General features: G+C 62.8%; 50 protein-coding genes, 1 tRNA gene and 2 pseudogenes (2 of these 53 cut by a window edge). 26 read left to right on the forward strand and 27 right to left on the reverse strand.

What is annotated here, in order from left to right; genetic code table 11:
• Positions 1–223: the 5' end (the start) of an MBL fold metallo-hydrolase gene (locus I6F12_RS21485; protein WP_057029681.1), read on the reverse strand. 626 nt of this gene lie to the left of the window's left edge; the window shows 223 of its 849 coding nt (coding positions 1–223); it begins with the start codon at positions 221–223; its stop codon lies off the left edge, out of view.
• Between the two features lie 29 nt (positions 224–252).
• Positions 253–819 (reverse strand): NADH-quinone oxidoreductase subunit B, encoded by a 567-nt coding sequence (locus tag I6F12_RS21490; protein ID WP_225124950.1) that lies wholly within the window; start codon positions 817–819, stop codon positions 253–255.
• 260 nt (positions 820–1,079) lie between these two features.
• Here I6F12_RS21490 and I6F12_RS21495 point away from each other — a divergent pair, with 260 nt between their 5' ends.
• Both I6F12_RS21495 and I6F12_RS21500 read left to right on the forward strand, forming a co-directional pair.
• Positions 1,080–1,577, forward strand: a complete 498-nt coding sequence (locus I6F12_RS21495) for a ferritin-like domain-containing protein (protein ID WP_036013491.1) — start codon at positions 1,080–1,082, stop codon at positions 1,575–1,577.
• A gap of 129 nt (positions 1,578–1,706) precedes the next feature.
• Complete coding sequence (locus I6F12_RS21500) at positions 1,707–1,973, forward strand: hypothetical protein (protein ID WP_081493004.1); 267 nt, start codon at positions 1,707–1,709, stop codon at positions 1,971–1,973.
• A gap of 17 nt (positions 1,974–1,990) precedes the next feature.
• Here the strand turns inward: I6F12_RS21500 and I6F12_RS21505 are convergent, their stop codons facing one another.
• From I6F12_RS21505 to I6F12_RS21520, 4 genes are read right to left on the reverse strand one after another with little or no spacing between them, the layout of a single operon-like run.
• On the reverse strand, positions 1,991–3,205 hold the full coding sequence (locus tag I6F12_RS21505; protein WP_128266324.1) for an ABC transporter substrate-binding protein: 1,215 nt from the start codon (positions 3,203–3,205) through the stop codon (positions 1,991–1,993).
• Between the two features lie 21 nt (positions 3,206–3,226).
• Positions 3,227–4,213 (reverse strand): tripartite tricarboxylate transporter substrate binding protein, encoded by a 987-nt coding sequence (locus I6F12_RS21510; RefSeq protein ID WP_225157167.1) that lies wholly within the window; start codon positions 4,211–4,213, stop codon positions 3,227–3,229.
• A 52-nt stretch (positions 4,214–4,265) separates the two neighbouring features.
• Positions 4,266–5,462, reverse strand: coding sequence for a CaiB/BaiF CoA-transferase family protein (locus I6F12_RS21515; protein ID WP_225157168.1), 1,197 nt, complete (start codon positions 5,460–5,462; stop codon positions 4,266–4,268).
• A gap of 1 nt (position 5,463) precedes the next feature.
• Positions 5,464–6,351, reverse strand: a complete 888-nt coding sequence (locus tag I6F12_RS21520; protein ID WP_036029094.1) for an IclR family transcriptional regulator — start codon at positions 6,349–6,351, stop codon at positions 5,464–5,466.
• 215 nt (positions 6,352–6,566) lie between these two features.
• Here I6F12_RS21520 and I6F12_RS21525 point away from each other — a divergent pair, with 215 nt between their 5' ends.
• The gene (locus I6F12_RS21525; protein WP_225142851.1) at positions 6,567–7,409 is read left to right on the forward strand and encodes a hypothetical protein; all 843 of its coding nucleotides are present in this window, start codon (positions 6,567–6,569) and stop codon (positions 7,407–7,409) included.
• Between the two features lie 63 nt (positions 7,410–7,472).
• Here the strand turns inward: I6F12_RS21525 and I6F12_RS21530 are convergent, their stop codons facing one another.
• The 4 genes from I6F12_RS21530 to I6F12_RS21545 all read right to left on the reverse strand — a co-directional run bounded on the left by I6F12_RS21530 (position 7,473) and on the right by I6F12_RS21545 (position 11,990).
• The gene (locus I6F12_RS21530) at positions 7,473–8,684 is read right to left on the reverse strand and encodes an ABC transporter substrate-binding protein (RefSeq protein ID WP_225157169.1); all 1,212 of its coding nucleotides are present in this window, start codon (positions 8,682–8,684) and stop codon (positions 7,473–7,475) included.
• Positions 8,685–8,726: 42 nt separating this feature from the next.
• A complete protein-coding gene (locus I6F12_RS21535) occupies positions 8,727–9,578 on the reverse strand; it encodes a fumarylacetoacetate hydrolase family protein (protein WP_225157170.1) in 852 nt (283 codons plus the stop codon).
• Between the two features lie 24 nt (positions 9,579–9,602).
• Positions 9,603–11,126 carry a bifunctional 3-(3-hydroxy-phenyl)propionate/3-hydroxycinnamic acid hydroxylase gene (locus I6F12_RS21540; RefSeq protein ID WP_225157171.1) on the reverse strand — a complete coding sequence of 508 codons (1,524 nt, stop codon included), beginning with the start codon at positions 11,124–11,126 and terminating at the stop codon, positions 9,603–9,605.
• 72 nt (positions 11,127–11,198) lie between these two features.
• On the reverse strand, positions 11,199–11,990 hold the full coding sequence (locus tag I6F12_RS21545; RefSeq protein WP_036029106.1) for a DNA-binding transcriptional regulator: 792 nt from the start codon (positions 11,988–11,990) through the stop codon (positions 11,199–11,201).
• Positions 11,991–12,138: 148 nt separating this feature from the next.
• On the opposite strand from I6F12_RS21545, the gene I6F12_RS21550 reads away from it, so the two are divergent.
• The gene (locus I6F12_RS21550; protein ID WP_225157172.1) at positions 12,139–13,122 is read left to right on the forward strand and encodes a VOC family protein; all 984 of its coding nucleotides are present in this window, start codon (positions 12,139–12,141) and stop codon (positions 13,120–13,122) included.
• An 18-nt stretch (positions 13,123–13,140) separates the two neighbouring features.
• Here I6F12_RS21550 and I6F12_RS21555 read toward each other — a convergent pair whose 3' ends face one another.
• Positions 13,141–13,803 carry a response regulator transcription factor gene (locus I6F12_RS21555; protein WP_036029111.1) on the reverse strand — a complete coding sequence of 221 codons (663 nt, stop codon included), beginning with the start codon at positions 13,801–13,803 and terminating at the stop codon, positions 13,141–13,143.
• Complete coding sequence (locus I6F12_RS21560) at positions 13,800–15,182, reverse strand: histidine kinase (RefSeq protein ID WP_225157173.1); 1,383 nt, start codon at positions 15,180–15,182, stop codon at positions 13,800–13,802. Before I6F12_RS21560 ends, I6F12_RS21555 begins: the two co-directional genes overlap by 4 nt.
• A gap of 186 nt (positions 15,183–15,368) precedes the next feature.
• On the opposite strand from I6F12_RS21560, the gene I6F12_RS21565 reads away from it, so the two are divergent.
• A complete protein-coding gene (locus I6F12_RS21565) occupies positions 15,369–16,253 on the forward strand; it encodes a DUF3280 domain-containing protein (RefSeq protein WP_225142863.1) in 885 nt (294 codons plus the stop codon).
• Here the strand turns inward: I6F12_RS21565 and I6F12_RS21570 are convergent.
• The 3 genes from I6F12_RS21570 to I6F12_RS21580 are packed head-to-tail and all read right to left on the reverse strand — an operon-like array spanning position 16,243 to position 19,280.
• Complete coding sequence (locus I6F12_RS21570) at positions 16,243–17,274, reverse strand: L-idonate 5-dehydrogenase (protein ID WP_225142865.1); 1,032 nt, start codon at positions 17,272–17,274, stop codon at positions 16,243–16,245. The genes I6F12_RS21565 and I6F12_RS21570 overlap by 11 nt on opposite strands.
• A 26-nt stretch (positions 17,275–17,300) precedes the next feature.
• Positions 17,301–18,068 (reverse strand): glucose 1-dehydrogenase, encoded by a 768-nt coding sequence (locus I6F12_RS21575; RefSeq protein WP_225132552.1) that lies wholly within the window; start codon positions 18,066–18,068, stop codon positions 17,301–17,303.
• A gap of 12 nt (positions 18,069–18,080) precedes the next feature.
• A complete protein-coding gene (locus I6F12_RS21580) occupies positions 18,081–19,280 on the reverse strand; it encodes a mandelate racemase/muconate lactonizing enzyme family protein (protein ID WP_225142866.1) in 1,200 nt (399 codons plus the stop codon).
• Positions 19,281–19,458: 178 nt separating this feature from the next.
• On the opposite strand from I6F12_RS21580, the gene I6F12_RS21585 reads away from it, so the two are divergent.
• On the forward strand, positions 19,459–20,223 hold the full coding sequence (locus I6F12_RS21585) for a GntR family transcriptional regulator (RefSeq protein WP_225142868.1): 765 nt from the start codon (positions 19,459–19,461) through the stop codon (positions 20,221–20,223).
• Between the two features lie 121 nt (positions 20,224–20,344).
• Positions 20,345–21,709, forward strand: coding sequence for an MFS transporter (locus I6F12_RS21590; RefSeq protein WP_057029694.1), 1,365 nt, complete (start codon positions 20,345–20,347; stop codon positions 21,707–21,709).
• Positions 21,710–21,718: 9 nt separating this feature from the next.
• On the opposite strand, the gene I6F12_RS21595 is transcribed toward I6F12_RS21590, so the two are convergent.
• Positions 21,719–22,969, reverse strand: coding sequence for an arsenic transporter (locus I6F12_RS21595; protein ID WP_109143399.1), 1,251 nt, complete (start codon positions 22,967–22,969; stop codon positions 21,719–21,721).
• 125 nt (positions 22,970–23,094) lie between these two features.
• Entirely contained in the window at positions 23,095–25,572 is a 2,478-nt protein-coding gene (locus I6F12_RS21600) for a PAS domain S-box protein (RefSeq protein WP_225157174.1), read from the reverse strand.
• Positions 25,573–25,789: 217 nt separating this feature from the next.
• Here I6F12_RS21600 and I6F12_RS21605 point away from each other — a divergent pair, with 217 nt between their 5' ends.
• The 4 genes from I6F12_RS21605 to I6F12_RS21620 all read left to right on the forward strand — a co-directional run bounded on the left by I6F12_RS21605 (position 25,790) and on the right by I6F12_RS21620 (position 30,385).
• Positions 25,790–26,860, forward strand: coding sequence for a putative zinc-binding peptidase (locus tag I6F12_RS21605; RefSeq protein ID WP_225114299.1), 1,071 nt, complete (start codon positions 25,790–25,792; stop codon positions 26,858–26,860).
• Between the two features lie 179 nt (positions 26,861–27,039).
• Complete coding sequence (locus I6F12_RS21610; RefSeq protein WP_109143402.1) at positions 27,040–29,055, forward strand: acetyl/propionyl/methylcrotonyl-CoA carboxylase subunit alpha; 2,016 nt, start codon at positions 27,040–27,042, stop codon at positions 29,053–29,055.
• 164 nt (positions 29,056–29,219) lie between these two features.
• Positions 29,220–30,089, forward strand: a complete 870-nt coding sequence (locus I6F12_RS21615) for an isocitrate lyase/PEP mutase family protein (protein WP_225147635.1) — start codon at positions 29,220–29,222, stop codon at positions 30,087–30,089.
• Positions 30,086–30,385 (forward strand): acylphosphatase, encoded by a 300-nt coding sequence (locus I6F12_RS21620; RefSeq protein WP_225144571.1) that lies wholly within the window; start codon positions 30,086–30,088, stop codon positions 30,383–30,385. The genes I6F12_RS21615 and I6F12_RS21620 overlap by 4 nt, the downstream gene beginning before the upstream one ends.
• A 129-nt stretch (positions 30,386–30,514) precedes the next feature.
• On the opposite strand, the gene I6F12_RS21625 is transcribed toward I6F12_RS21620, so the two are convergent.
• Positions 30,515–32,032, reverse strand: a complete 1,518-nt coding sequence (locus tag I6F12_RS21625; RefSeq protein WP_225144572.1) for a PAS domain-containing sensor histidine kinase — start codon at positions 32,030–32,032, stop codon at positions 30,515–30,517.
• Positions 32,033–32,171: 139 nt separating this feature from the next.
• Here I6F12_RS21625 and I6F12_RS21630 point away from each other — a divergent pair, with 139 nt between their 5' ends.
• From I6F12_RS21630 to I6F12_RS21640, 3 genes are read left to right on the forward strand one after another with little or no spacing between them, the layout of a single operon-like run.
• Positions 32,172–32,729 (forward strand): MarR family transcriptional regulator, encoded by a 558-nt coding sequence (locus I6F12_RS21630; protein ID WP_225144573.1) that lies wholly within the window; start codon positions 32,172–32,174, stop codon positions 32,727–32,729.
• A 16-nt stretch (positions 32,730–32,745) separates the two neighbouring features.
• Positions 32,746–33,411, forward strand: coding sequence for a DUF4166 domain-containing protein (locus I6F12_RS21635; protein ID WP_225157175.1), 666 nt, complete (start codon positions 32,746–32,748; stop codon positions 33,409–33,411).
• Complete coding sequence (locus I6F12_RS21640; RefSeq protein WP_225157176.1) at positions 33,408–34,844, forward strand: TIGR01777 family oxidoreductase; 1,437 nt, start codon at positions 33,408–33,410, stop codon at positions 34,842–34,844. The genes I6F12_RS21635 and I6F12_RS21640 overlap by 4 nt, the downstream gene beginning before the upstream one ends.
• Before the next feature lie 57 nt (positions 34,845–34,901).
• On the opposite strand, the gene I6F12_RS21645 is transcribed toward I6F12_RS21640, so the two are convergent.
• A complete protein-coding gene (locus I6F12_RS21645; protein WP_225144575.1) occupies positions 34,902–35,753 on the reverse strand; it encodes a LysR substrate-binding domain-containing protein in 852 nt (283 codons plus the stop codon).
• 111 nt (positions 35,754–35,864) lie between these two features.
• On the opposite strand from I6F12_RS21645, the gene I6F12_RS21650 reads away from it, so the two are divergent.
• Entirely contained in the window at positions 35,865–36,287 is a 423-nt protein-coding gene (locus I6F12_RS21650; protein WP_225144576.1) for a 4-oxalocrotonate tautomerase family protein, read from the forward strand.
• 45 nt (positions 36,288–36,332) lie between these two features.
• On the opposite strand, the gene I6F12_RS21655 is transcribed toward I6F12_RS21650, so the two are convergent.
• Together I6F12_RS21655 and lipB are read right to left on the reverse strand one after the other, a co-directional pair.
• Entirely contained in the window at positions 36,333–37,046 is a 714-nt protein-coding gene (locus I6F12_RS21655; RefSeq protein ID WP_225157177.1) for a DNA helicase, read from the reverse strand.
• Between the two features lie 198 nt (positions 37,047–37,244).
• The gene (gene lipB, locus I6F12_RS21660) at positions 37,245–37,982 is read right to left on the reverse strand and encodes a lipoyl(octanoyl) transferase LipB (protein WP_225144578.1); all 738 of its coding nucleotides are present in this window, start codon (positions 37,980–37,982) and stop codon (positions 37,245–37,247) included.
• A gap of 82 nt (positions 37,983–38,064) precedes the next feature.
• On the opposite strand from lipB, the gene I6F12_RS21665 reads away from it, so the two are divergent.
• On the forward strand, positions 38,065–38,307 hold the full coding sequence (locus I6F12_RS21665; protein WP_018647371.1) for a FliM/FliN family flagellar motor switch protein: 243 nt from the start codon (positions 38,065–38,067) through the stop codon (positions 38,305–38,307).
• Positions 38,308–38,504: 197 nt separating this feature from the next.
• Positions 38,505–38,589 (forward strand) — tRNA-Leu (locus I6F12_RS21670).
• 182 nt (positions 38,590–38,771) lie between these two features.
• Here the strand turns inward: I6F12_RS21670 and I6F12_RS21675 are convergent.
• Positions 38,772–38,907: pseudogene (locus I6F12_RS21675) on the reverse strand (SOS response-associated peptidase); the annotation flags it as partial.
• A gap of 686 nt (positions 38,908–39,593) precedes the next feature.
• The gene (locus tag I6F12_RS21680; protein WP_074448160.1) at positions 39,594–39,809 is read right to left on the reverse strand and encodes a hypothetical protein; all 216 of its coding nucleotides are present in this window, start codon (positions 39,807–39,809) and stop codon (positions 39,594–39,596) included.
• Positions 39,810–40,514: 705 nt separating this feature from the next.
• Between I6F12_RS21680 and I6F12_RS21685 the strand changes: the two genes are divergently transcribed.
• The 3 genes from I6F12_RS21685 (at position 40,515) to I6F12_RS21695 (ending at position 43,150) form a co-directional block, all read left to right on the forward strand.
• Positions 40,515–40,760 carry a hypothetical protein gene (locus I6F12_RS21685; RefSeq protein WP_225114290.1) on the forward strand — a complete coding sequence of 82 codons (246 nt, stop codon included), beginning with the start codon at positions 40,515–40,517 and terminating at the stop codon, positions 40,758–40,760.
• A 283-nt stretch (positions 40,761–41,043) separates the two neighbouring features.
• Complete coding sequence (locus I6F12_RS21690) at positions 41,044–42,084, forward strand: serine/threonine protein kinase (protein ID WP_225157178.1); 1,041 nt, start codon at positions 41,044–41,046, stop codon at positions 42,082–42,084.
• A gap of 37 nt (positions 42,085–42,121) precedes the next feature.
• On the forward strand, positions 42,122–43,150 hold the full coding sequence (locus I6F12_RS21695; RefSeq protein ID WP_225157179.1) for a nucleotidyltransferase family protein: 1,029 nt from the start codon (positions 42,122–42,124) through the stop codon (positions 43,148–43,150).
• 146 nt (positions 43,151–43,296) lie between these two features.
• Here I6F12_RS21695 and I6F12_RS21700 read toward each other — a convergent pair whose 3' ends face one another.
• Positions 43,297–43,683: an H-NS histone family protein gene (locus tag I6F12_RS21700; RefSeq protein WP_081493007.1), complete on the reverse strand. Its 387-nt coding sequence runs from the start codon at positions 43,681–43,683 to the stop codon at positions 43,297–43,299.
• Positions 43,684–44,387: 704 nt separating this feature from the next.
• On the opposite strand from I6F12_RS21700, the gene I6F12_RS21705 reads away from it, so the two are divergent.
• Positions 44,388–44,756: an H-NS histone family protein gene (locus I6F12_RS21705; protein WP_225144581.1), complete on the forward strand. Its 369-nt coding sequence runs from the start codon at positions 44,388–44,390 to the stop codon at positions 44,754–44,756.
• 62 nt (positions 44,757–44,818) lie between these two features.
• Here I6F12_RS21705 and I6F12_RS21710 read toward each other — a convergent pair whose 3' ends face one another.
• From I6F12_RS21710 to I6F12_RS21720, 3 genes are all read right to left on the reverse strand, one after another.
• The gene (locus tag I6F12_RS21710; RefSeq protein WP_225144582.1) at positions 44,819–46,288 is read right to left on the reverse strand and encodes an exopolysaccharide biosynthesis polyprenyl glycosylphosphotransferase; all 1,470 of its coding nucleotides are present in this window, start codon (positions 46,286–46,288) and stop codon (positions 44,819–44,821) included.
• A 149-nt stretch (positions 46,289–46,437) separates the two neighbouring features.
• Positions 46,438–48,450 carry a hypothetical protein gene (locus tag I6F12_RS21715; protein ID WP_225157180.1) on the reverse strand — a complete coding sequence of 671 codons (2,013 nt, stop codon included), beginning with the start codon at positions 48,448–48,450 and terminating at the stop codon, positions 46,438–46,440.
• Positions 48,451–48,528: 78 nt separating this feature from the next.
• Positions 48,529–50,865, reverse strand: coding sequence for an AAA family ATPase (locus I6F12_RS21720; protein WP_225157199.1), 2,337 nt, complete (start codon positions 50,863–50,865; stop codon positions 48,529–48,531).
• Positions 50,866–51,204: 339 nt separating this feature from the next.
• Here I6F12_RS21720 and rfbC point away from each other — a divergent pair, with 339 nt between their 5' ends.
• The 5 genes and pseudogenes from rfbC to I6F12_RS21745 all read left to right on the forward strand — a co-directional run.
• A complete protein-coding gene (gene rfbC / locus I6F12_RS21725; protein ID WP_225132538.1) occupies positions 51,205–51,762 on the forward strand; it encodes a dTDP-4-dehydrorhamnose 3,5-epimerase in 558 nt (185 codons plus the stop codon).
• 14 nt (positions 51,763–51,776) lie between these two features.
• Positions 51,777–52,835, forward strand: coding sequence for a dTDP-glucose 4,6-dehydratase (gene rfbB / locus I6F12_RS21730; RefSeq protein WP_225132537.1), 1,059 nt, complete (start codon positions 51,777–51,779; stop codon positions 52,833–52,835).
• A 7-nt stretch (positions 52,836–52,842) separates the two neighbouring features.
• On the forward strand, positions 52,843–53,832 hold the full coding sequence (gene rfbD, locus I6F12_RS21735) for a dTDP-4-dehydrorhamnose reductase (protein WP_225132536.1): 990 nt from the start codon (positions 52,843–52,845) through the stop codon (positions 53,830–53,832).
• Complete coding sequence (gene rfbA, locus I6F12_RS21740) at positions 53,741–54,628, forward strand: glucose-1-phosphate thymidylyltransferase RfbA (RefSeq protein WP_225157181.1); 888 nt, start codon at positions 53,741–53,743, stop codon at positions 54,626–54,628. Before rfbD ends, rfbA begins: the two co-directional genes overlap by 92 nt.
• A gap of 1,127 nt (positions 54,629–55,755) precedes the next feature.
• Positions 55,756–56,757 (forward strand): annotated as a pseudogene (locus I6F12_RS21745) (DUF4082 domain-containing protein) (it continues 271 nt past the right edge of the window).

The following is a 56,757-nucleotide window of genomic DNA, read 5'->3' on the forward strand; positions in this document are numbered from 1 at the left end:
CCTTGGCGGCGGAGCGAATCGCCGGTGCCGCTCCGGGGATGCCGGCGTCGACCAGTACCCAGTTGCCGTCGCCAGCACCTTCGCGGCCGACAAAGATCACGTTGACGATGGCAAGCTGCCGGTAAGCAACGTCGGCCACGATCTGTCGTGTGTTGTCGTTTCGCTCGAGGTCGAATTCGGGGTTTTCCGCCTCGGCCGCCGGGGAAAGAGGAATTTGCGTCATGCCGGTCCGTGTCGACCCAGTCTGATGTGTCATCGTTCTATCGTGCCCATCCGCCGGATTTTCTTCTGGAGCAGCATCACGCCGTAGAGCAGCGCTTCCGCGGTCGGCGGGCAGCCGGGGACGTAGATGTCGACCGGCACCACGCGGTCGCAGCCGCGCACGACGGAATAGGAGTAATGGTAATAGCCGCCGCCGTTGGCGCAGGATCCCATCGAGATCACGTAACGCGGCTCGGGCATCTGGTCGTAGACCTTGCGGAAGGCCGGGGCCATCTTGTTGGTCAAGGTGCCTGCCACGATGATCACGTCGGATTGACGCGGTGAGGCCCGCGGCGCAAAGCCGAACCGCTCGGCGTCATAGCGCGGCATCGACATCTGCATCATCTCGACGGCGCAGCAGGCGAGTCCAAACGTCATCCACATCAGCGATCCCGTCCGCGCCCAGGTGATCAAATCCTCGGCGGTGGCGGTGAAGAAGCCCTTGTCCGCGAGGTCATCGCGGATCTGCATGAAATAGGGATCTGAGGCGTTGTCCGGCTGCCCCTGGCCCGGACGCGGCACCGGGAAATTGCTGGCGGGTGAAGGACTGTCGGTCATTAGATCATCATTGTCGCTGGGGTGAGGGCGCAACGTCGCGCTGTGACCACGCGCTGCTGTGAACGGCGGGGCGCAGCCGGCGTTCCCGCGGTCGAAGACCACGTTTGCGTTTGGCTATCGCAGGTTAGCGCTGGGTCCTTCGGCCGGAACAGGCAACGAAGACATGGTCTCTCCTGCGGCAATCAGCGCGGCCGTGTTAGGAACAATCGCCCGTGCTTCCCGGTTGCGCGAACGACGCCAGTCAAATGGAGAACAGGAAAATGGCCAATGCAGCCCGCGATACGTTCGTGGTGGGACTACGCAATGCGCATGCGATGGAAGTGCAGGCGCGAGAGTTGATGGAGCGCCAGTCGGAGCGGCTGGACGAATATCCCGAGGTCAAGGCGAAGATCACGGCGCACCTTCAGGAGACCAATGAGCAACTGCGTCGCCTCGAAAAGTGCCTGGAAGCCTGTGGCGAGAGCACGTCGAGCCTGAAGGATACGGCGCAGTCGGTGATGGCCAACATGATGGCCATGGCGCATTCGGTTGCCGGCGACGAGATTCTGAAGAACACTTTCGCGAACAACGCCTTCGAGAATTTCGAGATCGCCGCCTACAAGTCGCTGCTCGCGCTGTGCGGCGCGGCCGGCATGCCGGAGGCGAAGGAGCCGCTCGAGACGTCATTGAAGGAGGAGCAGCGCATGGCGGCCTGGATCGATTCCAATGTCGAGAAGGTCACCATGGAGTACCTCACGCATCAGCGCCAGGCCGCGTAGTTCTTCGCGTTCCTCGCTGACAGCGAACCACCGGCGCGCCCCGCGGCCGGTGGTTTTTTCGCGCCGCCGGGTTCCCTGCCATCTGCGCGTGAGCCTAGGAACGATCGCTGCGATCAGGCTTTGGAAGTGATGACGCACATCATCTTCAGCGATTACCGCAATCCCGCGGCGGAGCAGGCCTACGAGATCGCCTGGGACTTTCTTACGCGAACGGGCGCCATCAGCGACGAATTCGACGCCTGCGTGTTCCTGGCGCAGCGCATCACCGTGATGGTCGAGGAGGGACACACGAATCGGATCCGCATGGCCAACCGCGCGATCTCCGAATACCAGCGCCATGCCGCGGAACGCGACGATCTCATCCGTGGCGGCGGCCGTTACGCCGAAAGGCGTTGAGCGCCGGCGAAGCGGGTTCACTCCCTGGCTTCGTCCGTGACGATGTCGCCGAGCTTCTGCCAGCGCTGGCCGTCGAACTGCACCATCTGGAACTGCTTGTTGACGCGATAGTCCGTCGGCGTGGTCGTGACCGAGATCCCCGGGAGCGTCAGGTCGAGCTCGACGTTCTTGAGGTTGGCCGCCTGTCGCATCACGTTCTCGCGGGTCAGATCGTCGCCGCATTGCTTCAGCACTTGCACCAGGAGCTGCGCGGTGATGTAGCCGTAGACGTTCAGGTTCGAATCCTTGTCGCCCTCAGGATAGTACTTGGCCATGAAGGCGAGGTAGCGCTTCATGCCCGGGTCGTCCTTCCATTCGGGATCCGCGGCATCCTTGACGTATCCGACGCTGATGATGCCCTTGGAATTGTCGAGCCCGGCGGGCTTGAGCACGGCGCTGAGCGAGGAGGCGTTGATGTCGATGATGTGCAGCGCCTTCCAGCCGATCTCGGCGACCTTCTTGATGGCCTGCGCGGCCTGCTTCGGCGTGGTCGCGCTGAACAGCACGTCGGCGCCCGCATCCTTCAACCGCAGGATCTGCGAGTCGATCGTCGGCTCGTTGATCTCGTAGGAGGTCTCGGCGACGACCATGCTCGCCTTGTTGCCGAGGCCCGCCTTGAGGCCGGCGAGATAATCCTTGCCGAGATCGTCGTTCTGGTAGAGCACGCCGATTTTGGCGTTCGGATGGTTCTTCAGGAGGTATTGCGCATAGATCCGGCCCTCGACGAGGTAAGAGGGGTTGAAGCCCATGGTCCAGGGGAAGTTCTTTGGATCGGTGAAGCGTGCGGCGCCGGTGGCGGCGAAGAGCTGCGGGATCTTCTTGGCGTTGAGATATTTCTGCACGGCGACGTTCGGCGCGGTGCCGATGATCTGGAAGGTCAAAAGCACTTCGTCGCTTTCGACGAGCTTGCGGACCTGCTCCACCGTCTTCGGCGGCGAATAGGCATCGTCATACTGGATCAGCTCGACCTTGCGGCCGTTCACGCCGCCCTGGTCGTTGATCATCCTCAGATAGGCGGCCTGGGTCTTGCCGATCACCGCGTAGGCCGAGGCCGGGCCGCTGAGCGGCACGGTCTGGCCCACCTTGATCGCGGTGTCGGACGCGCCGGGATCGTATTTCTTTTGTGCCTGCGCTGCCGCGACCGAGAGGAGAAGGGCGGAGGCTGCGATGAATTTGGTGACGACGTTTTTCATGTCGGTTTCCTCCAGCAATCCTCATTCGCCCTTGAGGCCGGCGTCGCGGATCAGCTTGGTCCATTTCTGCGTTTCGGCGTCGATGAACTTGCTGAACTCGGCGGCGGTGCCTGGGCGCACTTCGAGGCCCTGCGCGGTCAGCTTGTCCTTGATCGCAGGCTCGGCGAGCGCCCGCAGAACCTCAGCCTGGAATTTGTCCACGATGGCGCGCGGCGTCGTGGACGGCACCATGAAGCCGTACCAGCCGGCCGCAGCCACATTGGGAAAGCCCTGCTCGCGCAGCGTCGGTGCCTGCGGATACAGCGCGCTGCGCTCGGCCGAGGCGACGCCGAGCACGGTGAACTTGCCGCTCTGGATGTAGGGCAAGGCCGTCGGCAGCGCGGTCAGTGTGGCGTCGACGCGTCCGGCGAGCAGCTCGGTGTAGGAGGCCGCATCGCCCCGGAACGGGATGTTCAAACCCTTGACGCCGGCGTCGCGGAACAGGAGCTCTCCGGCAAGATGCGGCTGCGAGCCGGCGCCTGGGGAGGCGAAGGTGAGGCCGTCGGGCTTGGATTTGCCGTAGGCGATCAGGTCGGGAAGCGTCTTGAACGGCGCCTCGGCGCTGATGATGAGGAACAGCGGCGCGATCACCACCATCGCCACCGGCGCCAGATCCTTGCGCTCATAGGTCAGCTTGCCGAACAGCGCCTCGGCGGTGGCGTAGGGCGCCGCGACATAGAGGATGGTGTAGCCGTCGCCCGGCGCATGGGCGACCATGTCGTTGGCGATGCGCGTGCCGGCGCCCGGCTTGTTCTCGACAATAAACTGCTGACGCAGGCTGCGGCCGAACTCTTCGGCGAGCAGACGCAGCGAGATGTCGTTGGACCCGCCGGGCCCGTAAGGCGAGATCAGACGGACCATGCGCGAGGGCCAGGCGTCCTCGGCATGTGCCCTCATGCCTGAGCCGGCCGCGAGCCCGCCCGCGATCGTGCCCAGCAGAGCTCGCCGCGTCACCTTGAACGATGCCACTGTTGTCTTCCTCCCTGTATTTGTTTCTCTTTTATCTGCCGCTCTTACGACCTCAGATCACCTTTCGTTGGGTGAGCTGCTCGATCCTGGCGTCCGAGAGCCCGAGCCAATCCCGGTAGACCTCGTCATTGTCCTGGCCGACGTCGCCCGCGGCATGGCGCAGGCGCGCGGGAGCGACGGTGAAACGCGGCACGACATTGGTCATGGCGACCGTGCCGAAATCCCGGTCGGCAACGCGCGTGATCACCTCGCGCGCCTTCACCTGCGGGTCGTCGGCGATCTGGTCGATCGAATAGATCGGGGCGAGCGTTCCCTGCGCGGCATTGAATCTCGCGAGGACCTCGTCGAGGGGATGCGCGGCGCACCAGGCCGCGAAGATGTCGTTGAGTTCGACGGCGTGCTTGACGCGCTGCTCATTGCCGGCAAAGCGCGGATCCGCGATCAGATCGGGGCGGCCGATCGCCCGGCAGTTCGCTGCAAAGAGCGCGTTGGTCGAACCTGCGAGCGTGACCCAGTGACCGTCGCGGGTGCGAAACACCGCGGCCGGTGCTGAATAACCATTGGCGTTGCCGATGCGGCTGCGAACGGTGCCGAGCTGGTCGTGCTCGATGGCGAGGACGTCGAGCAGGCGGAAGGTGGCTTCGGTCAGCGCGAGATCGATCTCCTCGCCCGGCGCATCCGGGTCGCGCGCCCGCTTCCACAGCGCTGCCAGCACGCCGACGGCGCCGAACAGGCCGCCGATCGAATCCCCGATCGGGTATCCGGGATGGGTCGGTTCGCCGCCGCTCTCGCCGGTGATGTAAGTCAGTCCGCCCATGGCCTCGAAGATGCGGGCGAAGCCGGGGCGCTCCCGATAGGGACCATCCTGCCCGAAGGCGGTGGCGCGCAGAATCACGAGACGCGGCTGGATCGACCACAGCACCTCCTTGGGAAGCCCCCAGCGATCCAGCGTTCCCGGACGAAAATTCTCGATCAGCACGTCGAAGCGTGGAAGCAGCTGCTTGAACAGCGCAAGCCCTTCCGGCGTGCGCAGATCGAGCGTGGCAAACTTCTTGTTGCGGTTGGCGGCCTTCCACCACAGCGGCTTGCCGTTCTTGAACGGCGGAAACGACCGCACGCCGTCGCCGTGCCCGGGCATCTCGATCTTGAGCACGTCCGCGCCGTAGTCGGCCAGCAGCGTGGCGGCGAACGGCGCGGCGATGATCGTCGCGATGTCGAGAACCTTCAATCCTTCGAGCGGTCCAGCCATATCATGTTCCGGCGCTTGTGATTTTCTTGGTTTTGCGCGGCGGCGGCTTGAGCTCGGCCTGCCCGACCATGGCCCGGATGCTATCGGCGAGCGCCGCGATGCGCGGACCGATTTCGCCCTCGAGCTGCCCGGGCTGCAGCCGGAAGGCGGGGATGCCGCAATTGATCGAGAATGATTGTTTCGCTTCGCCGATATGAAACAGCGGCGCGGCGACGGCATGGATCGAGGCCATGTACTCGCCCCAGCAGGTGCAGAAGCCGCGGCTTTTGCATTGCGCGATGCCGGCGCGGTATTTGTCGCGGAGCGCCGACCACAATCCGGCATCCTCGGCGGCGAGATTGCGTTCCAGCCGGTCTGCATCGGCCGGCGGCAAGGTCGCCGCCGCGGCGCGGCCCATGGCGGTCATCACGACGGGAATGGGCATGCCGATGTCGGGCACGTGCGGGCCGACATCGCCGGAGCGCGCGGTCTCGACATAGATCATCGACGTCGCATCGAGCAGGCCGATCGACACCGTGCCGCGGACGCTGTGCGCCAGCTCCTGCATCATCGGCCGCGCCACCTGGCGGAATTGCATTCCGGCGAGCAGGGGATGCGCCATCCGCAGCGCCCGTGCACCGACGCGGTACTTCGACCGCTCGGCGTCGTAGCGGAGATAGCCGAGCTCGGCCAAGGTATGGGTCAGCCTCGCCACCGTCGGGCGCGGGATGCCGGTCAGCGTCGACAGCTCCATGTTGCCCAGCAGCGTGCTCCCGGCCTTGAACGCCTCGAGCACGACGAGCCCCTTGGCCAGAGTGGTGGCGAAAGCGGCGTCATCGGCGCTCTCGGCCAGCACGGCTGCGGCAGAGGAGAGCGGGCGCTGCGGCTTGGGTGAGTCAGTCGGAGCCATCCCCGAATATCAGACGGACGGATTTCGAATGTCCAATAGATTCGCCATTCATGAGAAAATTGTCCGATATGTGGACACTCGGCTCGCAGCGCTTCTTGCGCCTTCCGAGCACCGCTGGAACGACCGGGCACACAGATTTTTGTCGTGATTGCCTGTCGTTCTGTGACAGGATTATTACGACGACGTGTCAGATCGATATTTTTGCGGAGCGGTTCATGTTGCAGTGGCAGGCGCGGTCAAATCCCCTGGCGTGGTGGTGGGGATCCCTCACGCTTGTGAGCAGCGCCAATATCCTCGTCTGGTTCATGCTCTATCGTGAGTTCTATCCGACGCCTTCGGCCAGCCTCGGTGGCGGCTCGGACATCGGGCTGATGTTCCTGCTGTGCGCCGGCTATGTGTTCGGCTGCGCCTTCCGTTCGGTGCTGCCGCGCGCCGACGTGCAGCGCATCTGCCTGTTCGACACCTGGCTCTCCAGCGTCGCCGTCGGCCGGACGGTGGCGACGGTGGCCGAGCTCTGCTTCGCCGCGCAATGGGCCATCATCCTGCATCAGCTCGGCAAGATGACGGGCGCGGAGACCGCGGTGAACATCGCGCTCGTGATCGTGCCGATCATCCTCATCGCGGAATGCTTCTCCTGGTACGCGGTGGTGACGACCAACTTCCTCTATAACGCGATCGAGAATTCGCTGTGGGCTGTGACCTTCTTCCTGGCCGGCATCGCGCTATGCCGTCTGATGCCGGAATTCCAGGGCGTAGTGCGCTGGGCGCTGATGTCAGGCATCGTCGGCATCGCCTGCTTCCTTGCCTTCCTCATCACAGTCGACGTGCCGATGTATCTCAGCCGCTGGCGAGCAGGGCATGAAGAGGGCAACACATTCCTCGGCTTCCTCGAAGGGCTGCATGACGTCTCGACGCGCTGGGTGGTGACCCACGACATCGCGCACTGGAAGGGCGAGCTGACCTGGATGTTCCTGTATTTCAGCGCGGCGGTGTGGTCGAGCCTCGCGCTCTGCGCGCTCTACGCGATGGAAGGCTATCTGACGCGCTATCTCGCCTGACGGTCAGATTCCAACTTGACGCGTTCTCTGAAGCGAAGCGGTATCCACTTCGCTTCAAAGCGCTTACTTGCCGACCAGGCTGCATTTGCTGCGATCGAGCGGGCGGAAGGCCTGGTCGGGCGGGATCGTCGCGACCAGCTTGACGAAGTCCCACGGACCCTTGGATTCCTCCGGTGTCTTGACCTGCACCAGATAGAGATCGTGCACCATGCGTTGGTCCTCGCGGATGCGGCCGTTGGGGGTGTAGGCGTCCGACACCGGCGTCGCCTTCATTTTGGCCATCACGACGGCGCCCTCATCGGAACCGGTGTCCTTCACGGCCTGCAGATAGTGGCGCACGGCGGAATAGACGCCGGCCTGAATCTGCGAGGGCATCGCCTTGCGGCGAGCATAGAATGCATCGGAGAATCTCCGGGCGGCCGGCGAGACATCCTCGAAGAAGGAGGTGACGATGAGATCACCGCGCGTCGCTTTGAGCCCAACCGCCTCGATGTCGACGTTCTGGAACGACATCGGCACGATCTTCATGCCTTGGCTGGCGAGGCCGAACTCCTCGGCCTGCTTGATCGCGGTCGCGTTGTCGCCGGCAACGTTGATGGCCAGGATCTTGGCGCCCGACGACTGCGCCTGGAGCAGGAATGAGCTGTAATCGGGCGTGCCGAGCTGCGCCTTGACGCTGCCGGCGACCTTGCCGCCGAGTGCGGCGATGCGCTCGCGTGCGGTCACCTCGATCGAATGGCCGAAGGCGTAGTCGCCGGTGATGAAGAACCAGGGCTCCTTGCTGGTCTGCATGATGCCGGAGACCACGGCGGTCGCGGTGGAATAGGCGTCCTGGGTCCATTGCACGCTGGTTGGCGCGCACGCTTCATCGGTCAGCTGGTTCGCGCCGGCGCCGGAGATGAGGAATATCTTGCCGTTGCCGCGCACCAGCTCCTGCACCGCCAGCGCTGCACCGGAGCTGCCGCCATCGGCGACGGCCTGGACCCCGTCGCTGAACCATTTTCGCGCCAGCGATGCGGCGAGATCCGGCTTGTTCTGGTGATCGGCCTGCAAGATCTCGATCGGCTTGCCGTTGATCTTGCCGCCGAACTCCTCGGCGGCCATCCGTGCCGCTTCGACCGAGCCCGGACCCATGGCGGTTGCAAACACGCCGTTCATGTCGGTGAGGACGCCGATGCGGATGGCCTCGCCCTTGATCTCGGCCCGCGCGGGGAGGGGCGCGAGCGCAAGTGCGATCAGGAGGGTGGCGACGGAGGTGGTGCGGGTCGTGCCCATGGCGTTTCCTTGATGTTATCGTTGATTGATCGATGTTGACGGTCAGGCCAGTTCGGCGATCACAGCGTTGCGCAGGGTGCCGATGCTGGAGATCTCGACCTCGACGGTGTCGCCGGGGCGCATCCACAGCGGCGGCGTGCGCTTGGCGCCGACACCGCCTGGCGTGCCCGTGACGATGACGTCGCCGGGCAGGAGCGGGCAGATGGTGGAGATGTAGGCGATCAGCTCGGGGATGGCGGTGATCAGGAGATCCGTCGTGGTGTCCTGCACGACGTTGCCGTTGAGCCTTGTCTGCAAGGTGAGTTTTGACGGATCCGGAATCTCGTCGGTCGTCACCAGCCACGGACCGAAACTGCCGCTCTCGGCAAAGGTCTTCCCGGCGAGGAATTGGCTGGTGTGGCGCTGCCAGTCGCGGATGCTGCCTTCGTTGTAGCAGGAATAGCCGGCGACGTGGTCGAGCGCGCGGCCAGGGGGGATGTGACGGCCCGCCTTGCCGATGACGAGCGCGAGCTCGCCTTCGTAGTCGAAGTCGTCGCTCACCCCAGGTTTGACGATGGGCTGGAGATGACCGACCTGGCTACAGGCGAAGCGCGCAAACAGCGCCGGCTTTTCGGTGACGGTGCGGCCGGTCTCGGCGACGTGATCGCGATAGTTGAGGCCGACGCAGATGATCTTGCCGGGATCGGGAATCACGGGCGCGAAGTTGATCTTGTCGAGCGGATGATCAGGGGCCGCGGAGGCGGCCAGCCTTGCCGCCTCGGCGAGCTGACCGGCTTCGAGCAGCTCCCGCAGCGTGGTGCACGCCGCCATCCGCGCGCCGAGATCGACGACGCCGTTGTCCTTGACGGCGCCGAAGGTGGGGCGTCCGTCGGCGAGGAAAGAAAGCAGCTTCATGAAATTGTCCTTGACAGGGTTCGGTCAGGCCGCGGAGGGCGCTTGGGCTGAAGGAATTTGGGTTGCAGGCGCGATGGCGGCGATGAGGCGGTCGAGCTCGGCCTCGTTGCGGGCGGAGCCGCGGATGTAACGGTCGGGACGAACCAGTGCGGCGATGATGCCGTGCTCGCGCAGCCAGGGCCCAAGATCGTTGGCATCGTCGCTGGTCAGGATCTTGATCCCCGTCTGCGACAGCGCAAGACGCGATGAGAGTGCCGCCGCCGTCTCGACGAGCAGTACGTGGTTGTAGCCGGTCCGGTCATCGCTGCGGCTGGCGTCGGTCAATGTGAACTGCGGCGCGAGATGTCCGGCGAGCGGCAGGTCGCCGAACACTAGTCCGGGGCCGAGCAGGGGCTTCTTCACGTCCAGCTTGACCGGCGCGTTCTCGCGCGCTTCGCCGGCGGCAAGGCCGGCCTCGATCGCCTTGGTGTTGATGACACCGCCGAGGCGAATGGCGAGCTCGATGAACTCGCGCACATGCGGCAGGCGTTCGCTCTGATAGGTGTCGAGCAGATCGGGCGCGGCGCCTTCGCGGATCACGCTCGCCAGCTTCCAGGCGAGGTTGGCGGCATCACGGATGCCGGCGCACATGCCCTGGCCGAGGAAGGGCGGGGTCTGGTGCGCAGAATCGCCCGCGAGCAGCAATCGCCCGTTCCGCCATTGCTGCGCGATGACCGAATGGAACGTGTAGACCGCGGCGCGCTCGATCTCGGCATCGGCGGGCGTGATCCAGCGCGACAGCAGCTCCCAGACCTTCGCGGCTTGCGCGACGTCCTGCGAATCCTCGTCCGGGAGAACCGTGATCTCCCAGCGGCGCCGCATGCCGGTGCCGCGTACATAAGTTGCCGGCCGCCTGGGATCGCAATGCTGGAGGCTGTAGTCACCGAGGTCGTCGCGCGCGCGATTGAGCAGGACGTCGATCACGAGCCAGCGCTCGTGGAAGCCGAGGTCGTCCATGCCAGAACCGATGAAGCGGCGCACTAGGGAGCGGGCGCCGTCGCAGCCGATCACGTAGGCGGTTCGGACCTCGCTGAGCCTCCCGTTAGAGAGGTCTTCGCAGCGGACGCGCACGCCGTGCTCGTCCTGATCGAGCGCGAACACCTCGCAGCGGTTGCGCAAGGTGACGTGCGGCCAGCGGGCGAGGCCACCGATCAACGCGTCCTCCAGATCCGGCTGGTGGAAGCGGTAGCTGAGATGCCAGCCCATCGGCGTCAGCGTTTGCGGACGGGACCAGTCCAGCAGCATGCGGCCGGCTGCATCGAGAAACAGCATGCCGGGACTGAGAATGACGTGCGGCAGGATCGCCTCGGCAAGCCCGATGGTCTGGAACACGCGCATGCATTCATCGTCGAAATGCACCGCGCGCGGCAGATGATAGGTCCGCGCCTCGCGCTCCAGCACCAGAGTCCGCACGCCGCACAGGCCGAGCAGGTTGGCGAGCGTGGCGCCCACCGGCCCGCGGCCGACGATCACGACGTCAAACTCTTCCGGGGTGGATTTATCTTGCATGGGGTATCTCTTCCCCAAGCAGGGCCGGCGCATCAACGCCGGCGCGGCAAGTGTCCGCCCAGCGGACGGCCTCTATTCCGCAACAGGAATGGCCGACGCCGTTTCCAGCAGCTGGCTCGCAAACTGCGCGACCGCTTCCTCGATCCCCAGCGCCGAGCGGATCCAGATGATCGAGATGCAGCCGAATACGGCGCCGTCCCGCACGATGGCAACGGCAATCGAAGCCGTCTTGGGATTGTATTCGCCCTCGGTTCGGATCGCGTAACCTCGCGCCGCGGTCTCGGCGATCATGCGGTCGAGCCGGCCCTGGTCGAGGAAGGGGCGGTCGTCGGCCTCATCGATGCGGCGGAGATGATTGATGATGAGATCGCGTTCGCGCGCAGGGCAGGCGGCGAGATAGGCGCGGCCCGCAGACGTGCGCAGCATCGGCAGGCGCTTGCCGATCATGCCGCGGTCGATCGAGAGCGGGCTGCGAGAGTGGGTGGTCTCCTGCACCACCATCGCCGCGTTCTCGTAAGTCGAGAGATCGACCGGCCAGACCAGCTTCTTGCTGAGATCGGCGAGATAGGGCGCCGCCGCCTGGCAGATCACCACGCCGGGATCGTAGCCGTCGCCGAGGCTTAGGGCACGCCGGGTGACCCGAAATCGGTCGTCGCTGGCGCTGCGGGCGATATAGCCGAGCTCCTCCAGGGTTTCGAGGAGGCGGTAGACGGTGGGTCGGGGCAGGTCGAGCGCGCGGGCGACGTCGCCGGCGCGGATGCCGCCGGAGCGGTTGACCTCGTGCAGCACGTCGAGCCCGCGCTTGAAGGCACGGACGCCCTCAGACTGCCGAGGCTGGCCGTTCCGCGTCCGCTCCTTGGACACTTCCTATTTCCTCCCTTGTGGCACATCGCGGCGCGCTTATTGTCGCCTGCGAACGCGAGGCGATTGCGGAACGCCACCGTAGGATCGCGCGCGGCCGGTATCAAGCTCGCCGCAGTACGGTGATCGCGTCGCCTTCGGGAGGAGTTCGATGGAAATCGCAGCGCTCGGCTATATCGGAATCAGTTCATCCCAGCTCGAGCAGTGGAGCCGGATGGCGACCGGGCTGCTCGGCATGCAGCAGGTCGATCGCGGCGGCAAGATGCGGGCCTTTCGCATGGACGACCGCAAGCAGCGGCTGATCGTCGACGGCGGCAGCGATGCCGGCCTTGCGGTGATGGGATGGGAGGTTCCTTCGACCGCCGAACTGGATAAGCTGGCAGGACGGCTCGAAAGCCATGGCATCAAGGTGGCGAGGGGCTCGCGCGCACTCGCTGACGAGCGGCATGTCGCCGAGCTGATCGCGTTCACGGACCCCGCCGGCAACCGGCTGGAGGCTTTTTGCAAGCCGGAGCTTGCGAGCGAGCCGTTCAGGCCGGGTCGCCCGATCTCGGGCTTCCGCACCGGCGCGCTCGGCATGGGGCATGTCGTGCTCAATGTGGAGGACGTCGAGCCGCTGTTGCCGTTCTATCGCGACGTGCTCGGCTTTCACGTCTCCGATTTCGGGCTGAAGCCTTACGGGCTTTATTTCTTCCACGTCAACGGCCGCCACCACTCCTTTGCGATGGTCGGCTCGGGGCGAAAGGCGATGCATCACTTCATGGTCGAACTCGGCTGCCTCGATGATGTCGGGCAGGGCTACGACCTCGCGCAGATGGACGAGGGACGCATCGCCTACACGCTGGGCCGGCACACCAATGACCACATGACCTCGTTCTACGTGAATACGCCGTCCGGCTTCTTCATCGAATATGGCTGGGGCGGCCGCGTCATCGATCCCGAGACCTGGCAGCCGCACGAGACCTTTGATGGGCCCTCGCTGTGGGGCCACGAGCGGCTGCATATGCCCGAAGAGCAGCGCACGCGATTGCGCGAGATGCGGCTGGATGCGGCTGCCCGCGGCGTGCGCGTCGCCGATCCGCGCGTGCCGCCACTCAACTGCGCGTGGCTGGACTCGGTGGTCGCACGTGAGTGATCTGCGGCGACGCCGCGATCAGGCTTCGCCGAGATCAACCTCCGTCAAGATCCCCTGGCGCAGCGCCAGCCGGACCAGCTCGATGTCGGAGCCAACGCCAAGCTTGTCCTTGATCAGCGAGTGCAGGTTCGCCACCGTCTTCGGGCTGACATGCAGCGTCTCGGCGATCTCCTCCGTCGTGTTCTCGGCGAGCAGCAACCGCAGCACCTCGAACTCGCGTGGCGTCAGCACGTCGGCGGCGGAGCTCTCGCCGCTGATGCGGCTCAGCGCAAGCTCGTGGTCGATGTCGGGGCTGATGGCGATCTTGCCGGCGAGCACGTCCTTGACCGCGCGCACCAGGGTCTCGGGCGGGCTGGTCTTGGTGACGTAACCCCGTGCGCCGGCGCGGATCGCCTGCACGGCGAAGCCGGCGTTCTCGTGCATGGTGAAAACGAGAATCCGTGCCGCCTTGTCCCACTGCCTGATCCGCCTGACGGCCTCGATGCCGCCGATGCCGGGCATGCTGAGGTCCATGATGACGAGGTCGGGCGTCTCGGATTTGTAGAGGCGATAGGCTTCCGCTCCGTCGGCCGCCTCAGCGACGACGCGCAGGCCCGGCTGCTTCTGCAGCACCGAGCGATAGCCCTCACGGACGACGGAATGGTCGTCGACCAGCAGGATGGTCGCTTCCGCCGTGCTCATGCAGCGTGCTCCAGGGCCTCAGAGGCGGCAGCCGGGAGCGGAATGAATACGCGCAGCGAGGAGCCCTGAAGGCCGGTCTCGAAGCTGAGCCGGCCGCGAAGCGCGGCGACGCGCTCGCGCATGCCTAGCAGGCCCATTCCGGACTTAGCGGCAGCTTCGTTCGGCCGGCCATCGTCCTCGATCGCGAGCGCGATCTCGCTGTCGGCCATGGTCAGATGCAGGCTAACCTTCGTTGCACCGGCATGCTTGGCCGCGTTGGTGAGTGCCTCCTGCACGATGCGGTACAGGTTGGCACTGACAGAGGCGGGCACGCTGTCGAAGGCGCCGTCGAACCGGATATCGAAGCGCGGCTGGCCGCGGCTGCGGCCGTTCCACCCCGAAACCAGGCCTTCGAGGCTGGCGACCAGGCCGAGCTCCTCGACATCGGGCGGCCGCAGCCGGAACAGCGCACCGCGCAGCGTCTCCATCATGCCGGTCGCGGTGCGGGCAATGCTGTCGCATTCGCCGAGCAGGTCGGGACAGTCCTGCGCCGCAGTCTGGCGGGCGGATGCGGCCAGCGCGCGGATCGCGGCGAGGGACTGGCCGAATTCGTCGTGCAGTTCGCGGGCGAGATGGCGGCGCTCCTCGTCCTGGAGCGCGATCAGCTTCCGCGTCAGCTCGTTGCGCTCGGCAAGCGCAGTGTCGAGGCTTTCGGCGAGGTGGTTGAAGACGTCGCGGATGGCGGAGAGCTCGGCGAGATCGAACGGCGGCAGCCGCGTGGTGAGGTCGCCGGCGGCGATGCGTTCGAGGCCGCTGCCGATCATGCGGGTGGGGCGCAGGGCACGGGCCAGTGCGGCATAGACCAGCGCACAGAGCAGCGGCAGCGCGATCGCAAGCGCGATCATCAGGCGGCCGGCCTCGTGCCAGGCCTCCGCCGTCTGCACCGCCGGATCGATCGAGACCACGGTCTCGCCGAGCTTGGTTCCGCGCACGATCACGGGCCGCGCCGCCTCGCGGCCCGGGTCGAACAGGCTGCGATAGAAGGCCGAGAAGGCTTGCGGCGGCGGGCTCGCCGGGGCAGGCGCGCCGCTACAGAAGCGCTGCAGCATGTCGCCGCTCGCGCTGCGGAAGCCGAGGCAGAGGCCGGGCGTCATCACATGGGCCGACACCGGGTCGAGGTCCGGAAAGTCCGAGCGGGGGCTCGCCCCCCATTGCACCTTGCCTTGCTGCAGCTCGAGCGTCTTGGCCACGATGGCGGCGATCCCGTCGATCCGCGCATGCGCGGCGTTATCGGCGGCGACGAGGAAATAGGTCGAGATCACGGCGAAGCAGGCAGCCGAGATCGCGGCCACGCGCAGCGTCAGACGGACCTTGAGATCGAATCTCGGGCGATTCCACATCGGCTTGCACCTGGTGCGAACGGGCTTGTCGCGCCTCATTAAAGGGCAGAACGCCGGCGGCGGGAAGCGTTCCCGACTTGCCGCACCGCAATGTCGTGAAAATTTCCCGGCATTGGTCGGGACAGTGACGGCTGCGGAGCCTCAGGCGGCCCGTCCAGATTTTCGTCCCATCCACGAGGTCCGTTCATGCACCGCTGCCGCCTGGTTCTCTCCGCCTGTCTCCTCTTCGTCGTCTCTTGCTCGCCCCTCGCTGCGCAGGCCGCCATCGGCGTCGCCATGGACGATTTCAGCTACACCGACACTTCGGGCGAGCCGACCGACCAGACCGCGGCCCACGAGCGGCGGCTGGCGGCGTTCATGGCCGCGCTTCGAAGGGACATCGAGGCAGACCAGCGCTACCGCTTGGTGCGATCCGTCCAAGACGGAGCGGTGTTCAAGGTGGTCGGCGGCATTCAGAAGACGAGCACGCTGGTGCAATGGGCCAAGGTCGCCGTGATCGACGTCGGCACCAAGACGCTCGTGCTGGACAAGCTCTACAGCTTCCGCGGCGACAATGACGAAGCATGGGAGCGCGCGCAGATGTTCGTGTCTCGCGAGGTCATGGCCGCGCTCGGCACGCCTGCGCCGGTCGCGCTTGCCGTGTTCGATTTCGAGCTCGAGGACATGACGGCCGCCTCAGCGGGGACGTCCGGTGCGTCGGATGCGCCATATCTCGCGGAGGTCACTGGCGGTGTGCGCGAGGCGCTCGGCCAATCCGGCCGTTACCGCATCGTCGAGGTCGGCGCAGAGGCGGGGAAGGCCGGCGCTTTGCGGGATTGCGGCGGCTGCGAGGTCTCCATTGCGCGCAAGCTCGGCGCGGACCAATCACTGATCGGTGTGGTGCGCCGCGTCAGCCGCACCGAATACACGCTGGGCTTCCAGGTGCGCGATGCCAGGACCGGCGCGGTGCTGGCGCGTGGCGACAGCGGACTACGCATGGGCGCCGACTATTCCTGGAAGCGCGGGGCCGTGCGGCTGGTCACCGACCGGCTGATCGAGGGGCAACAGGCCAACGACGCGCCTAGAAGGTAAGCTGGACCTTCATCGACTGCGCGCGGTCGCTGGCGAGCTCGAAGGCCGCGGCCGCATTCTCGAACGGCATGGTGGCCGTGATCAACGGCTTGACGTCGATCAGGCCGTCGCCCATCAGGCGCACCGCGAGCTCGAATTCGGGATCGAAGCGGAACGTGCCGCGCAGCTGCAATTCCTTAGCGACGATCGTGTTGATCGGCAGCGTCATCTCGCCGCCCAGGCCGAGTTGCACCAGCGTCGCGCCGGGCCTCAGCACGTCGAGCGCGGTGCGAAGCGCGGCCTGGTTGCCGGAGGCCTCGAACAGCGTGTCGAACACGCCCTTGCCGGCGCGCCAGGGATCGAGCGCAGTGGCATTGGTCGCGACGTTGATGGCATGCGTGGCGCCGAGCTTTTTCGCGACCGCGAGCGGGGCGTCGGCCACATCGGTGACAACGATCTCCGACGCGCCGCCGAAGCGCGAGACCAAAATCATCAGCGCGCCGATCGGACCGCAGCCGGTGATCAGCACGCGCTTGCCGAGCAGGGGACCGGCCTGCTTGCCGGCATGCAGGCACACCGCAAGCGGCTCGGCGACCGCGGCTTCCGCCAGCGACAGCTTGTCTGAGATCGGCACGGCCTGCGTCGCGTCGACCGTGATGAACTCGCGAAAGCCGCCCTGCACATGGGGAAAGCGCATCGCGCTGCCGAGAAAGCGCATGTCGAGGCACTGGTTGCGCATGCCTTCCTGGCAATGCAGGCAAGCCCCGCACGGTTTGCTCGGGTTGACCGCGACGCGCGTGCCCGGCCTGACATTGGCGACGCCGTCACCGACGTCAGCGACGACGCCGGCGATCTCGTGACCCAGGGCCATCGGTTGCTGAATCCGCACGACACCGAAGCCGCCGTGATGATAGTAGTGCAGATCGGAGCCGCAGATTCCGCCATTGGCGATCTTGACGCGGACCTCGCCAGGGCCGGCGGCGGGATCGGCATAGTTGTCGATCCGCAGGTCCTTCGGGGCGTGGATGACGACGGCGCGCATGGCTTGCTCCTTCGTGGTCTTGGCGATCACATCGCGGCGATCATGCCGCCATCGACATAGATGATCTGGCCGTTGACGTAGGTCGACGCATCCGAGGCGAGGAAGATCGCGGCGCCCACCAGCTCATCCGGCTTGCCCCAGCGCTTGGAGGGAATGCGGCCCATCAGCCAATTGTTGAAATCGGCGTTGTTGACCAGTGCCTCGTTCATGTCGGTGAGCATGTAGCCGGGGCCGATCGCATTGGCCTGGATGCCGTGCTGGGCCCATTCCACCGCCATCGATCGGGTCAGGTTCTTGATGCCGCCCTTGGCCGCGGTGTAGGGCGCAATGGTGGGGCGGGCGAGCTCGCTGCCGAGCGAGCCGATATTGATGATCTTGCCGTGCTTGCGCGGGATCATGCGCTTGGCCGCCTCGCGGCCGATCACGAAGGCGCTGGTGAGGTTGGTCTCGATCACCTTGCGCCATTCGTCGGTGGTGAACTCGACCAGCGGCTTGCGGTGCTGGATGCCGGCATTGTTGACGAGGATGTCGACGGCGAGGCCTTGTCTGTCGAACTCGTTGAAGGCGGCGACGATTGCGGGCTCATCGGTGACGTTGAAGGCAGCGCCTTCGGCCTGATGGCCGGCGGCGCGAAACTCGGCGACGGCCTGCTCGACTCGCTTGGGATCGACGCCGTTGATGATGATCTTCGCGCCGGCCTTGGCCATGCCTTCGGCGATGGCGCGGCCGAGACCGCGGGACGAGCCGGTCACGAGCGCGGTGCGGCCGGAGAGATCGAAAAGGGAAGTGCTCATCTCAAGAATTCCTCAGACGTTGGAGCGGCGCACGGTGAGATCGGTGCGCTCGAAGACGGCAGGCAAGAGGTCGGCGCCCAGGCCGGGGCCTTCCATCGGAAAGACATAGCCGTCCTTGATGGTGGGCATCGTGGTGACGAGCTCATTGTACCAGCCCTTGTAGAAGGCGCGCACGGATTCCTGGATCAGGGTGTTGGGCTGGCTGAAGGACATGTGGATAGCCGCGATGAAGCCGATCGGGCCAATACAGTCATGAGGAGCAAAAGGCCGGTGATAGGTCTCGGCCATTGCCGCGATCTTGCGGCCTTCGGTGAGACCGCCGGTCCAGCACAGATCGGCCATCACCACGTGCATGGCGTCGCGGTCGAGCATGTCCTTGTAGGGGAAGCGCGAGCCCAGCGTCTCGCTGGCGCAGACCCAGACGTCGGTCGAACGGGCATATTCGGCCAACGCCTGCGGCGAGTTCATCCGGATCGGGTCCTCGTACCAGGTCGGCTTGTAGGGCTCGAGCGCACGGGCGATCTGCTTGGCGGTCGGCAGATTCCAGAGCGAATGGAGCTCGACCATGATCTCCATCTTGTCGCCGACGGCTTTGCGGATCTTCTCGAACGGCTCAATCGCCTGCTTCATCTGTGCGGCGGTGATGTAGAGGCCCTTGTTCTCCTGCGCGGCGGGATCGAACGGCCAGATCTTCATCGCCGAGATGCCGCTTTCGAGCAGGCTTTCGGCGAGCGCATCGGCATGGTTCATGAAGCCGTCGAGATCTTCATAGGGCCCCTTGGAGGCGCCGAGATTCCAATTGGCCACCGGGCTGATATTGGTCGAGCGCACATATTGCGTGCCGGCGCAGGTGTTGTAGATGCGCTGCTTGTCGCGGCAGAGGCCCCCGAGCATCTGGTGCACCGGCTGACCGCAGACCTTGCCGAATAGATCCCACAGCGCGATGTCGATCGCTGATGCCGCGCGGTATTCGACGCCGGTCGAGGACTGCGCCATCGGCAGGTTCAGCATGTCGCGATGGATCGCTTCGATGTGCAGGGGATTGCGGCCGAGCAGGCGGCCGGCAAAGGTGTCGTGGATCTGCGCTTCGACCGCGCCGGCGCCATAGAAGGTTTCGCCGAGACCGATCAGACCAGTGTCGGTGTGGATGCGGACCCAGATGACGTTGGAAAATTCCTCGGCGCGCAATGTCTCGATCGACGTGATCTTCACGGCAAGTATCCTCCCATCGAACGGCGCTTCGCACCTGACGTCTCATTTTGCGCTGCAGCATGCTGCAGGTCGTGCCGACGTCTTACGCTTGCTTGTAATATATCACAACATGTTTTAAGGGTACCACGAACAAGGCGCCACCCAGCAACGAGAGCGCGGGCTGACGGGAGAGGACGGCATGGCACGGCGCAAGCGCGCACTCGCGGTGGTGAGACACGGCGACGGGGAGGGCAGGCCCTCCCGGCGCAACCGTCTCAACTTCTTCGAGCTGGCTTATCAGAGGATCGAGGAGCTGCTCGTTCACTGCGAGCTCAAGCCCGGACAATTCATGACGATGCTGGAGTTGCAGCAAATCACCGGTTTCGGCCGCACGCCGGTGCATCACGCCGTCAATCGTCTCTCCGCCGACACCCTCATCATCATCCGGCCGCGTCACGGCCTGCACATTGCGCCGATCGATCTGGCGCGCGAGCGCATGCTGCTGGCCTTACGCCGCGACATGGAGCGCTTCGTGATCCGCCTCGCGGCCGATCGTGCCAGCCTGTCGCATCGCAATCAGGCGCTGCACATCGAGCGCCTGCTGCGCGAGCGCCGCGCCAGCCTGACGCTCGACGAATTCAATCATATCGACCGCCGCATCGATGCGCTGGTGCTGGAGGCCGCCGGCGAACCTTTCCTGGTGCATACGCTGCGGCCGCTGCACACGCTGTATCGGCGCATCGGCTACATCCATCATCGCTTCATGCCGGGGCAGGCGGATCTGTCAGGCACGATCGATCATCATCTCGCCATTCTTGCAGCCGTTGCCAACCGCCGCGTCGAGGAGGCGGTGAAGGCGAGCGACGCGTTGATCGACTACATGGGCGAGATGTTTACGGGCATGGAGGCGGGGATCGATCCGCGCCTGCTCGATTGCAGCATCGAGCCGCTGCTCGGCGCGTAGGGCTTGATCCGGAAAAATGTGAGGCGGTTCTCCGAAGAGATCATGCGCAAGACAACAAGCTAAAGCGCGAGGAGATCCTGATCTCATCGCGCTTCAGAGAGTTGTGACGAAAGGAAGAAGAATGTCAACGATGGCGATGCCACAGGCGACCGCGAGCGAAGCCGCGGTCCGCTACCTCATCACGAACTACAGTCCCAAAGGCAACAAGGTCGGTTGGCTGATGATGGCCTCGATCCTGGTCGAGGCCTGGGACCTCTATTCGATCGCCTTCGTGCTGATCTTCATCAAGGAGCAGTACAATCCCGATCCGCTGATGCTCGGCCTCGCCGCCGCGGGCACGCAGGGCGGTGCCTTGATCGGCGCGCTGCTCGGCGGCTGGCTGTCCGACAAGATCGGCCGCCGCGTGATGTTCCTGGTGACGATGGTGCTGTTCATCGTACTGGCGCTGGCGCAGGCCTTCGTACCCAGCGTCGGCTGGCTTGTCGTGATCCGCTTCCTGCTCGGCATTCCGCTCGGCTCCGACATCTCGACCGGCTACACCTACATCATGGAATCCATGGCCAAGGGCGAGCGCGAGGTCATGGGCAATCGCTGGCAGTTCATGTTCGCCGTCGGTGAAGTTCTCACCATCGGCGTCATCGTGATCTTCCTGCTGGTCGACATGAACCACGAGATGCTGTGGCGCGTGACGCTCGGTCTCGGTGCGGTGCCGGCACTGATCATCCTGATCATGCGTCACGACGTGCCGGAGACGGCGGTGTGGCTGGTGCAAAAGGGGCGCTACCGCGAGGCCAAGCAGGTCGCGCGCGAGATGTTCAACGACAATCTCGATATGCTGCCGGATCGGGACGTCGAGGTTCCCAAGACCAGCACGCGCGCATTCCTCGCTGACCTCAGGAAGGATCCGATTCGCTGGCGTGCCACCCTTTATGGCTGGATCGCCTGTTTCGCCCAGGCGAGCGAGTTCTCGACCTTCGCATTCTATCTGCCGGTGCTGTTTGTGATGGTCGGCGTATCGAGCGTGCTTGGCATCAATGTGGTGACGATGGCGCTGTTCTCTTTCGCCGCCCTGTCGGGCTGGGTCGGACCCTTGCTGACGCCGAAGATCGGCCATCGTGGCATCGCCATCGCCGGCTTCGGCATCGTGCTGGTTTCGCTGCTGGTCGCGGCCTTCGCGCTCTACACCGACAACAAGATCCTGCTGCCGTTCGCCGCCGCCGGCATGCTCTGGGGCCATTATTGGGATGCGTCGAACTGCATGACGATCCCGACCATGGTCGCCCGTCCGCGATATCGGGGCACCGCAAGCGGCTTCGCCTACATGTTCGTGAAGCTGCCGTCGTTCCTGGCGATCTTCCTGTTCCCAACGGTGTTTGCCGCGATCGGGCAGGCGAACGCCACGCTGATGGTCGCGATCTTCCCGCTGGTAGGCCTGCTTGCCGCGATCTTCATCCTGCCGGAAGTCTACGGCTACGAGAACGACTGACGATGAGCGCTATCTGATCGCGGCGGCTAACGCCGCGATCAGGGCCGGCGGCGTCACCAGCAGGCCGAGCTTGAGGAACGGCCAGGCGCCGACCTCGATCTTCTCGCGGCGGAGCGCGACCAGCCAGAGGATGGTGGCGAGCGAGCCGGTGACCGACAGATTGGGGCCGAGGTCGACGCCGATCAGGATCGCGCTGACGACGGGCACCGGCAGATGATCGCCGGCGGCAACCGAGCCGGCGACGAGGCCGACCGGAAGATTGTTGGCGATGTTGTCGGCGAGCGCGGTGGCAATGCCCACGCTCCAGGCCGCCTGCGGGACCGATTGAGCTACCGCCTGGTGCAGCAACGCGTTGAGCTGCGCGATCACGCCGGTCTTGATCAACGCCTCCACCATGACGAAGAGCCCGCCGACGAGCGGCAACACGCTCCAGGACACCCCGCGCAGCACGGGCAAGGGTGATTGCCGGCTGAGCAGCAGCACGATCGCGGCCGTCACGCCGCCGCAGATAAAGGTCGGCAGGCCGAGCTGCTTGTCGAGCGCTGACGCCGTGACCAGCACGATGCCGATCGCGACGATGCCTATTGCGGTGAGCTTGCCGCCGCGGCCGAGCTTGGGATGCGGCACGCTGCGCGCGATCGTCTCTTCCTTCAGCGCGTGGTGCTGGGTCAGGCGCAGCACGATGTAGGTCAGCAGGATCGACGCCGCCGAGGGCAAGGCGAACAGGCGTAGCCATTCCGTCAGGTGCGGCATGCGCGCGCCGAACACGACGAGGTTGGCGGGGTTGGAGATCGGCAGGACGAAACTCGCGGCATTGGCGATGAAGGCGCAGACGAACAGATAAGGCAGCGGCTTCGCGCCGGCCGCGCGCGTCGCGGCATAGACGGCCGGCGTCAGCACGATCGCGGTAGCATCGTTGGAAAGCAGCACGGTCACGAGCGTGCCGACGAGATAGATCAGCAGGAACAGCCGCTGCGGCGAGCCGCGTGCGTATTCCACCGCGAGCGCGGCGAGATAATCGAACAGGCCTTCGAGCCGCGCCAGCTCGGCGATCAGCATCATGCCGATCAGGAAGAGATAGACGTCGAGGCCTTTCTCGATGCCCGTCAGCGCCTCCTGCCAGGGCAGCAAGCCTGATAGCACCAGGGCGCTCGCGCCGATCGCGGCCCAAATCGCCTCGGGCAGGCGAAACGGCCGGATGATGACGCAGGCGGTCGCGACGAAGATGATGCTCCAGGCCCAGATGGCGTCAGACGGCACGTTCAGTCCTTGAGGTTCGGTCAGTCATTCGGCATCGATAACCGATGCGGGAAGGGCTGTCTTCCCCTAGAGTCTTGCCGCGGCAACAGACTGGAATTCGTGGCTGCTTCTCGCGAATGTGACACTCACCTTGCGACTGACAGCTTCTCCATGATCGCCTTGCGCAGGATGCGCGAGAGCGACTCGACGGAATAGGGCTTCTGGATCAGCTCGAAGCCGCGATGGGCGTTTTCGGCGAGCACGTTGCTGTAGCCGGACGTGAGCACCACGGGCAGGCCCGGATAGCGCTCGCGGACGATGCCGGCGAGCTCGACCCCGTTCATGCCGGGCATGATGACGTCGGAGAATACGAGGTCGACGGCAAATTCATTCTCGCCCAGGATCGCCAGCGCCGCGTTGGCATTGGCGACGCGGCGGACGACATAGCCGAGATCCTCCAGGAGCTCGGTGGAGAAGCGGCCGACCTCGTCGTCGTCCTCGACCAGGAGCACGCGATAGCCACGCCCGGTCGTGGCCGCCTCGTGGCTCAGCGCCGCGGCTTCCTTCTCCGTGGTGGGGCTTTGCGCCTGCGGCAGGTAGATGGTGAAGGTGGCGCCTTCACCTTGCACGCTGGTCACCGCAATGTCGCCCTCGGACTGCTTGGCGAAGCCGAAGGCCTGGCTGAGGCCGAGGCCGGTGCCCTTGCCGACCTCCTTGGTGGTGAAGAACGGCTCGAAGATCTGTTCGAGATGTTCCGGCGCGATGCCGCTGCCGGTGTCGGTGACGGAGATCGCGACATAGTCGCCGCGGCGCGCCGATTGTGCGCGCAGGCTCGGTATTCCCGAGACCTTGCGCACGGCGATGGTGAGGCGGCCTTCGCCGTCCATGGCATCGCGAGCGTTGATGGCGAGATTGATCAGCGCTGTCTCGAACTGGGCGATGTCGGCCACCGTGAAGCAATCGGCATCCCGAACCTCGACGGCGATCTCGATGCGGGCGCCGACCAGCGGCCGCACCAGCTGCGCCACGCCCTCGACCTGGCTGCCGACGTTGAAGATCTGCGGCTTCAGCGGTTGCCGGCGCGCGAAGGCCAGAAGCTGCGCGGTCAGCTTGGAGGCGCGCTCGACCGTGTCGGAGATAGCATCGACGTAGCGGCGGCGGCGCTCCTCCGGCAGCTCGCGGCGGCGCAGGAAATCGGTCGCAGAGCGGATGATGGTGAGGAGATTGTTGAAGTCGTGCGCGACGCCACCGGTGAGCTGGCCGATCGCCTCCATCTTCTGCGATTGCCGCAGCGCTTCCTCGCCGCGGCGCCGCTCGGTGATGTCCACCGCCTCGGGCACGGCGCCGGTGATGTTGCCCTGGCGGTCGAGCACGGGACGCATGCCGAAGTCGAAATCGCGCTCGCCGATCGGAAGGCGCAGGCGCATCTCCAGCCGCACGGGTTCGCCCTTGAGCACGGTGTCGAAGGCCTCGCGCACGGCGGCACTCATGCCCTCCGTGCCGGTGAACCAGGGTGTGTCCCAGAACGGCTTTCCGACCACGTCCGCGGAATTCGCCTTGATGCCGGCGAGCGCGGTCTTGTTGGCGTAGACCAGCTGGCCCTCGAGATTGACCAGGCCCTGATACTGATTGCTCGTCTCCAGGATCGCGCGCAGCCGCGCCTCGTTGGCTTCGAGCTCGGCGGTGCGCTCGGCGATGCGCTCTTCCAGCGTCTCGTTCAGCCGCCGGAGATCGATCTCGGCCTGCTTGGCGACGGTGACGTCGTGGGCGACGCCGATGAAGCCGATATGCTTGCCGGTCGCATCCCAGCGCGGCTGCGATTCCGAGCGGAGCCAGCGCCATTCGCCGCTGGCGTTCTTGTAGCGCGCTTCCAGCACGAAGGGTTTGAGGGACGCTTCACCCTGGACGGATTGCTGCAGCACGTGCGGCAGGTCGTCGGGATGCAGCACCTTGCGCCAGTCGAAGTCGATGGCCTGGTCGTAGGGCAGGCCGACGAAATCGACATAGGCCTGGTTGGCGAAGGACCGCTTGCGGTCGAGCTTGGTGACCCAGATCGGCACCGGCGCGCTGTCGGCGATCAGCCGGAAGCGCTCCTCGCTTTCGCGCAGCGTCTCGCGCGCCAGCGCCTGATCGGTCATGTCGATATGAGCGCCGACGAGCCGGATGGCGCGGCCGTCCTTGTCGCGCTCGATCTTTGCGACGACCCGGATCCAGCGGGTCTCGCTGTCGCTGGGACGGATGATGCGGTATTCGGCGCTATAGTCCTCGCTCGCTCCGGCGAGCGCTTCGAAGAAATGCTTGACAGTGGCGTCGCGGTCGTCGGGATGGATACGGTTGACCCAATCCTCGTGCGACTCCTCGGCGGCTTCCGGCGGAAGGCCGTGGATCATCAGATATTCGGGCGAACGCCGGTTCTTGAAGCCTTCGCGGAAATCGACCTCGACGCCGCCGACCTTGCCGATGCGCTGGATGCGCGCCAGCTCGGCCTCGCGCTCCTGCAGCGCGCGATAGGCATTGTCGCGCTCGCGCGCGACGTCTTCGAGGTGCTGGCGCAGCCTTTCGGCGGCGATGGTCTCGGGCAAGGGTTCGTTCAAGGCATCGGCCGTTGTCATGCAGGTGCGCACGTGCCGGACCGATATTCACACAGACGGAGCGTGATGGCCATTGTTTAGAGGGCAGGTGGTGCCGGGAAATGGGGGCGCGCGCCTGAACGCAGAGAAGTACGCGGTGGTAACGTCCGGTCTGGCAATTTGTTCCGAATACTGGAACGATCGGCGGATTGAGGCGTCGTCGCGAGGTGCCAGCGCGCTCATAGGCTTTCCTTTCCCACGAGGCTAAATCTTGAAGCTCTTTATCTGCCAGGCCTGCGGCAACGTCCTCTATTTCGAGAACCGCGCCTGCGAACGCTGCGGCCATCGGATCGCCTTCCTGCCAGAGAAGGAGACGATGTCGGCGATCGAGGCCGACGGAGACGCCTGGAGCATCCTCGCCGACAAGAGTGAGAGCCGGATGCTGTGCCGGAATGCCGAGTACGACGCCTGCAACTGGCTGACCGACGCAGGCGATAGCACCGGCTATTGCCGCGCCTGCCGCCACAACGGGACCGTGCCGAACCTTTCGGATCCGGCGCAGCTCGCCGGCTGGCGCGAGCTGGAGGTGGCCAAGCACCGGCTGTTCTATTCCCTGATCCGCTGGAAGCTGCCGCTCCAGACCCGCCAGGACAATCCCGAGCATGGCCTGATCTTCAACTTCCTCGCCGACGATCCGCACAGCGGCGAGAAGGTCATGACCGGCCATGACAACGGCCTGATCACGATCGCGCTGACCGAGGCCGACGACATCGAGCGCGAGCGGCGCCGGCTCGAGATGGGCGAGCCGTACCGGACGCTGCTTGGGCACTTTCGCCACGAGGTCGGACATTACTTCTGGGATGTGCTGGTGCGCGATGGCGGCAAGCTCGACCAGTGCCGCGCCGTCTTCGGCGACGATAGCGCCGATTACGGCCAGGCCCTGCAGCGCCATTATGCCGAGGGCGCGCCGCCGGACTGGCAGCAGAACTACGTCTCGGCCTATGCCACGACCCACCCTTGGGAGGATTTCGCCGAAACCTGGGCGCACTACCTCCACATCGTCGATGCCCTGGAAATGGCCGCCGAGTTCGGCATGGAGGTGCGTCCCAAGGTCGACCGCGACGGGGAGCTGACGGCGCGCATCCGCTTCAACCCGTACGAGGCCAGGGATGTCGAGGTGCTGGTCAACGCATGGCTGCCCTTCACCTTCGCCATGAACAGCGTCAACCGCGCCATGGGCCTGCGCGACCTCTATCCCTTCATCCTGTCGCCCGCGGTGGTCGGCAAGCTGGGCTTCATTCATGACCTGGTCCGGGACGCGGCCAAGGCCGGAAAGTCCTAGGGATGCCGCACGGCAGGCGCGCCGGGCCCATTTCGGTCTTGCGCTGGTACGCCAAAGGCGGCCCGATTTAGACCGTTGCCTCCGGCCCATTTTGATGTACCACGGGAGCCACACGGCCCCTCCCAAAGGCCCCAACGGCCAGGGAAGGGTCCCGCCCAAGGTCGAGACTCAAGAAAAGCATGTTCAAACGCATTCTGATCGCCAATCGCGGCGAAATCGCCTGCCGGGTCATCAAGACTGCCCGCAAGATGGGAATTCAGACGGTCGCGGTCTATTCCGAGGCCGACCGCGATGCCCTCCACGTCGAGATGGCCGATGAGGCGGTGCTGATCGGCCCGCCGGCCGCGGCCGAGAGCTACCTGGTGATCGAGAAGATCGTGGAGGCCTGCCGGAAGACGGGTGCCGAGGCTGTGCATCCCGGCTACGGCTTCCTGTCCGAGCGCGAGGCGTTTCCGCGCGCGCTGGAAGCCGCAGGAATCGTTTTCATCGGCCCGAATCCCGGCGCGATCGCCGCAATGGGCGACAAGATCGAGTCCAAGAAGGCCGCCGCAAAAGCAAAAGTCTCGACCGTGCCGGGCTATCTCGGCGTCATCGAGGACGACAAGCACGCGGTGCGGATCGCCGACGAGATCGGCTACCCCGTCATGATCAAGGCCTCCGCCGGCGGCGGCGGCAAGGGTATGCGCATCGCCCATTCCAAAGCCGAGGTTGCCGAGGGCTTCAACCTCGCCAAGGCGGAGGCAAAGGCCTCGTTCGGCGACGACCGCGTCTTCGTCGAAAAGTTCATCGTCGATCCCCGCCACATCGAGATCCAGGTGCTGGGCGACAAGCACGGCAACGTGATCTATCTCGGCGAGCGCGAATGCTCGATCCAGCGCCGCAACCAGAAGGTCATCGAGGAAGCGCCGTCGCCGCTTCTGGACGAGGCGACCCGCCGCAAGATGGGCGAGCAGGCGGTCGCGCTGGCCAAGGCCGTGAACTACGATTCCGCCGGCACGGTCGAGTTCGTCGCAGGCCAGGACAAGAGCTTCTACTTCCTGGAGATGAACACGCGCCTCCAGGTCGAGCATCCCGTCACCGAGCTCGTCACCGGCATCGATCTCGTCGAGCAGATGATCCGCGTCGCGAGCGGCGAGAAGCTCGCCATCGCGCAGAAGGACGTCACGCTGACCGGCTGGGCGGTGGAATCGCGCCTCTATGCGGAAGATCCGTTCCGCAACTTCCTGCCCTCGATCGGACGCCTCGTGAAATATCGTCCGCCGGCGGAGGCCAGCAAGGACGGCATCACCATCCGCAACGATACCGGCGTGCAGGAGGGCGGCGAGATCTCGATCCATTACGATCCGATGATCGCCAAGCTCGTCACCCATGCGCCCTCGCGCGCGGCGGCGATCGAGGCGCAGGCGACTGCACTGGACTCGTTCTATGTCGATGGCATCCGCCACAACATCCCGTTCCTGTCGGCCTTGATGCATCATCCGCGTTGGCGCGAGGGACGGCTCTCGACCGGCTTCATCGCCGAGGAATTCCCCAAGGGTTTTGCGGTGCGTGTGCCCGAGGGTGAGGTCGCGCGTCGCATCGCCGCGGTCGGCGCCGCGATCGATCACGTGCTCGGAGCGCGCAAACGGCAGATCTCCGGCCAGATGGGCGGCCGCGTCGTGCAGCGCGAGCGGCGTCGCGCGGTTTGGCTCGACCGCCAGGAGATACTGCTCGAGGTCGCGCGCGAAGGCGAAGCGATCACGATCCGCTTCATCGACGCCGACGGCAAGGCCGGCAACACGCATCTGTTGCAGTCGCCGTGGAAGCCGGGCGATCCGGTCTGGCAGGGCACCATCGACGGTCAGTTCGTCGCCGTGCAGACCCGCCCGATCGCCAACGGCATCCGCCTCGCGCATCAGGGCGTCGAGGTGCCGGTCTATGTCTGGACCGAGGCCGAGGCGGCCTCCGCGCGGCTGATGCCGGTGACCACGGCCTCCGACAGCGGCAAGAAGCTGCTCTGCCCGATGCCGGGCCTCGTCATCTCGATCGCGGTGAGCGAGGGGCAGGAGGTCAAGGCCGGCGAGACCCTGGCGGTGGTCGAAGCCATGAAGATGCAGAACGTGCTGCGCGCCGAACAGGACGGAACCGTGAAGAAGATCCACGCCAGCGCCGGCGCGACACTCGCGGTGGACGCGCTGATCCTGGAGTTTGCGTAAGATAAAAGATGTGAGTGGGGGTCTTGCCGGGCCCCAAGCTCACCGTCATTGCGAGCGCAGCGAAGCAATCCAGACTGCCTCTGCGGAAAGACACTGGATTGCTTCGCTGCGCTCGCAATGACGGAGTACGTTGCGGCTGCGTCGCAATAATTGGGAGGGCAACCATGGCCTTTCGTTCCCGCCGCGAGAAACTGCGATCGATCCTGTCGGGCGGGACGTGCGTCCATCCCGGCTCGGTCTATGACGCGATCTCGATCCGGATTGCCGAGGATCTCGGCTTTCCGCTTGGCATGTTCGGCGGATCGGTGGCTTCGCTCGCCGTGCTCGGCGATCCCGATGTCACGCTGATCACGCTCACCGAGCTTGCCGAGCAGATGCGGCGGATGTCGCGGGCCTCGGCGCTGCCGGTGCTCGTCGACGCCGATCACGGCTATGGCAATGCGCTGAACGTGCGCCGCACGGTGCAGGAGCTGGAGACGTCGGGCGCGGCCGGCCTCACCATCGAGGACACACTGTTGCCGGCCGCATTCGGTGCGACGAAGGCACAGCTGATCTCGCTGGAGGAGGGCGTCGGCAAGATGGAGGCGGCGCTTGGCGGCCGCAGCGATCCCTCGCTGGTCATCATGGGCCGCACAGGCGCAGCCGCGATCACCTCGATCGAGGATGCGGTGCGCCGCGCCCAGGCTTATGAGGCCGCCGGCGTCGATGCGCTGTTTTTCACCGGCATCAAGTCGCGCGCCGAGCTCGAGGCCATCGTCTCCGCCACGCGGCTGCCGATCGTGCTCGGCGGCGCGTCCGAGGAATTGAGTGGGCTCGATTATCTCCAGGGCCAGCGCGTGCGCATCGCGCTGCAGGGCCATGCGCCGATCGCCGCCGCGACGCAAGCCGTCTACGAGACACAGAAGGCGTTGCGCGAGGGCATGGCGCCAAAAAGCCTCAAGGGCCTGGCATCGTCGGAGCTGATGGCGCGCGTTACGCGCGAGGCCGCGGTCAAGGCGCGCAGCTCCGATTTGCTCGGATGGAAGAAGACATGAGTCGGGCGATTCTCCAGGTCATGATCCGCGGCCGCGTGCAGGGCGTCGGTTATCGAGCCTGGGTGGAGTCTCAGGCCATCGCGTATGCCCTCGAAGGCTGGGTCCGCAACCGCCGTGACGGCAGCGTGGAAGCGCTGTTCGCCGGCGCGCCGACGCACGTTGCCGACATGGTCGCGCTGTGCCGCCACGGCCCGCCGTCCTCGCGCGTCGACAGTGTCACCAGTGAGACGGCAAGCGTGGATGAACTGAGTTTGCGCAGGGCAGGGGAAGCGTTTTCGGTGCTGCCGACGGTGTGATAGTTCACAAGAGATCGTCATGCCCGGGCTTGTCCCGGGCATCCACGTTCTTGGTGCCCGTGTCCAGGCGTGGATGGCCGGGACAAGCCCGGCCATGACGGCGAGTTGGCCTTGGTAAGCGGTGAACATTCACCTCGGCAATTTCGCGATCGCCTCGCTCAGCTCGTGGATCTCATAAGGCTTGCGCAGAATCGGGAAATCGCCGCGGACGCCGGCGGCGACCTCGCTGTAGCCGGTGGCGAGCAGGATCGGCAGGCCGGGACGGATCTGACGGAGGTGATGGGCGAGGCTGAGGCCGTCCATCTTGCCGGGCATGACAATGTCCGAGAACACGAAGTCGACGCCATCGCTCTCGATCTCACGCAATGCCGCTTCTGCATCGGCGACACGGCGCACCCGGTAGCCGAGCTGCTCCAGAAGACCGATGCTGACCAGCGCGACATCGGGATTGTCCTCGACCAGCAGCACCGTGCCGCTGCCGCGGAACGCCGCTTCCGGTACCTCCCGCGACGGCATAGCGTTGCCGCGCGGCAGGACGATGGTGAATGTCGTGCCCTGGCCGAGCTCGCTCGCGACCTTCACCGTGCCGCCGGCCTGGTGGGCGAAGCCGTGGACCTGCGAAAGGCCGAGGCCCGTGCCTTTTCCGATCGGCTTGGTCGTGAAGAACGGCTCGAAGATCTTGTCGAGAACGTCGGAAGGAATTCCGAGCCCGGTATCGCGGACGTCGATTGCGACGAAATCGCCGACGAGGGGCGCCTCGTTCAGCGCGAGATTGCGCGCACCTATCGTCACCGTGCCGCCGTCCGGCATCGCGTCGCGGGCATTGATGACGAGATTGAGCAGCGCGGTCTCGAGCTCGGAGACGTCGGCCTTGATCGGCCAGGTGTCGGAGTGGATGTCGAAAGCGAGACGCACGGAGCTGCCGACGCCCGCGTCGAGCACCTCGCGGATCGCCGCGACGCGGTCGGCAAAATCGATCGCCTGCGGGTTGACGCTTTGCCGACGCGCGAAGGTGAGAAGCTGGTTGGTCAGCGCTGCGCCGCGCTTGGTCGCGGTGTCGATCGCCGAGATGGCGCGCTCGAGCTTGGGATCGTCTGCGGCGCCTTTCTTCAGGATGTGCAGGCTGCCGCTGATGATCATCAGAAGATTGTTGAAGTCGTGGGCGACCCCTCCGGTGAGCTGCCCCAGCGCATCGAATTTCTGCGACTCGGCCAACTGCTTCTGCATCGCCTCGAGCTTGAGCTGGGCATTGCGGCGCTCTGTGATGTCGCGTGTGATCTTGGCGAAGCCGATCAGCCTGCCGTCCTCGTAGATCGGGTCGATCACGACGCTCGCCCAGAAGAACGTGCCGTCCTTGCGGACGCGCCAGCCTTCCTCCTCGTATCGGCCTTTTTCCCGCGCGATGCCGAGCGCCCGCGCCGGCTTGCCATTGGCGCGGTCGGTCTCGGTGTAGAAACGGGAAAAATGCTGGCCGAGGATCTCCTCGGGGGAGTAACCCTTGATGCGTTCGCCGCCGATGTTCCAGCTGGTGATGATCCCGTTGGGGTCGAGCATGTAGAGGGCGTAGTCGGCAACCCCCTCAACCAACAGCCGGAAACTGCGCTCGCTCTCGAACAGGTCTCTCTGTTGACTGAACTTTTCGACCATTCCCGGACCCCGCCTCGACGGGAACAACGCGGCATCCGCGAGATGGTTCCCGCCCTCTGGGACATTTCTAGGCAGCGAAAGCGCGCCGTATGCAAGCCTTCCCCTTGACACGAAACCGGTTTTGTCTGACATTTCTGTCATGACAGAAATAACCGGAAAAAAGAAACTGCCCGCGGCCGTCGAGCGCTTCATCCTGCACTGGGGCGACATGGGCGACGAGTGGGGGGTGAACCGTTCGGTAAGCCAGATTCATGGGCTGCTTTATCTCGCCGAGGCGCCGATGACGGCCGAGGACATCGCCGAGACGCTCGGCTTGGCACGGTCCAACGTCTCCAACTCGCTGAAGGAGCTGCTCGCCTGGAACCTGATCCGGCGGGTGCCGATCCTGGGCGACCGCCGCGACCATTACGAGGCCGAGACCGACATCTGGGAGATCGCCGCGAGGATCGCGGCGCGGCGCAAGGAGCGGGAGATCGACCCGGCGATCGCGGCGCTTCGCGCCTGCGTATCCGATGCCACGGACGATCCCGGCATCAGTCCCGTTGCAGCCAAGCGCCTCAAGGAGATGCTCGCGTTCTCCGAGCTCGCCGACCACTGGTTCATGCAGATGCTGAAGGTGCCGCGGCCGCGGCTGGTCGCCTTGATGCGACTTGGCGAGAAGATCGCCAACCTGCTGCCGATCGGCAAGGTCAAATAGCATCGAGGAGGTTGCGATGACGTCGGCAAGACTATCGGGCTCCAACGCATCGACCTCCGCTCACGTAAGACTGCTCGACGACCGACGTTTCCGCACGCTGCTGTCGGACGAGGATTGGGGCCGCTTGCCGCTCGCCACCTGGCGCCGCTTCTCGAAACGCGTCGCCGACGGCGACAGTATCGTCTATGTCGGCGTGGTCGACGAGCTCGCCTTCAGCGATTTCGGCTGGTGGTTCGCGCAGGCCGCGCGCCTGATCGGCGGACCGTTGCCGGCCGGCCGCGATATCGGTGTGCCCATGATCGTCACGGTCACCGAGGACGGCGCGACCGGCGGCCAGACCTGGACGCGCATCTGCGCGCGCAAGCGCGGCTTTCCGCAGGTGATCCATTCCGCCAAGCGCTTCGCCGGTCCGACCGGGCTTGAGGAATATGTCGGCTTCGGCGTGTCGATGGCGCTGCGCATTGCGGTCGAGGATCAGGTACTGATCTTTCGCAGCGCCGGCTACGGCCTCCAGCTTGGACGGCTGTGGATTCCGCTGCCGGGCTGGCTGACGCCGGGCGAGCTGATCGTGACACATCGAGATCTCGGCGAGGGCGCCTTCCGCTTCACGCTCGATGTCACTCACCCGCGTCGCGGTGCGCTGATCCATCAGTCCGTCCTGTTCAGGGAGGCCGTATCATGACTCCGCTGTTGTGGACACTCATCGCAATCCAGATCGTGATGGGCGTGTTCGACACCTTCTATCATCACGAATTCACCGAGCGCCTGGCCTGGCGGCCCTCGCAGCGCTTCGAGCTGAAGCTGCACGGCATCCGCAACATGCTTTATGCGCTGCTGTTCCTGGTGCTCGGCTGGCTCGAGGTTCACGGCGTGCTGGCGCTGTTGATCGTCGCGGTGCTGGTTGCCGAGATCGTCATCACCTTGATGGATTTCATCGAGGAGGACCTCAGCCGCAAGCTGCCGCCGAGCGAGCGCATCAATCACACGCTGCTTGCGATCAATTACGGCGCCATTCTGGTGCTGTTGATGCCCGTGCTAATCGCCTGGGCGATGCAGCCCGCCGGCGTGATCGTCGTCTATGAGGGCCTGCTCAGCATCGCCGCGACCGCCTGCGCATTTGGCGCGGCACTGTGCGGCCTCAGGGATTTCGCGGCGGTGCGGCGGCTCGCTCGGATGAAGGGTGTTCCCGCAGCCGGGCTTGTCGAAAAAGTTGGTGGCCGCAAGACCGTGCTAATCACCGGCGCCACTGGATTCATCGGCAGCCGGCTTGCGGCAAGCCTCAGCGGGGCAGGACATCACGTCATTGCGCTGATCCGCAATCCGGCGAAGGCCGAGATGCTGCCGCCGCCGGTGACGCTGATCACCAGCCTCGACCAGCTCGCCGCGGACACGCCAATCGACGCCATCGTCAATCTCGCGGGTGAGCCGATCGGCAACGGCCTCTGGACCGCAGCGAAGCGTGCGAAGATCATCGGTTCGCGCATCGACATGACCACAGAGGTCGTCAAGCTGATCGCGCGGCTCGCGCGCAAGCCAGAGGTGCTGATCAGCGGCTCGGCGATCGGCTGGTACGGCCTTTGGGCCGACCAGGTGCTGACGGAATCGGCAAAGTCGCATGCCTGCTTCAGCCACGAGCTGTGCGCGGCCTGGGAGACAGCGGCGCGGCCGGCGGAGGAGCTCGGCGTGCGCGTGGTGTATTTGCGCATCGGCCTCGTGCTCGGCACGGAAGGCGGCTTCGTCACGCGCATGCTGACGCCATTCGAGTTCGGCCTCGGCGGCCCGCTCGGCACCGGGCGGCAGTGGATGTCCTGGATCGAACGCGACGATCTGATCCGGCTGATCGCCTATCTGATCGCGACGCCGGATCTGTCGGGTCCCGTCAACGCCACGGCGCCGATCCCCGTCACCAACGCGAAATTCACCAAAGAACTCGGCCGCCGCCTGCACCGGCCGGTCGTGTTCCGCATTCCCGGCGGCCTGTCGCGCCGGATCGGCGGCGGCTTTGCCGACGAGCTTCTGCTCGGCGGCCAGCGCGTGCTGCCGAACAAGGCGTTGAGCCGCGGCTTCGTGTTCCGCCACGAGACGCTGCGCAGCGCGTTCGAGGCGATCCTGTGAGGTGATGATATGTCTTGCGCGACTTGCGCACGAACAAGGCGAGGTTGGCTTGACGCCCTAAGCCGCCACGCTCCGGAATGTCGCCGCCACCGCACGCAGCGCGGCAAGTTTCGCGGGATCGCTGACCTTCGAATGCAGCATCACCTTCGAGCTGCCGAGCTTCGGCAGCTTGTGCGCAGGACCGATGTCCATCAGCCCGGGCGGCGCGATCCGCCGCGCCAGCGGCGCGATCGCAAGCCCCGCTAGCGCGGCCGCGACCACCGCGGTGACGCCGCCACCGACGAAGCGCTCGCGCCAGGAGATGCCGGCCTTGTCGAGCGCGCGCACCGCCACGGCGCGGACGCCACAGGGTGGGGCGAGGGTCGCAAGCGGCAATGGTTCGCCTTTCGGCAACGTGAATCGGCGTGCGGCGAACCAGCCAAACTCGTCCTCAGCCAGCTTCTCGCCGCCGCGGCGGCTGCCTTCCTGGCGCACGATCACCGCATCGAACTCGCCCGAGTCATAGGCATCCTGCATCTCGCGCGAGAATCCGATGGTGACGGCGAGGGTGAGGCTGGACGACATCGCGTGCAGGCGTTCCAGCAGCGGCACCAATTCGGGGCCTGCGGCGTGATCGGAGATGCCGAGCGAGAGCGACTGCGTGGCCGGTGCGTCACCCGACAATGCGAGATCGTGCGCCGTCATCAGCGCGCGGGCGCGACCGAGGAACGCGGCGCCATCGGCGGTGAGGCGGACTGCGCGCGGCGAGCGCTCGACGAGGCGCTTGTCCAGCAAGGCCTCCAGCCGCTGCAGCTTGAGACTGACCGCGGCCTGCGTCGTGCCGAGCGCTTCGGCGGCGCGGGTGAAGCTCTGGAGGTCGGCGACCAGAAGGAAGGCCTGGACGGTGGCGATGTCGAGTGTGGCGTTCATTACAAATAATTATCACTGGTATCAGTATAGATAAGATACCAAAATGACGGCGGCAGGTCTAGTTTCTCCCCAACGCGGCGCAAGTTGCGCAGCTTATCGAGGAGAACGACCATGCCCCTGATCACCGTGTCCTACACCACGTCCCGCCAGTCGCCGTCGCTGAAGGCCGACATCGCGAGCGCGGTATCCGAGCTCACCGCAAAGATCCTGCGCAAGGACCCCAAGGTTACCGCCATCATCGTGAAGTCCGTGGATGCGGGCGACTGGTTCGCCGGCGGCAAGTCGCTGGCCGAGCAGAAGCTCGCCAGCTACTGGATCGACATCCACGTCACCGAGGGCACCAACACCAAGGACGAGAAGGCGGCCTATCTCGCTGCCATGTTCAAGCGCATGGCCGAGATCCTGGGCCCGCTGCATCCCGAGACTTACCTGCATGTCGACGAGGTCAAGGGCGACGCCTACGGCTTTGGCGGCCTGTCTCAGGAGCGGCGCTACATCGCCGGCAAGCTCGAGGTGTCGCTGCAGGCGGCGTGATGCGGGAGGCCGCGGGTGAGCGATCTCACCCGCGGCCCGAGGCCATCAGCTTGCGGCGCGGAACTGCACATCGGCGTTGTTGATGAAGCACGTCTTGTCGAACAGTTTCAGGTCCAGCGGGTTCGGCAAGCGGACATCGCCGAGATCGGGGCAGGGCTTGGCTGCGGGATCATAGGATCGATCGATCTGCGAGATGAAGACGACGATCAGTCCCGTGTCGCGCGCGAACGACTTCAGCGCGCGCACCTGCACGGCGAGGTCGGGATTTTCCCGCCTCTGATCGAGCAGTTGCAGGTAGTCGATCACGACGAAGGTGCCGCGCGGCGCCGCCACCATCTGCTTGACGACGTAATCGGCGCTGATTCCGTCGGAGCAATCCACCTCGAACAGCTTGTCGAACTGCGCCGGCTCCACGCCGATCGCACGGAGGCGGTCCAACACATCCTTCTCGGTATATTCGAGCGAGAAGAACGCGGCGCGATGGCCGAACTTCATGGCTTCGATGGCAAGTTCGAGGCCCATCAACGTCTTGCCCTGGCCGGGACGGGCCCCGACCAGCACCAAATCGCCCGGCCGGAATTGCGGGAACAGTTTGCTCGCCGGCGTCAGTGCGGCTGCTTTCGCCGCGAGCATGCTCCAGGCGGAAAAGCCCTCCGTCGCAGCGATGCGGTCAAGCGCGTCGTGGAGCGGAATGCCGGCCTCGCGGGACAGGCGCCTGGCCTTGCGCTTCAGATGGTAGATGGGCGCAGACAGTTTCATCGTCAAAACCTCCCATTGCGAGCATGGATCGCAACCCCTCCTTATGCCTGGCGCTCGAACAGTCGGCCGATGATCAACTCGCCCGGCATGAGGTCTGCTTTCCCGGCGGAGGGGGGAGGCGTGGGCGGCACCGAAATGAAGCGTAGCTGATTCCGCGGCGGGCGGAGAGCGGCGCGGTCGGCTCAAACAAAAAAAGTATTAGACTGCCGCTTCCGGCAGCAGCGCGCGGGTCGGTCCGAACAGCTCTTCGAACGCCTGCCTGAGCGCGATGTCGACGTCGGCCATGGTCACGAGCTGGCCGAGATCGACCAGCGAGGTGACGCCGTAACGGGGGTCGACGACGCCGCAGGGCACGATGCCGGCGAAATGCGACAGCTCCGGCTCGACATTGATGGCGATGCCGTGAAACGAGACCCAGCGCTTCAGACGGACGCCGATCGCCGCGATCTTGTCTTCATGCTCAGGTCCCTTGTCGGGTCGTCTGACCCAGACGCCGACCCGGTCCTCGCGCCGCTCGCCGCGGACGTTGAAGGCGGCGAGCGTTTTCAGGATCAGCTCCTCCAGGCTCGCGACATAGGCCCGCACGTCCGGCCGGCGGCGCTTGAGGTCGAGCATGATGTAGGCCACGCGCTGGCCGGGCCCGTGATAGGTGAGCTGCCCGCCGCGCCCCGCAGCATAGGTGGGGAATCGGGCATCGAGCAGGTCGCTTTCCTTGCCCGAGGTGCCGGAGGTGTAGAGCGGGGGATGTTCCAGCAGCCAGACCAGTTCAGGGGCCTCGCCCGCGGCGATCGCCACGACACGCGCCTCCATGGCGGCCACGGCCTCCGGATAGGGCACCGGGGCATCCGAAATCCGCCATTCGACGACTTCGCCGCCCGCGGCGGAAAACGACGTCAAATCGAGGTCTTGGCGGTGGCTTTCAGGGGAATTAACCATTGGCTAACCATAACGTGGTGATGATCGCAGGTGCAAATGCCAAGTCCTTTGGCCCAAGTCCCAAGTTGCAGCGGTCCTGACAGTGCCCACTCTCGACAAAGTCACCGTGGATCTCATGGTCGTCCTCGGAACGACCACCATGCCGATCCATCAGGTATTACGTCTTTCCCGCGGCGCCATCATCGAGCTGGACGCAACCGAGGCCGACGAGGTCAAGGTGCTCGCCAACAATCTGCCGGTCGCCTCCGGGGTCGTGCTGGTCGACCGCAACAGAATCGCGGTCGAGGTCAAGCAGATGCTGCCGCGCTCGCCGGGGACGCGGTAGCGGTCCCGGTCACACGGGACCGGGCAAGCGGTAGCGGCCTGGGTATCCGATAAGGCCGATCTCCCGGGGAAGGGCGGCGTTTTTCCTGCCAAGCTTGTGGAATTCAGGGCTTTTGCAGGCTTGTATCCCCCTGATGGATTTGTTAGATCGGCGCCGCTGATCCGGCCGCCCGAACGACCTCAGGCCGGCATCTCCTAGCGCTCGTGGCGGAACTGGTAGACGCGCTGCCTTGAGGTGGCAGTGGGTAACACCGTGGGGGTTCGAGTCCCTCCGAGCGCACCAAATTTGCAGATCGCTGGCGGGTTGCCCACCGTGGCGGTGAATACGAGTGTACCAGAGCCGTCGAAAGTGAACGCAAGCTCACTGTGTGGCTTGCTCGTTGCCTTCAAAATTTCACCCCCATCCTAAGTAATGATGAGTTTCGGCGGACAGCTGGCCGCAATGACCTCACGCCCGTCGGGCACGTTGCGGACGATTGGTGGCCGGGCAATCCGGGAAAATGCCTGGCATGCTCGGCAAGTTGCCGACGCTGCTGTTGAGCTCGCCAAACAAGCGGCGGATCGCGCCCACGTTCTTCGTCCTCGAGTAGAGGTTGCACACGTTCAGGTCTCGGGAGGTGCCTGGCGAGGACGGTTGTCAGTTGCGGGTTGGGCATGCGCCAGCTCGCGGGTCGGTCAGACAAACCCAATTGGAACAGAATAGGAACGAAAGAGCCGATACCGTCGCTTGTTATCGACCGGGGCCACCAATGTTCTCCTCGCCCGTTGGGTATCGATGAAGCGGTCCTACACTAACGGAGATCCAGAAGAGCGCTTGCAATTCCATGCTGGCCTTCAACTCCAGGGAGCATAGTCGTCACAAATGCCCTGAACTGCGGATGCCTTGCATGCGATGTCTCATGCTCGGCGGCCTCGGGCGCGCGATGCCGACGTTGACCGTCGTCTTTGTCCCGAGCGCCGTGCTTCCGCCCTTCTTACTTTCTCGCGGAGCCGCCTCAATTGAGCCAGCAGGCTGACGAGCTCGATTCTTGTGTCACGCAGAACAGCCAGGCTGGAAATCCCACTACTCACTACAACACCCCCCAAACAGGCCTTTGCCGAATTCGTGACGGAAGCTCGGATTTGTGGCGACGTGCCAACAACGTCTAAGCGATGGCCACCGGGGGCGTCGGTTCGTTTTACGACAATGCGCGAAAATATTCTAAATGGTTGCAATGCGTTGCAACAGCAACGCGCTATCGGAAGGGGAATATCAACACACTCTCCGAAGCGCGCGCGTCATTTGCATCAGCACGTTGGCGCTGTACGAGCTACCTCTACTGTTCTGACGATCGGCTCCTCGACCCAGGCCTCGCGGGCAAACCAGTTGTGATTGGCCCGACAGTCCGGACAAAGAGTATTGCCGAAAAACACGATGCTTCGCAGGAAAGTCTCACGATCGGATTTGATGCCGGTCGGAATCGCGCGGCCGGATTGCGGACACTTGACCATGATCATGCCCATACGAGCCTCCCTGAAACACGTATTTGTCGGGTAAAAGGGCCGGCCGGCTGGAGTGCGCTCTCGTCGGTGCGCGTGACTTGGGGGGCATCGCACCTAGGGTCGTTGTTCGAGCAAAAGGGCAGCTTGCTCGTGACGACGCTTCTCCAACCGACCGGATTCCTGCTTGGCGAATTCTTGGGATAGCTGCGGGCTTTCGCCGCAACTCTAAATAATGTCCGACCTCAACCGAACGCTTCTGGGAGGCGCCTAATAACCGTCATGTCGAAATACCCGCGACTTCGTGTCGAACGTTCCCCCTGCGACGAAACCATCAATTTCCTCTCGACGGACAGATCAGCCAACCGCATCACTGGTGTCACTCCCCTCGGTGCAGTCCGTTAACTATTCTCTTTTTTATTATTTGTGCAAATTAAAACTCGCCTTGTCGGTCTGATTTACGACTCTCGGCTGATTTATTTTTTTTGCGCGGCGCGATGCATTGCCGAAAAACGTCAGTCCCCTTTTTCTCCGTAGGCTTCTGCAGGCCATTATTATTCTCGAGTCGGTTCGGCACGTGGTTGCGCTTTGTCCGCGATATTGAATGCTCACCCGAAGTTCAAATATGAAACAAATTTTGATTATAAGCAAAATCTATAAATCTCGTTGGTTAATTGCTGCCGATCACGTAAGGTACACTCGTCCAGGTTTCTTCGGCTGGAGGAGACAATGTGGGAATTAATTCTTAACGAGTGCAACCTCACCTCGGAGACGCTGCAGCTGGCTCAGATGCGCGCAGAATTGGTCAGCATTGGCGAGAAGGAGCGCATTCTAAGAGAACGGAGTGCCGATCGCGAAGCTTATCGGTACCTATTGGATGCTCATCGGTCGATCGCCAGGCCGAGCCTCATGGGAGAGCAGGGGTTGAACATTTCTCCTCAAGACGGGGGCAAGGACGGTCAGCTCGCGGCATGACCAGCCGGATTGACATGTCCAAACGAGCCGGACCGGTGGCGTGTGTTCGGGTGAACGAAATCGCAGGCGCCGCAGGCCAGGCTAGATTGAGTCTCGCAGGGGGCGGCGGGTCCGCTTGTCCGGTGCCGCGACAACATCGCATCCCGGAGGCTGTCGCCGCCTCGCCGGTACAGGCGAGGCAGAATGGTTCACATTGGTGGAAGCCGTGCTGGAAAGATCGTCGGCAGAGATAGTATTGAGACCGGCTCCGCATGCAGTATTCGCGCTGTTGGATGGTCGACCAATGATCTTCAGCGAAGCGGGGCAGAAGATTTTTGAACTCGACCGAGTAGGGGCATTCATCTGGTGCAAGTTAGGGGAAGGCTCCTCGCTTGGAGACATTTATCGGGGGCTTGCGGCGCAAGGCATTGACGAGCACACGGCACGCCAGTTCACGCGACAGGTCGTAGATGTCTGGATCGATCGTGCGTTGCTCGAAGTCGATTGGCGAATGCCGACCGATTGCGCCTTCTCAGCTCATCTGGGTCGCCACAGAATAGACATCCGGGCTGCAAATCCGGACCTCTTGAGGCGGCTGCTGTCGCCATTCAGTGTGTCGGACCAGAGTGCCGGCGGCGACGGCGACATCGCGATCGAGGCAATGATGCTGGATGAGCAAGTGTTCTTGCGCGCAGGGGATTCCAGCATTTCCAGATGCGAAGTCGATGCACTAGCTCCTACGATCAAAGCTCACGTCACCGAGCGGCTTATTCGAAACATTCGTTGGGTGTTCTCCCTTCATGCCGCGTCTCTCGTGAACGACGGCATGGGCCTGTTGTTATGCGGCCATCCGGGAGCAGGAAAGTCTACCCTCACACTGCAGCTGGTGGACGCCGGATTTCGGTACGCTGGCGATGACGTCGCGCTGGTTGGCGGTGACGGAACGATCTGCGGAGTCCCGTTTGCGCTCACCCTCAAGGAAGGATCGTGGGACTTGCTCTCGCGACTACATGGCGACCGCTACGATGCGACGCATTGCCGCTCCGACGGCGTTCGGGTGCGGTACGTACCCATTCCTGATGCGCAGAACGAAAGCTTCTCCGCAGGCTGGATCATCTTCTTGAACCGGGTCGCGAGCGGTCCGACCGAACTAACCGAAATAGATCGTTTGGCTTCGATGAAGCGGCTCATCGAGCACGCATTCGCCGGCGATGGTAGACTGTCGCAGACTGGCTTTCTTGCTTTAAGGCGGATTGTCGCGGGTGCGCGATCGCTTCAACTCACCTACTGCGAGGCCGGAGAGGCTCGGCGCCTGCTTGTGGATCTGTGCAATGGCAAGGCATAGCAGCGCGGTCAGGAGCCTCTGCAATTGCTTGCGAGGCATGCCGCCCGTCGACGTAGAGTGGACGTCCGTCATCGGGCTCGCAAATCAGACCCTGACGACGCCGGCGCTCATCGACTTTGTCGACAAATTCGCGTCGGTGCTGCCGGAGGACGTCTGCGCCTATATTCGCCATATCCACCGCCGAAACGCGCTGCGCAATGACCGCCTCGTCGCTCAACTCGAAGAGGCCGTCGTTGCGCTGAACGGTCATGGCATTACGCCGGTCCTACTCAAGGGGGCTTCGACACTGGCGACCGCGCCCCAGACGCGAAGAGGCGTTCGGATAATGTCGGATCTGGATATCATGGTCATGCCGGACGACGCCAGAACGGCAGTCACCGCGCTATCTGGCATTGGGTACGATATCCATAACCAGACCCCTCCCGAAAGCCCTAGATGGTATGCCGATCTGAATCGCCCCCAGGATGTCGGGTCCATCGACCTGCAGCAGGCAGCTCCAGGTCCTGCGTACCTCTACCAGAACTTCGGGCATGCGCTGAACCATTGTATTCCTGCGCCGCTCGGACGGGCACGCGTATATATCCCCACGCCAACCTTCCAAGCGCTGATGTTGATCATCCATGACCAGTTTCAAGACTATGGTTATTGGCTCGGCGACCTCGACCTGCGGCACCTTGTTGAATTGCGCGACCTAAGCCATTCAGCCGAGCCTGTCGATTGGGAGCAGCTTACCTCTCGTGTCTCGGGCGACTTGATGAAGAACGCGGTTGAAACCCAGCTGATCGCCGTTGCCGAGCTGCTTGGCGTCGATATTCCACACACGTTGCGCTCCCGACTGATTCCTCGCCTGCAGTTCATGCGTCAGTTGATGCAAGCACGCTTTCCGGCTACGCGCGTGCCTCTCCTGGCGATGAGCCTTCTTGACTTCAGAAACTACCGCAGAGAGGCAACTATCCTCTCGACAAAAACAGGGGCGAACCGACGGGGATTGTGGACTGTGCCAAGAGCTAGCACCTTACGACTTCTTTTGAACGCGACGACCGCAGCTCGTGCGGGCAAGGTCTAAGGCCAGCGAACGTCAGCGCTTTCGCGATTGAGGCGTCGGTTGGCCAAGCGGGTTTTCGATCCGCCGCCTGTTCGAGGTGGAATTCGCCGCTCGGGACGCACGGTGGAAGTTCCCAGCTCAATGCGGTGTGTCCGACTTTCGCGCATCTAGGAATGCTCTCGACCACCAGCATTCCGTTCGGACGATTCACCGTTCTCGGGGATCTTGAACTCCTCGAGCGTATGGCCCGATTGCAGGGCGGCAACGAGCCAGCGGGGCTGCTTACCACGTCCGGACCAAGTCTCTGTTGGCTGAAGCGGATTGAAGTATTTCGGCACGACCTTCGGGTATTTGCGACGGGGCGGCTGGCCCGTTCCCGCCTCAGTCGCCCCGCTTTCAGCTCCGCCGAGTTGATCCGGCTGGTTGAGCTGCGCAAGACGCTTTTCTAGCTCTCGCTTTTCGGCGGTGATCTTTTCGGCGAGAATCTTTGTCAGCTCCTCGTGAAGGAGCCAAAGTTCCTCAAAATCCATGGCTTCGAGATCTTGCCTTCGCATTAGCATCTCTCGACTGACCCGTCGTCATCCAGCCATTCTTCGTCCGAGTGACGAATGAATGTTTGACCAAATCAGTGCTCAAATTGACCATACAATAAATCTATTATATATTATTTAATAATTATTGCGACGATTATTTTATTAATTGATCTCGGTGGCAAAGAATCTTGCGAAGATGCGTAGAAGGCATGGTTTGATAGAGTATCCTCTTGAACGTCTTCAGGATTCAGTCGGCCGGTTTGCGGCTCCGTCGACGGTGTTGTCCGATATCCGGGCCCTGAGCTTCCAAATCGAGCTCAGACGGCGCGCGCTGAAGGATATTGGGATTATTAGCTGCCGTTTGCGTCTCTGGAGAGGCCGCAAGGCGGTAGGCCAGCCGAGGCTTAACAAAAGCAGTCCGGCGCGTCAGCATCTAATGCTGCGGCGTGGCAGGTCCCTGACGGGATCGGCTCATTGCCATCTCTGATGGGGCTTGAGCAGTTCCCGCGCGGTGATTAAGCAAATAGATGTGCGTATGTCCTGTCCGCGGTTGAATTGTGCGGATCGCTCATTTTCTCGGCTTGATTATTAACGTGGACCCAGTTATCTGGAGCGCCAGTTCCAGTTCGGTTCCAAACATTCTTCTGGGATAATCGGGGCTCTCTGTCTTGATTAATATATCGACAGAGGCAATATTGGGTTGGGCGCAACTACACGGTGAGATCATGGCGGCTAAGAAACTTGAGTTAGAAGCGATGTCCCTTGACGATCTCTGGTCGCTTCATGAGGAAATCAGCGGGATCCTGTCTGACCGGATCAAGGCGGAAAAGAACGAGCTGGAAAAGCGCTTAGCGGCACTTGGGGGCGGGATGGCTGTTTTGGCGGATTCGAGCCCGGCAGGCGTGTCTTCGACCGGCAAGCCGAGACGCAAATATCCTAGGGTGCTGCCGAAATATCGGAATCCGCAGACGGCCGAGACCTGGTCGGGACGTGGTAAGCGGCCGCGCTGGTTGGTTGCCGCAATGAAGTCTGGCCGGAGAATTGAAGAGTTTCGCATTGGCGAAGCAAGTCCGAAGCTTCGCCAGCGTGCGTGACTAATCGGCAATTGGCAGGAGTGTAAGGGCCAATAAGAGGCGCTACTCGCATGATCTGTGCTCTAGTAGGCATTGCGCCCTCGCAAGACCTCTACCGGAGTTCGCAGGAGGATTGCGAGATCCAACCCAAGACTCCAGTTGTCGATGTACCAGAGATCATATTGGACACGTGTTTCGACCATGACTGCTGTGGGAGTGGCGCCCCGGCAGCCATGGACTTGAGCCCAGCCAGTCAATCCTGGCCTGACCCGGTGCCGAAGCGCGTAGTTTCGCACAAGCTTGTCAAATTCACTGTCGTGAGCCACGGCGTGAGGACGCGGGCCCACGAGCGACATGCTGCCATCGAGAACGTTTAGCAGTTGCGGCAATTCATCGAAGCTCAAGCGGCGCAGCCATTTGCCGACGCGGGTAACGCGTCGATCGGCGCGGTTGGCCTGAAGGATTACGGGCCCGTCCTCGAGCACACGCATGGTCCGGAATTTACGGATCAAGAAGATTCGGCCGTTAAAGCCACAGCGTTGCTGCCGAAAGAATACAGGGCCCGGGGAATCTAGCTTGATCGCCACCGCGGTGAGCGCAAGCAGCGGGGCGAGCATCGCCAATGCGAGGCCCGCACCGATAACGTCAATCGTCCGCTTGATCGCGCACTCCAGCGGTGTGAGGGGGCCACGCTGGAGCTCTACACAAACGGCGCTTCCAAGACTCCGCTTGGGGTGCCGCAGCAATTCGGATGTCGTGCCAACAGGCACGAATATAATCGGGAAGGGCAAAACGCGCAGATCGGCAACAAAGGCTCGCAGTTCGGGCCATCGCTCCGGTTCAGCTTCCACCACCACCTGATCAAGATGGCAGGTGCGGATGTAGTCGATGACGCGCGTCGTGAGCCGCCTTCGGCAGGCAGGACCAAAGCCTAACGGAGGCAAGCTGAACCGTTTCTTGACGAGATACCCGTGCATCGACAAGGTCTCGGACAATCCCACATTCTTCGCCAATAGTTGATCGCTGATCAGAACAATGTTTGTAGTGGCGAACCTCCTGCCGCTCAGGGCCCTTCCGAGAAGCGCCTTGACTCCCCACCGTTCGCCCAAAAGTAAGCTCAGGCCCAAGACGGCGAAGAGCAGGCCTGGGTGCTGAGAGGTCTCCGGGCGAATTGCGAAGCCGTACACCGCCAAGATGAAAAGTACTGAAGACATCCAAGCTAAACAGACCGCGCGCATCTGGTTTCGGAGGACGAGGAGCTCAACCGGCTGATAAAGGCCGTAGGTCTTCAGCAGGCAAACGAGACAAGCTGCGCTAACCAGCGCCAAGCCAAGGGCGTTGGCCAAGTTAGCCGCGGCTTCCCCATACTGAGCTTGGTAAAGCAATGTAGAGACGAGACTGGCCAACAGAATAGTCGCAACATCAGCACCGAGCACCACGTGCTCGACCGCGTCATAACGGAGGGGCCATTTGGGCTCGCGGGATACCGTCGGTTCGGGACTGAGGCGATCCGTAACCTCCCGATTGGGGAAATATCGGTTCACGAAATTCATGTGCCGGGGGCTCTGCGATTTAATATTTAATTATTTATTAATTAATCGCGCTTATCAAGCAAAAACCCATGTTCCGCGCATTTAATGGCGTGCGCCCCTTTGTCGCCGATCTGCGATCGTGGCTTGGGCTGAAGGCGCGGCTCTTGAGGTTATCGAGAACCCCTTTTGGAACTCTGCGCGTGCACCTGGTCGAGGAACGTCGGATCGAGTTCCGAAATCAGGCCTTCGAAATACATCTTACCATCAGCCGAGGCTGACCGGTACGCGGTCACAAGGGCTGGCTTGAGGGCAGGGCGATGCCTAACGACGAGGCTGACGTCCCGTTTGATCAATTCCCGCAGGTCGGGCTCCCGCACCATGACATCTGCGGCGAGTGCGACCGATACGCGCAACGGAAGCAGGTCCAAATCATTCGGCGCAGTATAGTATGACATTCTGAGCATCGCTGCCGTGTTGGGCTGGGGCGAACTGTGCTTCGACGTCGCCGCGAGCAAGAGCCAAATGTCGCCGCGGAGTGGCGAAGAGCGCAATGCACGGGCAAACTCGTCCGAAGTCATGGGAGGAGCTGTCCTTTGTTCGTCGGCAGCCAGAGCTGAATCCCGGTTGAATGTTGATCCCCCTCGGATCAATAAATCTTTGCGCGCTGCCGCAAGGGAAATCGTCTTCGACATCGCGCTCGGCCCTGCTGCTGCAGTCGGCAGAACTGCCGGCAAAGACGATCTTGCACCGAGATACCGCTCAGGAAGGGCCATCCACGCTGCCTCCACGATCAGCACAATACCAAGTACCATCAGGCTAACGCGGGGCCAAATGGCGACTAGCGTTGGGGTCAACGTTCGGCGAGGCGCAGGTGCTTGAACTGCAATTTGGTCAGACGTCGCTTTCGGCTCAGAAGATATGGCGTCACGTCCCGCGTCGGAGAGGCTTTGACCGAACGCCAGCCCAAAAAGCGCAGCGACCAGAAGCGATGCTCCTAAACTCAGAATTCCATGATCGGAGAACGCCAGTATCGTCACTGCAATCAATGCACCGGCGCCCAGCGCTGGGAAGACGTAATCGTAAGCACGCGACAGAGCACATCTGATCAGCACAGAAGCGCAGAGCAAGGCAGCAACCACGACCGCGCAGAGAAAAGCCCACCCCATGTCTATGACGATCGTGGCGGCGGCGGTTGGCCTTTCCGGCGTATCGCCAACTCCAGCGTCCTGGTAAATCGGCAAAAGTACCGTCGAAGCACCCGCACCGGATCCTGCCGGCGCGACGTCCTGCAGCATCCGTTCTGTTGCGGCCTGACTGCTCGTTGACAGGACGATCGTCAGATCGGTGTTCGTTCTGAAGGGAATGACCGTAGCCGTGGCAATGAAGACAATTGTGGCAGTCGCAAGGACGCCAGCGGTACCCCACAATCCCGGGAACCACCTGCGAACCGCGAACACCGAGAGCAAGATTTCTGAGCCGAGGAGGGCCGAGACGAGTGCAGTCGAGTTGCCCCGAATGAGCAGCGCCGCCATACAGACAATCAATGCGATGGTCGCGACGGACAACGCAGGGAGAGGGCCTAGCGCAATTGTTCCTGGCCGACTGCGTCGGAGTATTTGATCGACCGCACGAATGGCCGTTGCGCAGGAGAGCAACATACCGAGCACCGCGACGGTTGAGCCATCGGGCCCAGCCACACCGGTTATTTCCCTGCCGAACCACAAGGCGGTAACGATTGCAGCTATCGACAGCAGAATATGTAGCAGTAGCGCTGCGCGATGTCGGTCAAGCGCGATGACTGCTGCAGTGAGAGCTGCAGCAAGCACGGCGCAATACTGCACGAGCGAGAACATGGTCGCCGTGGTGTCGACTGTGATTTTTTCGGCAAGGGGCTCGTTTAAGGTCGCCGATGCAGTAGCCCAAATGGGATTGCCGAGTTTGCCAATCGGCATCGGCACCGCTTGCAAAGCCATCCAGAGCGCCGGAGCCGCGAGTACAACGACGAGACTAGGGCGGAGCAGTTTAGCAAGCCCGAGGGAGGAGGGAGGTAGAAAGATCGCGACCGTTAGCGCCGCTGTTGCGAGTATCACAGATATCAATACCCAGGCCTGCAGGCTTTCTGGCATTGCAAACGCCGCGGCAATCGCCACCAACTCGGCCAATATGACAAGCCGGACCATCATGTGAACACCCGTGGTGTTGTGCGGTCACTCCGCTGGTCCCTCAGGCCAGCTAAAGGGGCAGGCCGCTATGAGCCAGCCTCAAGAGCCAGAAAGACCATAACGGATGTAATGGCTATCATGGTAATAGTAGCTTCGATGACCGTCATATCGAGCCATCGCCTTGGTATCGGTCTTGCTGAGAACTGCCCCAATCAGAGATTCGTGAACGTTTGGTGCCGTGTGCAGTGCGTGTTGCACGACATCAATCTTGGTCCGGCCCCATTCAACAACGAGAATGTAGCAGTCAATCAGGGATGAAGTGGCTCGAACATCCACCAAGGGCGTCAGGGGCGGAAGGTCGACGATGATGTAGTCATACTCGGCCCGTAAACGGTCGAAGAGTTTGCTTATCGAGTCCGCGCAAAGAATTTCGCTGGTGTGGAGCAAAGGTCCGCGACGCACGGCGGGCAGAAATGCAAGATTGGTCGTCGGGTCCCTCCAGACAGCTTCGGCGAGCGACCGGCTACCGTTTGCAACTTCGATGATCCCGCAGGCCGCCTTGGGCGCGAAGATGCCGGTTAGTGAGGGATTCCTGAGGTCGCAATCGACGATGATAGCTCTTTTGCCGGTGTGCCCGATCAACTGTGCGAGCGAGGCTGCAATCGTGGTCTTGCCCTCATTCGGTAACGCAGAGGTAATGCCGACGACCTGGGAAGAGATTTTCGCCGGGTTGTGGTCGATCGCTAGCTTGATGGAACGAATGGCCTCCGTATATCGAGATAGTGGCATCCCCACCACGGTCTGATGAATTGCAGTTGGAGACGAGGCTATCCGTTGCTGAACATCATCATCGGTCTTCTGAAGGCGGATTGGTGGTTTGGAAGATTTGCGGGCCGGCAACAACGGGACCAAAGATAGACAAGGCAACTCCAGTACGGTTTCCACCTGTGAAGAGGTCCGAAAGACACGGTCCATGAGGTCTCTGAGGAGCGCCAAGCCGATGCCCAGCGCGAGACCGCCGAGAATGCCAAACGCCAGGATCAACCTTGCTTTCGGCTTGCTCTTGCTCGCCGGCGGCGAAGCCGGAAAAAGTACCCGCGTATCCGAGGTGGGAAACGTCTCCTGCTGTGTAGAGCCCATGTAGCGCTGAAGGAAGGTCTCGTACAAGCTATGCAGGCCCTTTGCCTTGCTTTCCAAGTCCTTGATGGTCAGCTCAGCAGAATTCACCGAACGGGATTGCGAAACGGCTTTGGATAATTGCTTTTCGATTTCGTCCTGGCGCTGTTTGGCCAGTTCGAATTCGCTTCGGCTGACCTCGGCAAGTCTCTTGACCTCGTCAAAAATGGAGGCCCGGAACTCTCGCGCGCGGTTCCGGATATTGACGACTGCCAAGTGGTCACGACCGACCCTCGCGGCCAACTCGGCCTCACGTCTTGTGAGCTCCAGATATTGCTGGCGCAGCCCGGTAATAATCTGGCTGTTCAGCGCATCCGTCCCGATAGCATCCAGATTGTCTATCGAGGATGGTTTTTTCGGGTCGACGGCAAGGAGAGTTTCATAGCGAGCCAACTTGGCGGTGGCTTCAGATGTCTGAGCCCGTGCGGCGGCCAATCGATTGTTGATCTCCGTGATCTGCTGCTCGTCGATGGGCTTTCCACCCAGAGAAACAATGTTGTGCTGAGCCTTGTAGACGTCGACAGCACGTTGCGCGGCGAGGGCTTGGTCGCCCAAATCACGTAGCCTCTCCTGCAGCCAACTGGTTGCCTTGCGATTAGCGTCAAATTTTGCATTGAGCTGGTCTGCAACATAAGTGTCGGCTATCGCATTTACGATCTCCGCGGCCCGAGCTGCGTTGCTCGAGCTGTAGCTGATCTCAATGACCCGGCTGTACCCGACACGTCCAGCGGAAAGCCGACTGAGAAATGCGTCTACGAGAGTGTCCGATGGTTCGCCATTCGTCTCGGGTGGCGCATCCTTCTTCGATCTAGTCGAGGGCCATGGCCAAATTCGTTGCCAGAGCGCCTGCAAAGAGAGGCCGGATGCACTAAAGTCCGGATCCTCGCCCAGTTTCAACTTGTCAATTACTGCAACCGCATTGGCCTTTGATCTCAGGAGCTGAAGCTGTGTCTCGATTTGACTGAGATCGAAGGCCGGCTCGGCGAGGAGTGATTGCTGCTGGACAAATTGAGGCCTGGGATTGGCCAACAGGATCTGAACCTGCGCCGTATAGGTTGGGGAAGCCAAACGGAGATAGAGCAAGCTGGCCGCAGTGGCGAGTACGGCGGTAACAAGGATTACGAGATACTGACGCCGTAGAAGCCCGATGCCGAAATTGATGACGTCGGTGATCCCTCCACCGTCCGCCTGGGCGGGTTGAGCCGGTCCGTTCACCGGCAGCCGCATTCTATCCGCATGTTGAAGATTGTTCTGAAGCATCACGTACCTGTCCGACGATTGGTCACATTGCGCCCGCCCGCCCGCAGGCGGCATTTAAAGCGATCTGCGAGATGGTATGAAATTATATACCTTATAAAAACCTGCTTGCCAAATTAAATAGACAATATATTAATCGAAGCGGAGATGAAAAATGCAGGTGTGGCGGTTTTGCTCAAAGGGCGTTTGCTAATGCCCTGCGATTTCCGTGACTTGCAGGCTGATCTAACGGCTTTCGCCGAAATCGTGGGACCGTTTCGTGGTTTTGTGAGCGTGAAAGATTAATCTCGACGGAGATTATGGTCCGCCTCATCGAATTGAGAGCGGACAGAAGGGTACCCAATGTTGGAGCTGCGGTCCTTGGCGATCCCTGATGTCAAAATCATTCGCACAGATCGGTTTTCCGACGCCCGCGGTTACTTCTCTGAGACCTTCCAGCGATCAGCGTTTGCAGAGAAGGGAATTCTCCATGACTTTGTTCAAGACAATCAGTCCAGCTCGGATCGGATCGGCACGGTGCGCGGCCTGCACTTCCAGCGGCCGCCCTTCGCCCAGGCGAAGTTGATACGGGTGTTGAGCGGGGCGATTCTTGATATTGCAGTTGACCTCCGGCGTTCATCGCCCAGCTTCGGCAAGCACATCGCGATACAGCTGGATAGTGAAACCGGCGAGCAGGTGTTCATCCCGAAGGGGTTCGCGCACGGCTTCTGTACGCTGCAGCCCAAAACCGTCGTCTTATACAAAGTCGACCAGGTCTATGCCCCAAGTCATGACGGCGGCGTTTACTGGGCTGATTCAACATTAGCAATCGAGTGGCCCGTGACGCCCTCAGAAGCCCACGTGTCGCCAAAGGATCAGACTCTTCCTACGCTCAGCCAGCTCGGTTGCGTTTTCGACTAGTGGAGACGAGTAGAATGCGTATCTTGGTGACCGGCGGAGCGGGCTTTATCGGTTCTGCGGTCTGTCGCCGTTTGGTGCTACAGACTGGTGCCGCAGTGATCAACATAGACAAGTTGACGTATGCAGCCAATCTGGCTTCGCTCGCGAGCATCGAGAGGCTGGAGACTTATGCGTTCCTGCAATCCGACATCTGCCATCGCGCGGCCATGGATCTTGCGTTCGCCGACTATGAGCCTGACGCGATCATACATCTGGCCGCCGAAAGCCACGTCGACCGCTCCATCAACGGACCTGACGCCTTCGTCAATACCAATGTGGTTGGCACCTACACGCTCTTGGAGACGGCCCGAGCCTACTACGAACGTCTACCGGCTTCGAGGCGGAAGCACTTCCGATTCATCCATGTGTCGACAGACGAAGTCTACGGCTCGTTGGGACCAGATGATCTATTTCGCGAGGATGCGCCCTACAGGCCGAGCTCGCCCTATTCGGCGAGCAAGGCCGCCGCGGACCACCTCGCACTCGCGTGGTTTCGGACCTACGGCCTGCCGGTGATCGTGTCGAACTGCTCGAACAATTACGGGCCCTATCAGTTTCCGGAAAAGCTCATCCCGCTGACGATTCTCAATGCGATCGACCGGAAGCCTCTGCCGGTCTATGGCGACGGAAGGAATATCCGCGACTGGCTTCACGTCGATGATCATGCTGCGGGCTTGATACGACTTTTGCACGAAGGAAGGCCCGGCGAGAAGTACAATTTCGGCGGAGATGCCCAGCGATCCAACCTGGAGGTCGTCACCCGGATCTGCGACGTTGTGGATCGCTTATCTCCGGGCGCGGGGTGCAGACGTTCTCTCATTACGTTCGTGCCGGATCGTCCCGGGCATGATGCCCGCTATGCAATAGACGCATCGAAAGCACATCGCGAGCTCGGCTGGAAACCGATCAGAACCTTCGAACACGGCCTGTTCGAAACCGTCGGATGGTATCTCAAGAACCGCGCCTGGTGGGAGCGTGCTCGCAGCGGCGTTTATGACGGCTCGCGTCTGGGTCTCCTGGCCGCCCAAAACTGAGGTGGAGATGACAGATCGACCAATCCTCTTTGCCGGACGGAATGGTCAGCTGGCAATGTGCCTTCGTGATCTTGCCACAACGCGCGGTTTGCCTGCGGTAGCTCTCGGGCGCCCAGAACTCGATTTAGAGAATCGGGAAGGTATCGACAAGCTCATTGCGTCGATCGGGCCGTCTGCGATCATCAACACGGCCGCCTATACGGCGGTAGATCAGGCCGAATCTGAAGCGGCGAGGGCCTTCAGCATCAATCGCGATGGCGCGGCCGCGCTGGCGGATGTCGCGTGGCAAATGAACATTCCGCTCATCCATATCTCGACCGACTATGTATTCGACGGTGCTAAACCCGATGCGTACGATGAAAGCGACATTCCAGCGCCGTTGAACGTCTACGGCGCATCCAAGCTTGCCGGGGAGGCTGCTGTATTGGCAGCGCACCCGCTCGCGACCGTGATCAGATGCTCCTGGCTGTACAGTCCCTATGGCAGCAACTTCGTCCGAACGATGCTGCGGCTATGCGAGACGCAGCAGGTCGTGAGGGTTGTCAGCGACCAACATGGTAACCCGACTTACGCGTTCGACCTCGCGGAAGCCGTCCTCCGGATCGCACAACAGTCAGCAACGGAAGACCGCAGGGCCACGGCCGGGATCTTTCATCTCGGCGGCCAAGGCGAGGCAAGCTGGCACGATTTTGCGCAGGCAATCTTCCACGAGTGTTCCCGTCGTGGAGCGCGGATTCGGGCGCTCGAGGCGATCACGACTGAGGAGTTTCCGACCGCTGCGCGTCGGCCTCGGAACTCGCGCCTGGACTCATCCAAGGCCGAACGCGTGTTCGGGATTCGCCTGGCGCCTTGGCGCCATTCACTCCAAGCTTGTCTGGACCAGCTGGTCGGAGAAGGAGAAACCGATGCTGAAGGGAATCGTGCTGGCTGGCGGCAGCGGAACGCGCCTCTATCCGATCACACGAGTGGTCAGCAAGCAGTTGCTTCCGATCTATGACAAGCCCATGATCTACTATCCCCTGTCGACGATGATGCTGGCAGGGATCCGCGAAATTCTGATCATCACCACGCCTTCGGATCGGTGTCAGTTCGAGGGATTGCTAGGCGACGGCAGTCAATGGGGGATCAAGCTTAGCTATGCTGAACAAACCCGCCCCGCTGGTCTGGCAGACGCGTTCATTGTCGGAGCCGATTTCATCGGAAGCGATCGCGTAGCGATGGTGCTTGGGGATAATATTTTCTTCGGCGATGGCCTGAGCGAGTTGCTTGCCAGGGCGGCAGGTCGCTCGGAAGGCGCAACCGTCTTTGCCTATCACGTGCGAGACCCAGAACGATACGGCGTGGTCGCGTTTGATGAAGCGGACCGCCCCGTATCGATCGAAGAGAAACCCAAACGGCCGGCTTCGAACTGGGCAATCACGGGGCTGTATTTTTTCGACAACCGCGTCGTCCGCTACGCTCGCCGTGTCGAGCCATCGGCGCGCGGCGAGCTCGAGATTACCGATCTTCAGATGCGTTACCTTTCGGCCAATGCGCTCCACGTTGAACGCATGGGGCGGGGATTTGCGTGGTTGGATACCGGCACGGTCGAATCTCTCATCGACGCGGGGACGTTCGTCCAGACCCTGGAGAAGCGCCAGGGAATGAAGATTGCGTGCCTCGAGGAGATCGCGTTCAGACTTGGCTTCATTGATCGCGATCAACTCCTAGCGTTGGCTCAACCATTGGAGAAGAGCGGCTACGGCAAATATCTGAGCGAAATCACGCGACTGCCGCAGTTTGCCTCGCGTTAGCACCACTCGGCCGATATCGAGGCCGGCTTAAATTATATGCATTGAATTGACCGTAGTTTAAAATGCGATTAAAATATTAAGAGGCGATTATTCATTTAATCGGTATGCTCATGCTGATTCAAAAGGCGACCGCCTTCGGCCGGGGAACTCGGCACGTTTTTTGGGAGCAGGATATTCCAGCCCTTTGGCAGGAATCGGCGTTCGCGAGCGCTTTCGCGGGTTTCGACGCACTTGGCCTCTGGGCTCCGCGGGTTGTTGATCGATCAGTAAGCGGATCATTCGCTCCAGGGAGTGACGCCGCGTTCCTCAAACAGGCGCATCGGACCGACTCGGCGGGCTTGCGCGGCGTTATGCCCGCTCTCTTCGCTGCACCTTCCAGGTCGCGATTGCCTGCGCTGCTATCTTCGACGTCTTTGACGAGCGGTCATAATGGCCTGGCGCCAACGTTCTCATCTGTGGCGGGCGAAGCAGCGCAGAAATCACAATCGGCTTCCACTCCCGGCGCCACTCACTGGGTCCATCCGACTGACGGCGCCTGGAATGTCGCAGCGAACTGGAGCGCCGGGCTCCCAGGCGCCATCGACGCTGCCTTCCTCGATGCGGCAGGAACGTATGTTGTCACGAGCTCGGCCGGTGTTGATATTGGGAGTCTGATCCTCGATGCAGGTGCGACGCTTTCGTTGAATGCCGGCTCGCCGTTTATCGTCGAAGGCGATGTGCTGAACAATGGGACAGTCGAGGTTGGAGCGTTCCTCGGCAATCGCATTCCGACCGGGGAGTTCAGGGGTGACGTCAGCGGCACTGGATCTTTCGAGATTGCAGACAAGGCGATCCTGGAGATCGGAGGTTCGGTTTCCGGCCAGTTCTTGAATGGATCGTTCTCCGGCATAACGGTGTCGTTCGAAACGGAAACTGGCACGCTTGTCCTCGATCAGTCGGCCAACTTCCACGGCTTGATCGCCGGTTCGTCGCCGGGAGCGCCGCTTGCGCCAGGCAACCTCATCGACTTGAAGGATCTCCCGTTTACATCGTCGATGTCGGCGACCGTCCACTACGACAATAGCTCGAATATCAGCACGGTCGATTTCAGCAACGGTGCGGCCAATGTCTCCTTGCTGTTCTCGGGGATGGACTTGAATTGGAAGTTTGAAAGCGATGGGCAGGGAGGCACCATTGTTTCCGATCCGCCCACGAATCCCATTGTACTGGAAAACCAGAAGCCAGGTACGCCGAAGAGTGTCTGGCAGATTCAGCCGGGTGAGAATTCAACTCTGACCGAAGGGTTTGCGACAGCAATCAGCACTAATGTCGGGGGAACGAGCAGTACCGGCACGCTGCTGGCGAGCGCGACGTTCACCAACGAGGGCAGCAGTGGCTGGCAGACCGTCACATTCAACAATCCCGTGTCCATCTCGGCTGGCACGACCTACGTGGCGAGCTTTCACAGCAATGGCCATTATGCGTCCACCACCAACTACTTTACCACCGCGCGCACCAGCGGTCCGCTCACGGCTCCTGCGAGCATCAACGGCGTCTACACCTACGGCACCGGCAATCTGTTCCCGACCAGCACGTACAACGCCAGCAATTACTGGGTCGACGTCGTCTCCAACGGAACCAGCGGCAGCAACCAGCAACCGGTGGCTACGGCTGACAACGGCTTCCACGCCACTCAAGGCGTCCCTTTTACTATCGACGGGGCGGCGCAGCTTGCCAACGATACCGATCCGAACGGAGACGCTCTGACGATCACTGGCGTGAGCGGTGCCGCCAATGGGACCGCCAGCTTCAACGCCCAGAACAATTCGGTAACGTTTACGTCAGCGAGCGGCTTTACCGGGCCGACTTCTTTCGACTACTCCATCTCAGACGGCCGGGGCGGCACTGCAAGCGCCTCCGTCAACGTGACGGTGCATGCCCCATCGTCCAACGTCGTTAGCCTGTTCAGCTCCAATCCCACGCCGAGTGTTGTATCGGCCAACGATGGCCAGGCGATCGAGGTTGGAATGAAATTCCAGGCCTCCGCCCCAGGTGATATCATCGGGCTACGTTTCTACAAGGGACCGTCCAACACGGGTACGCACGTTGCCGCTTCTGGCGACGGCCACGTTCACCAACGAAACGGCGAG

Source organism: Bradyrhizobium sp. IC4059, from assembly GCF_020193615.1.
GTDB classification, from domain to species: domain Bacteria; phylum Pseudomonadota; class Alphaproteobacteria; order Rhizobiales; family Xanthobacteraceae; genus Bradyrhizobium; species Bradyrhizobium yuanmingense.

Bases quoted from the DNA above. Each gene is read 5' to 3' on its own strand.
- I6F12_RS21490 (WP_225124950.1), bottom strand. From the start codon at position 819: ATGACCGACAGTCCTTCACCCGCCAGCAATTTCCCGGTGCCGCGTCCG.
- I6F12_RS21495 (WP_036013491.1), top strand. From the start codon at position 1,080: ATGGCCAATGCAGCCCGCGATACGTTCGTGGTGGGACTACGCAATGCG.
- I6F12_RS21500 (WP_081493004.1), top strand. From the start codon at position 1,707: ATGACGCACATCATCTTCAGCGATTACCGCAATCCCGCGGCGGAGCAG.
- I6F12_RS21505 (WP_128266324.1), bottom strand. From the start codon at position 3,205: ATGAAAAACGTCGTCACCAAATTCATCGCAGCCTCCGCCCTTCTCCTC.
- I6F12_RS21515 (WP_225157168.1), bottom strand. From the start codon at position 5,462: ATGGCTGGACCGCTCGAAGGATTGAAGGTTCTCGACATCGCGACGATC.
- I6F12_RS21520 (WP_036029094.1), bottom strand. From the start codon at position 6,351: ATGGCTCCGACTGACTCACCCAAGCCGCAGCGCCCGCTCTCCTCTGCC.
- I6F12_RS21525 (WP_225142851.1), top strand. From the start codon at position 6,567: ATGTTGCAGTGGCAGGCGCGGTCAAATCCCCTGGCGTGGTGGTGGGGA.
- I6F12_RS21530 (WP_225157169.1), bottom strand. From the start codon at position 8,684: ATGGGCACGACCCGCACCACCTCCGTCGCCACCCTCCTGATCGCACTT.
- I6F12_RS21535 (WP_225157170.1), bottom strand. From the start codon at position 9,578: ATGAAGCTGCTTTCTTTCCTCGCCGACGGACGCCCCACCTTCGGCGCC.
- I6F12_RS21540 (WP_225157171.1), bottom strand. From the start codon at position 11,126: ATGCAAGATAAATCCACCCCGGAAGAGTTTGACGTCGTGATCGTCGGC.
- I6F12_RS21550 (WP_225157172.1), top strand. From the start codon at position 12,139: ATGGAAATCGCAGCGCTCGGCTATATCGGAATCAGTTCATCCCAGCTC.
- I6F12_RS21555 (WP_036029111.1), bottom strand. From the start codon at position 13,803: ATGAGCACGGCGGAAGCGACCATCCTGCTGGTCGACGACCATTCCGTC.
- I6F12_RS21560 (WP_225157173.1), bottom strand. From the start codon at position 15,182: ATGTGGAATCGCCCGAGATTCGATCTCAAGGTCCGTCTGACGCTGCGC.
- I6F12_RS21565 (WP_225142863.1), top strand. From the start codon at position 15,369: ATGCACCGCTGCCGCCTGGTTCTCTCCGCCTGTCTCCTCTTCGTCGTC.
- I6F12_RS21570 (WP_225142865.1), bottom strand. From the start codon at position 17,274: ATGCGCGCCGTCGTCATCCACGCCCCGAAGGACCTGCGGATCGACAAC.
- I6F12_RS21575 (WP_225132552.1), bottom strand. From the start codon at position 18,068: ATGAGCACTTCCCTTTTCGATCTCTCCGGCCGCACCGCGCTCGTGACC.
- I6F12_RS21585 (WP_225142868.1), top strand. From the start codon at position 19,459: ATGGCACGGCGCAAGCGCGCACTCGCGGTGGTGAGACACGGCGACGGG.
- I6F12_RS21590 (WP_057029694.1), top strand. From the start codon at position 20,345: ATGTCAACGATGGCGATGCCACAGGCGACCGCGAGCGAAGCCGCGGTC.
- I6F12_RS21610 (WP_109143402.1), top strand. From the start codon at position 27,040: ATGTTCAAACGCATTCTGATCGCCAATCGCGGCGAAATCGCCTGCCGG.
- I6F12_RS21615 (WP_225147635.1), top strand. From the start codon at position 29,220: ATGGCCTTTCGTTCCCGCCGCGAGAAACTGCGATCGATCCTGTCGGGC.
- I6F12_RS21620 (WP_225144571.1), top strand. From the start codon at position 30,086: ATGAGTCGGGCGATTCTCCAGGTCATGATCCGCGGCCGCGTGCAGGGC.
- I6F12_RS21625 (WP_225144572.1), bottom strand. From the start codon at position 32,032: ATGGTCGAAAAGTTCAGTCAACAGAGAGACCTGTTCGAGAGCGAGCGC.
- I6F12_RS21630 (WP_225144573.1), top strand. From the start codon at position 32,172: ATGACAGAAATAACCGGAAAAAAGAAACTGCCCGCGGCCGTCGAGCGC.
- I6F12_RS21635 (WP_225157175.1), top strand. From the start codon at position 32,746: ATGACGTCGGCAAGACTATCGGGCTCCAACGCATCGACCTCCGCTCAC.
- I6F12_RS21640 (WP_225157176.1), top strand. From the start codon at position 33,408: ATGACTCCGCTGTTGTGGACACTCATCGCAATCCAGATCGTGATGGGC.
- I6F12_RS21645 (WP_225144575.1), bottom strand. From the start codon at position 35,753: ATGAACGCCACACTCGACATCGCCACCGTCCAGGCCTTCCTTCTGGTC.
- I6F12_RS21650 (WP_225144576.1), top strand. From the start codon at position 35,865: ATGCCCCTGATCACCGTGTCCTACACCACGTCCCGCCAGTCGCCGTCG.
- I6F12_RS21655 (WP_225157177.1), bottom strand. From the start codon at position 37,046: ATGAAACTGTCTGCGCCCATCTACCATCTGAAGCGCAAGGCCAGGCGC.
- lipB (WP_225144578.1), bottom strand. From the start codon at position 37,982: ATGGTTAATTCCCCTGAAAGCCACCGCCAAGACCTCGATTTGACGTCG.
- I6F12_RS21680 (WP_074448160.1), bottom strand. From the start codon at position 39,809: ATGGGCATGATCATGGTCAAGTGTCCGCAATCCGGCCGCGCGATTCCG.
- I6F12_RS21685 (WP_225114290.1), top strand. From the start codon at position 40,515: ATGTGGGAATTAATTCTTAACGAGTGCAACCTCACCTCGGAGACGCTG.
- I6F12_RS21690 (WP_225157178.1), top strand. From the start codon at position 41,044: ATGATCTTCAGCGAAGCGGGGCAGAAGATTTTTGAACTCGACCGAGTA.
- I6F12_RS21695 (WP_225157179.1), top strand. From the start codon at position 42,122: ATGCCGCCCGTCGACGTAGAGTGGACGTCCGTCATCGGGCTCGCAAAT.
- I6F12_RS21700 (WP_081493007.1), bottom strand. From the start codon at position 43,683: ATGCGAAGGCAAGATCTCGAAGCCATGGATTTTGAGGAACTTTGGCTC.
- I6F12_RS21705 (WP_225144581.1), top strand. From the start codon at position 44,388: ATGGCGGCTAAGAAACTTGAGTTAGAAGCGATGTCCCTTGACGATCTC.
- I6F12_RS21710 (WP_225144582.1), bottom strand. From the start codon at position 46,288: ATGAATTTCGTGAACCGATATTTCCCCAATCGGGAGGTTACGGATCGC.
- I6F12_RS21715 (WP_225157180.1), bottom strand. From the start codon at position 48,450: ATGATGGTCCGGCTTGTCATATTGGCCGAGTTGGTGGCGATTGCCGCG.
- I6F12_RS21720 (WP_225157199.1), bottom strand. From the start codon at position 50,865: ATGCTTCAGAACAATCTTCAACATGCGGATAGAATGCGGCTGCCGGTG.
- rfbC (WP_225132538.1), top strand. From the start codon at position 51,205: ATGTTGGAGCTGCGGTCCTTGGCGATCCCTGATGTCAAAATCATTCGC.
- rfbB (WP_225132537.1), top strand. From the start codon at position 51,777: ATGCGTATCTTGGTGACCGGCGGAGCGGGCTTTATCGGTTCTGCGGTC.
- rfbD (WP_225132536.1), top strand. From the start codon at position 52,843: ATGACAGATCGACCAATCCTCTTTGCCGGACGGAATGGTCAGCTGGCA.
- rfbA (WP_225157181.1), top strand. From the start codon at position 53,741: ATGCTGAAGGGAATCGTGCTGGCTGGCGGCAGCGGAACGCGCCTCTAT.